At 67.9% G+C, this 57,671-nt stretch carries 45 protein-coding genes and 1 pseudogene (1 of these 46 running past the window's edge); 19 read left to right on the plus strand and 27 right to left on the minus strand.

Features of this window, described 5'->3' with window-relative positions:
• Positions 1-338 (minus strand): DUF3999 family protein (locus JMF86_RS16575; protein ID WP_201317079.1); only part of this gene is annotated, 338 nt, incomplete at its 3' end.
• Positions 335-3,709, minus strand: a complete 3,375-nt coding sequence (locus JMF86_RS16580) for a DUF2339 domain-containing protein (RefSeq protein ID WP_011694836.1) — start codon at positions 3,707-3,709, stop codon at positions 335-337. The genes JMF86_RS16575 and JMF86_RS16580, both read right to left, overlap by 4 nt.
• Before the next feature lie 376 nt (positions 3,710-4,085).
• Here JMF86_RS16580 and JMF86_RS16585 point away from each other — a divergent pair.
• From JMF86_RS16585 to JMF86_RS16605, 5 genes and pseudogenes are all read left to right on the plus strand, one after another.
• A pseudogene (locus JMF86_RS16585) lies at positions 4,086-5,485 on the plus strand (glycine betaine/L-proline ABC transporter ATP-binding protein); the annotation flags it as partial.
• A complete protein-coding gene (gene choW / locus JMF86_RS16590; RefSeq protein ID WP_011547015.1) occupies positions 5,478-6,374 on the plus strand; it encodes a choline ABC transporter permease subunit in 897 nt (298 codons plus the stop codon). The pseudogene JMF86_RS16585 and the gene choW, both read left to right, overlap by 8 nt.
• A 105-nt stretch (positions 6,375-6,479) precedes the next feature.
• Positions 6,480-7,478 (plus strand): GlxA family transcriptional regulator, encoded by a 999-nt coding sequence (locus JMF86_RS16595; RefSeq protein ID WP_027808672.1) that lies wholly within the window; start codon positions 6,480-6,482, stop codon positions 7,476-7,478.
• Between the two features lie 104 nt (positions 7,479-7,582).
• Complete coding sequence (locus JMF86_RS16600) at positions 7,583-8,530, plus strand: choline ABC transporter substrate-binding protein (protein WP_006480573.1); 948 nt, start codon at positions 7,583-7,585, stop codon at positions 8,528-8,530.
• Between the two features lie 294 nt (positions 8,531-8,824).
• Positions 8,825-9,451, plus strand: coding sequence for a trimeric intracellular cation channel family protein (locus JMF86_RS16605; RefSeq protein ID WP_011547018.1), 627 nt, complete (start codon positions 8,825-8,827; stop codon positions 9,449-9,451).
• 9 nt (positions 9,452-9,460) lie between these two features.
• Here JMF86_RS16605 and JMF86_RS16610 read toward each other — a convergent pair whose 3' ends face one another.
• A complete protein-coding gene (locus tag JMF86_RS16610; protein WP_011547019.1) occupies positions 9,461-9,886 on the minus strand; it encodes a PACE efflux transporter in 426 nt (141 codons plus the stop codon).
• A 146-nt stretch (positions 9,887-10,032) separates the two neighbouring features.
• Here JMF86_RS16610 and JMF86_RS16615 point away from each other — a divergent pair, with 146 nt between their 5' ends.
• Positions 10,033-10,956, plus strand: coding sequence for a LysR substrate-binding domain-containing protein (locus JMF86_RS16615; protein ID WP_011547020.1), 924 nt, complete (start codon positions 10,033-10,035; stop codon positions 10,954-10,956).
• Between the two features lie 81 nt (positions 10,957-11,037).
• On the opposite strand, the gene JMF86_RS16620 is transcribed toward JMF86_RS16615, so the two are convergent.
• From JMF86_RS16620 to JMF86_RS16630, 3 genes are all read right to left on the minus strand, one after another.
• Positions 11,038-12,186, minus strand: a complete 1,149-nt coding sequence (locus tag JMF86_RS16620) for a hypothetical protein (protein ID WP_041489355.1) — start codon at positions 12,184-12,186, stop codon at positions 11,038-11,040.
• Positions 12,187-12,261: 75 nt separating this feature from the next.
• Positions 12,262-12,531, minus strand: a complete 270-nt coding sequence (locus JMF86_RS16625; protein ID WP_077177923.1) for a MoaD/ThiS family protein — start codon at positions 12,529-12,531, stop codon at positions 12,262-12,264.
• A gap of 129 nt (positions 12,532-12,660) precedes the next feature.
• Positions 12,661-13,350: an aspartyl/asparaginyl beta-hydroxylase domain-containing protein gene (locus tag JMF86_RS16630; protein WP_011547023.1), complete on the minus strand. Its 690-nt coding sequence runs from the start codon at positions 13,348-13,350 to the stop codon at positions 12,661-12,663.
• A 218-nt stretch (positions 13,351-13,568) separates the two neighbouring features.
• On the opposite strand from JMF86_RS16630, the gene JMF86_RS16635 reads away from it, so the two are divergent.
• Together JMF86_RS16635 and JMF86_RS16640 are read left to right on the plus strand one after the other, a co-directional pair.
• A complete protein-coding gene (locus JMF86_RS16635; RefSeq protein ID WP_041489464.1) occupies positions 13,569-13,913 on the plus strand; it encodes a DUF4148 domain-containing protein in 345 nt (114 codons plus the stop codon).
• Between the two features lie 71 nt (positions 13,914-13,984).
• Positions 13,985-14,260 (plus strand): DUF4148 domain-containing protein, encoded by a 276-nt coding sequence (locus JMF86_RS16640; RefSeq protein WP_011694835.1) that lies wholly within the window; start codon positions 13,985-13,987, stop codon positions 14,258-14,260.
• Positions 14,261-14,491: 231 nt separating this feature from the next.
• On the opposite strand, the gene denD is transcribed toward JMF86_RS16640, so the two are convergent.
• The 8 genes from denD to JMF86_RS16680 all read right to left on the minus strand — a co-directional run bounded on the left by denD (position 14,492) and on the right by JMF86_RS16680 (position 22,674).
• Positions 14,492-15,463, minus strand: a complete 972-nt coding sequence (gene denD / locus JMF86_RS16645; protein ID WP_011694834.1) for a D-erythronate dehydrogenase — start codon at positions 15,461-15,463, stop codon at positions 14,492-14,494.
• Between the two features lie 28 nt (positions 15,464-15,491).
• Complete coding sequence (otnI, locus tag JMF86_RS16650) at positions 15,492-16,268, minus strand: 2-oxo-tetronate isomerase (RefSeq protein WP_011547027.1); 777 nt, start codon at positions 16,266-16,268, stop codon at positions 15,492-15,494.
• A 75-nt stretch (positions 16,269-16,343) separates the two neighbouring features.
• Positions 16,344-17,669 (minus strand): MFS transporter, encoded by a 1,326-nt coding sequence (locus JMF86_RS16655; protein WP_011694833.1) that lies wholly within the window; start codon positions 17,667-17,669, stop codon positions 16,344-16,346.
• A 131-nt stretch (positions 17,670-17,800) separates the two neighbouring features.
• A complete protein-coding gene (locus JMF86_RS16660) occupies positions 17,801-18,439 on the minus strand; it encodes an aldolase (RefSeq protein WP_011547029.1) in 639 nt (212 codons plus the stop codon).
• Positions 18,436-19,737 carry a 3-oxo-tetronate kinase gene (gene otnK, locus JMF86_RS16665; RefSeq protein ID WP_011547030.1) on the minus strand — a complete coding sequence of 434 codons (1,302 nt, stop codon included), beginning with the start codon at positions 19,735-19,737 and terminating at the stop codon, positions 18,436-18,438. The genes JMF86_RS16660 and otnK overlap by 4 nt, the downstream gene beginning before the upstream one ends.
• 19 nt (positions 19,738-19,756) lie before the next feature.
• Positions 19,757-20,647 (minus strand): L-threonate dehydrogenase, encoded by an 891-nt coding sequence (gene ltnD / locus JMF86_RS16670; protein ID WP_011547031.1) that lies wholly within the window; start codon positions 20,645-20,647, stop codon positions 19,757-19,759.
• 58 nt (positions 20,648-20,705) lie between these two features.
• Positions 20,706-21,410, minus strand: coding sequence for a FadR/GntR family transcriptional regulator (locus tag JMF86_RS16675; RefSeq protein WP_006480587.1), 705 nt, complete (start codon positions 21,408-21,410; stop codon positions 20,706-20,708).
• A gap of 190 nt (positions 21,411-21,600) precedes the next feature.
• Positions 21,601-22,674: a GlxA family transcriptional regulator gene (locus tag JMF86_RS16680; RefSeq protein ID WP_041489669.1), complete on the minus strand. Its 1,074-nt coding sequence runs from the start codon at positions 22,672-22,674 to the stop codon at positions 21,601-21,603.
• Between the two features lie 286 nt (positions 22,675-22,960).
• On the opposite strand from JMF86_RS16680, the gene JMF86_RS16685 reads away from it, so the two are divergent.
• From JMF86_RS16685 to JMF86_RS16710, 6 genes are read left to right on the plus strand one after another with little or no spacing between them, the layout of a single operon-like run.
• Positions 22,961-24,346, plus strand: a complete 1,386-nt coding sequence (locus JMF86_RS16685) for an L-serine ammonia-lyase (RefSeq protein WP_011694831.1) — start codon at positions 22,961-22,963, stop codon at positions 24,344-24,346.
• Positions 24,347-24,360: 14 nt separating this feature from the next.
• Positions 24,361-25,605 carry a sarcosine oxidase subunit beta family protein gene (locus tag JMF86_RS16690; protein WP_006480591.1) on the plus strand — a complete coding sequence of 415 codons (1,245 nt, stop codon included), beginning with the start codon at positions 24,361-24,363 and terminating at the stop codon, positions 25,603-25,605.
• A 21-nt stretch (positions 25,606-25,626) separates the two neighbouring features.
• Positions 25,627-25,926: a sarcosine oxidase subunit delta gene (locus JMF86_RS16695; RefSeq protein WP_011547035.1), complete on the plus strand. Its 300-nt coding sequence runs from the start codon at positions 25,627-25,629 to the stop codon at positions 25,924-25,926.
• Positions 25,923-28,934, plus strand: a complete 3,012-nt coding sequence (locus JMF86_RS16700; protein WP_011547036.1) for a sarcosine oxidase subunit alpha family protein — start codon at positions 25,923-25,925, stop codon at positions 28,932-28,934. The genes JMF86_RS16695 and JMF86_RS16700 overlap by 4 nt, the downstream gene beginning before the upstream one ends.
• Complete coding sequence (locus tag JMF86_RS16705) at positions 28,924-29,556, plus strand: sarcosine oxidase subunit gamma (RefSeq protein ID WP_011547037.1); 633 nt, start codon at positions 28,924-28,926, stop codon at positions 29,554-29,556. The genes JMF86_RS16700 and JMF86_RS16705 overlap by 11 nt, the downstream gene beginning before the upstream one ends.
• A complete protein-coding gene (locus tag JMF86_RS16710; protein WP_011547038.1) occupies positions 29,553-29,993 on the plus strand; it encodes a dihydroneopterin aldolase in 441 nt (146 codons plus the stop codon). The genes JMF86_RS16705 and JMF86_RS16710 overlap by 4 nt, the downstream gene beginning before the upstream one ends.
• A 100-nt stretch (positions 29,994-30,093) precedes the next feature.
• On the opposite strand, the gene JMF86_RS16715 is transcribed toward JMF86_RS16710, so the two are convergent.
• The 6 genes from JMF86_RS16715 to JMF86_RS16740 form a co-directional block, all read right to left on the minus strand.
• A complete protein-coding gene (locus JMF86_RS16715; RefSeq protein ID WP_011547039.1) occupies positions 30,094-30,780 on the minus strand; it encodes a lytic transglycosylase domain-containing protein in 687 nt (228 codons plus the stop codon).
• A gap of 273 nt (positions 30,781-31,053) precedes the next feature.
• Entirely contained in the window at positions 31,054-31,449 is a 396-nt protein-coding gene (gene arr, locus JMF86_RS16720; protein WP_011547040.1) for an NAD(+)--rifampin ADP-ribosyltransferase, read from the minus strand.
• A gap of 32 nt (positions 31,450-31,481) precedes the next feature.
• Entirely contained in the window at positions 31,482-32,249 is a 768-nt protein-coding gene (locus JMF86_RS16725) for an ABC transporter permease (RefSeq protein WP_011547041.1), read from the minus strand.
• Positions 32,246-33,199, minus strand: coding sequence for an ABC transporter ATP-binding protein (locus JMF86_RS16730; protein WP_125381628.1), 954 nt, complete (start codon positions 33,197-33,199; stop codon positions 32,246-32,248). Before JMF86_RS16730 ends, JMF86_RS16725 begins: the two co-directional genes overlap by 4 nt.
• Positions 33,196-34,374: an ABC transporter permease gene (locus tag JMF86_RS16735; RefSeq protein ID WP_011547043.1), complete on the minus strand. Its 1,179-nt coding sequence runs from the start codon at positions 34,372-34,374 to the stop codon at positions 33,196-33,198. Before JMF86_RS16735 ends, JMF86_RS16730 begins: the two co-directional genes overlap by 4 nt.
• Positions 34,371-35,294 (minus strand): ABC transporter substrate-binding protein, encoded by a 924-nt coding sequence (locus JMF86_RS16740; RefSeq protein WP_201317080.1) that lies wholly within the window; start codon positions 35,292-35,294, stop codon positions 34,371-34,373. Before JMF86_RS16740 ends, JMF86_RS16735 begins: the two co-directional genes overlap by 4 nt.
• Positions 35,295-35,461: 167 nt before the next feature.
• Between JMF86_RS16740 and JMF86_RS16745 the strand changes: the two genes are divergently transcribed.
• The gene (locus tag JMF86_RS16745) at positions 35,462-36,391 is read left to right on the plus strand and encodes a 2-hydroxyacid dehydrogenase (protein WP_011547044.1); all 930 of its coding nucleotides are present in this window, start codon (positions 35,462-35,464) and stop codon (positions 36,389-36,391) included.
• Between the two features lie 21 nt (positions 36,392-36,412).
• Here JMF86_RS16745 and JMF86_RS16750 read toward each other — a convergent pair whose 3' ends face one another.
• Together JMF86_RS16750 and JMF86_RS16755 are read right to left on the minus strand one after the other, a co-directional pair.
• Positions 36,413-36,781 (minus strand): NUDIX domain-containing protein, encoded by a 369-nt coding sequence (locus JMF86_RS16750; RefSeq protein ID WP_011547045.1) that lies wholly within the window; start codon positions 36,779-36,781, stop codon positions 36,413-36,415.
• Positions 36,782-36,913: 132 nt separating this feature from the next.
• Entirely contained in the window at positions 36,914-38,884 is a 1,971-nt protein-coding gene (locus tag JMF86_RS16755; RefSeq protein ID WP_011694830.1) for a Xaa-Pro dipeptidyl-peptidase, read from the minus strand.
• Between the two features lie 548 nt (positions 38,885-39,432).
• Between JMF86_RS16755 and JMF86_RS16760 the strand changes: the two genes are divergently transcribed.
• Entirely contained in the window at positions 39,433-40,245 is an 813-nt protein-coding gene (locus tag JMF86_RS16760; protein ID WP_227745924.1) for a hypothetical protein, read from the plus strand.
• A gap of 35 nt (positions 40,246-40,280) precedes the next feature.
• Here JMF86_RS16760 and JMF86_RS16765 read toward each other — a convergent pair whose 3' ends face one another.
• Entirely contained in the window at positions 40,281-41,549 is a 1,269-nt protein-coding gene (locus JMF86_RS16765; RefSeq protein ID WP_011547048.1) for a lipoprotein-releasing ABC transporter permease subunit, read from the minus strand.
• Between the two features lie 89 nt (positions 41,550-41,638).
• Here JMF86_RS16765 and JMF86_RS16770 point away from each other — a divergent pair, with 89 nt between their 5' ends.
• The 3 genes from JMF86_RS16770 to pbpC all read left to right on the plus strand — a co-directional run bounded on the left by JMF86_RS16770 (position 41,639) and on the right by pbpC (position 51,482).
• Positions 41,639-42,691: an RNA-guided endonuclease TnpB family protein gene (locus JMF86_RS16770; RefSeq protein ID WP_041489668.1), complete on the plus strand. Its 1,053-nt coding sequence runs from the start codon at positions 41,639-41,641 to the stop codon at positions 42,689-42,691.
• 313 nt (positions 42,692-43,004) lie between these two features.
• Complete coding sequence (locus JMF86_RS16775; protein WP_011547051.1) at positions 43,005-49,007, plus strand: alpha-2-macroglobulin; 6,003 nt, start codon at positions 43,005-43,007, stop codon at positions 49,005-49,007.
• A gap of 45 nt (positions 49,008-49,052) precedes the next feature.
• Positions 49,053-51,482 carry a penicillin-binding protein 1C gene (pbpC, locus tag JMF86_RS16780; protein ID WP_011694828.1) on the plus strand — a complete coding sequence of 810 codons (2,430 nt, stop codon included), beginning with the start codon at positions 49,053-49,055 and terminating at the stop codon, positions 51,480-51,482.
• A 24-nt stretch (positions 51,483-51,506) separates the two neighbouring features.
• Here the strand turns inward: pbpC and JMF86_RS16785 are convergent, their stop codons facing one another.
• From JMF86_RS16785 to JMF86_RS16800, 4 genes are all read right to left on the minus strand, one after another.
• Complete coding sequence (locus JMF86_RS16785; protein ID WP_011694827.1) at positions 51,507-52,913, minus strand: methyl-accepting chemotaxis protein; 1,407 nt, start codon at positions 52,911-52,913, stop codon at positions 51,507-51,509.
• A gap of 250 nt (positions 52,914-53,163) precedes the next feature.
• On the minus strand, positions 53,164-54,234 hold the full coding sequence (locus tag JMF86_RS16790) for a porin (RefSeq protein WP_011547054.1): 1,071 nt from the start codon (positions 54,232-54,234) through the stop codon (positions 53,164-53,166).
• Positions 54,235-54,451: 217 nt separating this feature from the next.
• Positions 54,452-56,434, minus strand: a complete 1,983-nt coding sequence (gene acs, locus JMF86_RS16795) for an acetate--CoA ligase (protein ID WP_041489468.1) — start codon at positions 56,432-56,434, stop codon at positions 54,452-54,454.
• A gap of 248 nt (positions 56,435-56,682) precedes the next feature.
• Positions 56,683-57,671 carry the 3' portion of a sigma-70 family RNA polymerase sigma factor gene (locus JMF86_RS16800; protein WP_011547056.1) on the minus strand. The gene runs 898 nt beyond the window's last position, so only the last 989 of its 1,887 coding nucleotides appear in the window; its start codon lies beyond the right edge, outside the window; the stop codon is at positions 56,683-56,685.

Raw genomic sequence — 57,671 nt, forward strand, 5'->3', positions numbered from 1 at the left:
ACGCCGAGCGGCGCGTTGCCGTGCTCGGCGCGCGCGGGCGGCAGCGGGAACCAGTGCACCGGCGTGCGGGACGGCGGCACGGCGGGCGCGGCCGCGGCGGGTGCGTCGAGCGAGTACGGCACCGGCTCGCCCGCGCCGTTGAAGATACGCACGTCGCCGAGATCGTCGCGCCGGCTCGCCGCATACACGGGCTGCGGCACGGTGAGCTGGTAATACGCGGCGCTGCCGTCGAGGTCGAGCGCGAAGCGCTGCGTGACGCGGCCGGCGTTCGGCGCGCCGTCGGCGGCCGCGAACGACGCGAGCAGGCTCAGACCGAGCAGGGCGGCGAGTCGTTTCATGGCCGGCCGTCCTGTTGCGCGGCTGCCTTCGGCGGCAGCGGCGAGAAATAGCCGATCAACAGCAGCAGTACGCCGATGCCGATGAACGATACGATCCGCTCGATGCCGGTGACGTGCGACAGGTCGAACAGGAACAGCTTGACGACCGTCAGCGCGAGCAGCGCGGCGCCGACGAACCACAGTGGCCGCAGCCCGCGGCGCGTGGCCCAGATCGTGATTGCGAGCGCACAGACTGTCCAGTACACGGACACCGATGCCTGCACGAGCGTCGATTCGGCCATCGCGCCGAATTCGTACGGCACGCCGGCCCAGTGATGCAGCGTGCGCAGCAGGATCGCGTTCAGCCACAGGAACCCGGTCGCGCCGGCCGCACCCAGCAGCTCGACACGATGTGTGCCGAAGGTCCAGCCGAGTTTGCGCGCGCGCACGAACCACGAAGCGGCGAGCGCATAGACGACCGCGAGCACGAGATCGAGCGGGTTGAACAGCGGCACGCGCGCCCAGCTTCCGCCGTCCTGCGTGAAGTTCGCGTAGAAGGTCCACGCCCACATCACGACGATCAGCGGCAGCGACGCGAATGCGCATAGGCGCGCGATGCCGTCGCGGCGCGTGAGCCACATCCCGGCGAACGCGAACAGGCTCCACCCGACCATGAACACTTGCTGGATACCGAACGACGACAGCACGGTGTCGATGTCGTAGCCCAGGTGGAAGCGCTGATGCAGCGTGCGCAGCAGCAGCGCGTTGAACCACAGGAACACGGTCGCGATCGCCAGATAGTCGACGACGCGTGGATGCCACGCGACGCCGAGCGTCTTCAGGCGACGCAGCCACACGGCGAACGCGACGAACACGAGACCTTGCGCGACGTCGAGCGGATTGAGCAGCGGCAGCCAGAAGAGCGGAGAGGCGTCGCCGTCGCTTGCCGTGCTGGCGAGGCTCCACAGCCACAGCAGCGCGGCGAGCGGCGCGGCCCCCCACACCTGGTAGGCGCGCGGGAACGCCGCGACGGGCCAGCGCAGGCGCGAGCCGGGGCCCGACACGAGCAGGAGCAGCGCGCCGAAGCCATACGCCCATGCGCTCCAGCTCCAGGCGCCTTCCGGGACGAACGCGCGCAGGCGCCAGAAACCTTCGAGCGACAGCAGCCCGCACAGGGTCCAGAACGCCAGCGTATGCAGCGGCGCGAGGATGCCTGCTGCAACGGAATGCGCCGCACCGTTCACGGCAGCGGCGCCGGTCGTGCCGCGCGACTGGCGCCACAGCAGTGCAAACCCGGCGCCGACGGCCACCGGCCATGCGAACGCGCCCATGCCCGACAGCGGCGCTTCGTGCGCATCGAACGCGCGCAGTGCGAGCAGCGCCAGCACCGGCGTGAGCGCGAGCGCGGGCCATTCGGCGAGCGGCCACGCGAGCCGGCGGCGCACGACGTGCGCGAGCCACGCGGTGCCGGCCGCGAACAGCGCGGTCGTATCCATGACGAAGCGGTCGGCATGCAGGTCGACGTGACGGCTCGCGTGGACGAGGATCTCGTGCAGCCCGCCGCTGACCCACCACAGCAGCCCCCACGCGGCGGCCGCGACGCCGATCTCGGGCATCCACGCGTGCCATGCGCGCGCTTCGCCGCGCCCGTGCAGCCACCAGCCGGTGAACAGGCCGGCGAGCGCGATCAGCAGCATCGCGATATACGGGCTGTTGAGCACGGGCAGCGCGGTCGCGTCGGCCGGGCTCAGCAGGCTCGTGAAGAACGCACCGGCCGCGGCGACCTGCATCAGCAGCCCGAAGCCGAACGCGAGCAGGCGCTTCTGGCGCACGCCGAGCCACACGACGGCCGCGCCTTCGATGGCCCACGCGGCGCTGGTCGTCGGCCCCGAGAACGCGAGCGGCACCGCGAGCGTCGCGAAGATCACCGCGAGCGCGAGCATCGATTCGAACAGCAGCCCGAGGCGATCGCGGCGCCGCGCGAGCCATGCGGCGACCGCGACGTAGAACGCCGACAGCGCGACCGCGCTCCACGCGAGCCCGAACGGCATGCCTTTCACGAGCGACGCCTGCAGCGCGGTCGCGACGATCGGCGTGCCGAACACGAGCGTGCCGTCCACGTAGTGTCGCAGCGCGAGTTCGCGCTTCACCGCATACAGCAGCGCGATGCCGACATACATCAGGAAGAACAGGATGAGGAACGGCTCGGTGCTCGCGAACAGCGCGGGGCGATAGGCCGTCACGCCCCACGCGGAGCCGATCGTGAACGTGAACACGAAGCCGAGCAGGTTCAGCGGGCGCCACGCCTTGAACCACGCGATCGCGAAGATGCCCGCGTTCAGCAGTGCGTAGTAGCTGAACAGCGCGACGTGGTTGCCCTGTCCGGTCGACAGCAGGATCGGTGCGAGGAAGCCGCCCGCGCTGCCCATGAACGCGAGCGGCAGCGCGTTCTGCCGCACCGCGAGGAACGCGCTCAGCGCGCAGACCGCGACCATCAGCGGGAACGCGGCGCCGACGGGCAGCAGCGCATACAGCTTGGTCGCGGCGAAGATCGTCAGGTACAGGATGCCGACGCCGCCGCCTTGCAGCACGAGGCCGTATGCGGCGCGGCGCGCCCGCACGCGCCAGCCGATCGCGAGCAGCGCGGCCGCGGCGAGCGCCGTGCCCGCGAGGCGGAATTCGATCGGCAGCATGTCGTTGTCGGCCGCGTACTTGAGCAGGAACGCGACGCCGAAGAACAGCACGATGATCCCGACACGCACGACCGTGTTGCCGCCGAGCAGCCAGTCGCGCGCGGCGCCGAATGCGCGTTCGACGAAGCCGGGTTCGCGCGGCGCGGGTGGTGCGGGCGGGGCAGGGCGGGTCGAGGTGGCGGGTGCGCTGGCGGTGGTATTGGCGTGAGCGGACGCAGTGGCGGTGCGTGCAGCGGTTGCCGGTGCCGCGGCAGGGGCCGGCGTCGAAATGGATGCCGGTGTGTCGGCCCGTGCGGCGACAGGTTGTGGCGTGGGCGTGGTCGGAACGTGGGCTGGCAGCGGCACGGCGGAGGCACCGGCCGAAGCCGTTTGCGCGATGTCGCCGGAGGTTGCCGCGCCGGCCTTCGCGCCTGCCAGTTGGGCGCGCAGCGCGTCGAGTTCGCGTGTGAGCGTGTCGACGGTTGCCTCGAGGCGCGCGACGCGCTCGGCGAGCGGTAATGGGGTGGGAGGCGGCGTCGCGGAGATCGCGAACGCGTCGGCCGCGGCTCGCTGGTTTTGCTGCTTGCGTTGGCGCAGCGCGTGCCCGATGCAGAATCCGACGGCGGCCCCGAGCAGCGAGCCGCTCCCGGCCGAGAAATCCCCGATCAACGCGGCGATGCCGCCCACGATGAAACCGATTACGGCGAATGCCCAGTTCAACGCCTTGCTCCCTCTCACTGTCGTTATCGTCCTTCGATCGCGGATCGCACCGGATCGAGGTGGTTTCAGCACGGCCGGCAGGCGAACCGGCATGTGCGCGTCGTGCGGTTGAGCCTGTGTGTGAAGGGCTCGCGGCAACGTCGCGATCGGCGTGTTTGCGGCGAATGTATCACAGCGTCCGTGCGCCGATTCCCGGGTTTGACGCGGTATCGCGGCGTGCGCCGTCCGGTGTCGCCATCCGGTTTTTTGCACGGTCATGCTTTTTATTGGCGAATGCGGCGCGCGCTTTCGTCTGAATAGATCGGCGCCGGAACGGACGTGAACTTGTCGTAAAGCGACGCGTGCCGGAGGCGGCCTGGCGCAAAACCTCATGTGCCGTTTGGCGCGTTGCTGCGCACAAGTCCGCCGGGTGATGCCCGTCGTTGCTGGCGGTGCGCGTATTGCGCCGCCGCAATCGGCTGCGCGGCCCGCCCGGCGGGGCTGCCGGCCGTGTCGTATTTGCGCAAGCGTTTGTCGTAATTCGTCGGCAGGCCGGGGTTTTTTCTGGCAACTATGTAGGCACGCTATGACAAGCGCGAGTCCCCGCTACACGAGGAGAAGGTTTCGATGGATGCCCCCAAGGTTGTGGTCGAAGGTCTGTGCAAGGTGTTTGGAAGCAATCCGCAGCAGGCGCTCGACATGCTCGCCGCCGGCGCGACGAAGGACGATGTGCTCAAGCGCACCGGCCAGGTCGTCGGCGTGCACAACGTCTCCTTCGATGTGCAGGAAGGCGAAATTTTCGTGCTGATGGGCCTGTCCGGCTCCGGCAAGTCCACGCTGATCCGCCTTGTGAACCGGCTGGTCGATCCGAGCGCCGGCAAGGTGCTGATCGACGGGCTCGACGTCGCGTCGGCGCGCCGCTCGGCGCTGACCGCGCTGCGCCGCAAGGACATGAGCATGGTGTTCCAGTCGTTCGCGCTGATGCCGCATCGCACCGTCGTGTCGAATGCCGCGTTCGGGCTCGAAGTCGGCGGCATGGGCAAGAAGGAGCGCGAGCGCCGTGCGATGGAAGTGCTCGAGCAAGTCGGCCTCGCGCCGTTCTCGCACAAGCTGCCGTCCGAGCTGTCGGGCGGCATGCAGCAGCGCGTCGGCCTCGCTCGCGCGCTGGCCGTGAATCCGTCGCTGATGATCATGGACGAGGCGTTCTCCGCGCTCGATCCGCTCAAGCGCCGCGAAATGCAGGACGTGCTGCTGCAACTGCAGAAGGAGCAGCGCCGCACGATCATGTTCGTGTCGCATGATCTCGAGGAAGCGCTGCGCATCGGCAACCGCATCGCGATCATGGAGGGCGGCCGCCTCGTGCAGGTCGGCACGCCGCAGGACATCATCGCGAACCCGGCCGACGATTACGTGCGCGCGTTCTTCGACGGCATCGACACCAGCCGCTACCTCACCGCCGGCGACCTGATGCAGACGGGCGCCGTGCCGCTCGTGTCGAAGTGCGATGCCGCGAACGTCGCGGCTTCGCTGAACGGCAGCGCCGAATACGCGTTCGTGCTCGACGCCGCACGCAAGATTCGCGGCTTCGTCACGCGCGAGGCGCTCGGCCAGGACACGCCGTCCGTGCGGCCGATCGAAAGCATCCGGCGCGATGCGTCGCTCGAACATGTCGTCGCGCGCGTGGTCGCGAGCCCGAATGCACTGCCCGTCGTCGACGACGACGGCTGCTACTGCGGCTCGGTCGATCGTGCGCTCATCCTGAAGGCCATCACGCGTTCGCGAGGCTCCCATGTCTGAAATGATTCCGCTCGGTACCTGGGTCGACCAGTCCGTTCACTACCTGCTCGACCACGACGCGAAGACGTTCGACGCGATCGGTCAAGCGATCGAAGGGCTCGCGGCATTCGTCGAGCATGGCCTGCAGGCGATCCCGATGTGGCTGATGATGGCGATCTTCATCGGCGTCGGGCTGTGGCGGGTGGGCTGGCGCTTCGCGCTGTTCACCACGCTGTCGCTGCTGCTGATCTTCGCGACGGGCTTCTGGGATCAGACGGTCATCACGCTCGGCCTCACGCTGTCGTCGACGATCATCAGCCTCGTGCTCGGCATCCCGCTCGGCATCTGGGCCGCGAAGAGCAAGTGGGTCGCCGCGATCGTGCGCCCGATCCTCGACCTGATGCAGACGATGCCCGCGTTCGTCTACCTGATTCCGGCCGCGATGCTGTTCGGTCTCGGCCGCGTGCCGGGGATCCTGTCGACGGTGATCTTCGCGATGCCGCCCGCGGTGCGTCTCACGAGCCTCGGCATCCGTCACGTGAACCGCGAGATCGTCGAAGCCGGCCAGGCGTTCGGCTGCACGCCGTGGCAGTTGCTGTACAAGGTGCAGTTCCCGAACGCGCTGCCGTCGATCATGCAGGGCGTGAACCAGACGATCATGATGGCGCTGTCGATGGTGATCATCGCGTCGATGGTCGGCGCGGGCGGCCTCGGCAACGACGTGCTCGCGAGTATCCAGCGCCTCGACATCGGTCTCGGCTTCGAAAGCGGTCTGTCGGTCGTGCTGCTCGCGATCATTCTCGACCGCATCACCGAGAGCTTCGGCCGCGCGCCGGGCACCGCGAAGGCGCCGCTGTTCTCGGGCCTCAAGCAGCTGTTCCGCGTGAAGGCCGCGCCCGCGCAGGCCTGAGCCCAGGCGGCCGGACCCCGGCCGCTCACCCTGTATATGGATAACGACTTCCGCGGCTTCGGCCGCGGAGTTGGCCCCCTGCAACCTCCTCGCCAGGAGACCGATGTGACGTCCGCCGTCGCTGTCGCGCCCGCCGCCTGCGTTTCACCGGTTTCGTCCCTCGCCCATTTCGGCTTCCTGACGCTGCCGAACTTCTCGATGATCGCGTTCTCGAGCGCGGTCGAAGTGCTTCGGATGGCGAATTACGTCGGGCGGGCGGATCACTACAAGTGGTCGATCTACTCGCTCGACGGCGCGCCCGCGCATGCCAGCAACGGCATCGCCGTGCGGCCCACGCAGGCGCTCGACTACGACAACCTGCCCGACGTGATGATCGTGTGCGGCGGCATCCGCATCCGCGACGTGGTCGACGAGGGCGCGCGCGATACGCTCGCGGCGCTCGCCGAACGCGGTCTGCCGCTCGGCGGCATCTGCACGGGTGCCTATGCGCTGATGTCGAGCGGGCTGCTCGACGGCTATCGCTGCACCGTGCACTGGGAGAACCTGTCCGCGCTGCATTCCGAATTTCCGCGAGTGGGCTTCGCCGACGAGCTGTTCGTCGTCGATCGCGACCGGCTGACCTGCACGGGCGGCACCGCGCCGCTCGACCTGATGCTGAACCTCGTCGGCATGCGGTTCGGCCAGCAACTGGCCGCGCAGGTATCCGAGCAGTTCATCCTGGAGCGCATTCGCAGCTCGACCGATACGCAGCCGATTCCGGTCGATGCGCGGGTCGGCTTCTCGCGCGCGGAGCTGATCGAGGTCGTACGGCTGATGGAGGCGAACATCGAGGAGCCGCTGTCGCTCGAGGAGCTCGCGCGGCTCGTGCGGCTGTCGCAGCGGCATCTGCAGCGCATGTTCAAGGTGTACCTGAACGTATCGCCGACCCACTATTACCTGACGCTGCGCCTGAAACGCGCCCGCGACCTGCTGCGCACGACCGATGCATCGATCGCACGCGTGACGACGGTCTGCGGCTTTCATTCGCCGTGTCATTTCAGCAAGGCATACCGCGCGCAGTTCGGCCACGCGCCGAGCTACGAGCGGCGGCTGCCCGGGCGCTGAGCCGCGGCAATCCGTCGGTCCGCGACGTCGCCGGGATCGCGGCGCGCGGCTTCAATAAACGATCCCGCATTCAAGCAAACGACATCACTTTGAGGAGAAGCAAGATGAAGCGCCTATTGATCGCAGCGGTGTGCGGGATCGGGGTGACCGCGCCGATGTCGGCCGTTTATGCGGCCGATCCGCCCGTGTGCAAGAACGTGCGCTTCGCGGATGTCGGCTGGTCCGACATCGCGGCGACCACGGGCCTCGCGTCGACGATGCTGCAGGGGCTCGGCTACAACCCGACGAAGACGATCGCCTCGGTGCCGATCACGTTCGCGGGGATCAAGAGCAAGCAGATCGATGTGTTCCTCGGCTACTGGTCGCCGACGATGGACCCGATCATCCAGCCGTTCACGAAGGCCGGCACGATCAAGGTGCTCGCGACGCCGAACCTGACCGGCGCGAAATACACGCTCGCGGTGCCCGACTACGTGTACCAGGGCGGCCTGAAGTCGTTCGCGGACATCCAGAAGTACGCGGACAAGCTGAACGGCAAGATCTACGGGATCGAGCCGGGCAACGACGGCAATGCGCTGATCAAGAAGATGATCGACGGCAACCAGTTCGGCCTCGGCAAGTTCAAGCTGGTCGAGTCGAGCGAGGCCGGGATGCTGGTCGAAGTGAATCGCGCGGCCCGCGACAAGCAGTGGATCGTGTTCCTTGGGTGGGAACCGCATCCGATGAACGTGCAGATGAAGATCGACTACCTGACCGGCGGCGACGATGTGTTCGGCCCGAACTACGGCGAAGCGAAGGTGCTGACCGCAACCCCGCCCGATTACGCGCAACGCTGCCCGAACGTCGCGAAGTTCGTGTCGAACCTGCAGTTCACGACGTCGATCGAGAACCACGTGATGGTGCCGATCATGAACAAGCAGGACCCGAACAAGGCCGCCGCCGACTGGCTGAAGGCGAACCCGCAAGCGCTCGACAAGTGGCTGGCCGGCGTGACGACGCTCGACGGCAAGCCCGGCCTGCCGGCGGTGAAGGCGTACCTCGGCGTGCATTGAGCGTGACGTGTCGGGCTGGGCGGATGCGGCGCGAAGCCTGACGTGAATATTGAGCCGGCGTAAGCGGGGTGACCTGCTTGCGCCGGCTTTTTGCTGCCCGCTTCACGCTTGGCCCGACGGTCGCCGGACGATGCGCTAGACTGCTCGATCCCCGATCGAGGAGACGACGATGACCCGTAACCCGCTTGATGCATCCGGACGGCGACACGCAGCCGGCACGCGGCTGAACGACCCGTCGGCTTCGATCGGTGTACGCGGTAACCGGACGATGCTTCACATCGGCCATTCACTCGCATGAAGCGCATCGAGCAAGTCGTGCTTGCCGCCGATCTCGCGGGCACGGCGGTGTTCGCGATCGAGGGCGCCAATGCGGCGATCGGCGCCGGTCTCGACCTGTTCGGGGTGATGGTGCTGTCGCTCGTCGTCGCGCTCGGCGGCGGCGTGATTCGCGACCTGTTGATCGGCGCGCGCCCGCCGAGCGCCGTGAGCGACTGGCGTTATCCGGCGCTCGCGTTCGCCGCCGGGCTGTTCGCCTTCGTGTTTCATGCGCGGGTCGCGTCGTTCTCGCCGTCGCTGCTGACGACGCTCGATGCGGCCGGCCTCGCGCTGTTCGCGGTCGCGGGCGCGGTGAAGGCGCTCGAATTCCGCGTCCACCCGTTCATCGCGACGCTGATGGGCGCCGTGACCGGCTGCGGAGGCGGCGTGGTGCGCGATCTGCTGCTCGCGCGGATTCCCGTCGTGCTGGTCACGGACATCTACGCGAGCGCGGCACTGCTCGGTGCGGTCGTCGTCGTGTCGTGCCGGCGACTCGGCTGCCCGCCCGTTGTCGCGGCCGTGCTCGGCGGCGTCGCGTGCTTTGCGCTGCGGATCGCGGCGGTGAGGTTCGGCTGGCAGTTGCCAAAAATTGCCGCGGGGGCATAGGCGCCCGGCTCACGACTGCTTCGTTGCCGCCGGCACGTCGAACACGCGGTCGAACGCCCACTGGAACACGAACGCGTAGCAGAAGAAGAACGCGAACAGCCCGATATCGACGACGAACGCATCGAACCACGAGATGTCGAGCCACCCCGACACGACCGGCACGAGGATGAAGATCAGCCCGCCCTCGAATCCGGTGGCGTGCAGTATGCGCCGCCCGAGCGTACGCGCCGGCTGCCGGCGCGACGCTTCCCAGCGCTCGAACAGCGCGTTGAAGATCAGGTTCCACAGCATCGCGATCGCCGACATCGTCGCCGACAGCGCGCCTGAATAGACGAGATCCTGCTTGAAGATCGCCGCGATCACGGGCGAGATGCAGGAAATGGCGATCGCTTCGTAGAGCACCGCCTGCGTGATCCTGCGCGGTAGGCCTTGCACGGGTTCCTCCTGTTCGAGGGCAACCGCCGCGGCGCCATGCCGCGACGTCCCGCAAGGCTAGCCGCGTTGCGCACCTGCTTCAATTCACCTAATCTCACCCCGATTGAATCGAATTCAACCCGGCCGCGTCCGGCCCGCGAGGCTCCGTGTTCTCGAAAATTCCCCTGACCGCATTGCGTGTATTCGAAGCGTCGGCACGGCTCGGCACGTTCAAGGCCGCAGCCGATGAACTGTCCGTGACGCCGGCCGCCGTGTCGCACCAGATCAAGTCGCTCGAGAGCCGCGTCGGCGTGCTGCTGTTCGAGCGCGGCGCGGGCGGCGTGCGGCTGACGGAAGAAGGCGAGCGGCTGTTTCGCGCGAGTCACGATGCGTTGCTGGCGTTGAGTCGCGGGCTCGACGCGCTGCGTCCGGATGCGGCCGACGAGCGTGCGCTCGTGCTGACCACCACGCCCGCCTTTGCGGCGATGTGGCTGATTCCGCGTCTCGGCGCGTTTCGTCGCGTCGATCCGCATCTGCACATCAAGGTCGAAACGGGCAACGCGCTCGTCGATCTCGAACGGGATGCACGGATCGATCTCGCGATTCGCGCGACGTCGCGAAAGTTTCCCGCGCTGCACGAGATTGCGTTGATCGACGAATATTTCGGTGCGTATGCGGCCGCCGGGTTCGACGCGCATCGCACCGACGAGCCGCTCGACCTGATCGAGACCGTGTGGGATACGCCGCTGCCCGTGTCGGTCGACTGGGCGTCGTGGTGCCGCGCGGCGGGCCGGGAAGCGTGGCTCGAACGCGCGGTGTTTCGCCATTACGACGACGAGCATTACGCGTTGCAGGCCGTGCTGCACGGGCAGGGTATCGCACTGCTCAGCTCCGTGCTGGCCGCCGAGCATGTCGAGCGCGGCGCGTTGGTGCCGATTGAGCCCGCGGTGCGGCTCGCCGGTGCGCGCTTCGTCGCGCTGTGCCGGCCGGGGCGGGAGCGCGAGCCGCAGGTCAGGCGGTTTCTCGACTGGCTCGAAGCGGAAATCGCACGGACGCGTGCGTCGGTCGGGCGGATAGCGCCGGCTGCGTGAAGCGCCGGTCGGTTACGCCGGCGCGCGAATTCCGTTCGGCAACGTGCGGATGGTTGCGTTTCGTTTGGTGTCCGCGCGTGATTAACCGAAGCGCACGCAATACACCGGCGGCAAATGCGCCGATACCTGTTGCCAGTGCTCGCCGCCATCGGCGGACGTCCATAACCCGCCGGTCGTCGACGCCATCGCGAGGCGCGTGCCGGAATCGTCCACCGCGAGCCCGTGCCGGTACACGAGGTCGTACGCGGGCGCGGCCGGCAACCCGTTCGACAGGCTCTCGAAACTGCGGCCGCCGTCGCGCGTGCGCGTGACGACGAACCGGCCGTTTACCGGAATCCGGCACGCGTCCTTCACGGCCGGCACGAACCACGCGGTATCCGGTTCGTGCGGATGCACGGCCACCGCGAAACCGAAGCTCGACGGCTCGGCTTCGATGCGCCGCCAGTGTTCGCCGCTATCCGTCGAGCGGAAGATCGCGCAGTGATGCTGCATCCATAGCACGTCCGGGTTGGCCGCGCACTGCACGACGCGGTGCGGGTCCTGCATGTTCGGCTCGCCGCGCCGCTCGGGCGGCATGTAGTCGGCCTCCATGCCTTCCGCGGTCACGCGCCACGTCGCGCCGCCGTCCGCGGTCTGCCAGACGCCGCCGCACGAGATGCCGACGGTGACGTGCCGGCTGTCGCGCGGATCGACCATCACCGAATGGATGCCCGGCGCGTCGTACCCGCCGCCGCCCCATTCGGCGCGTTCGGGGCGATTCCACAGCGCGCGGTTGAGTACCCACGAATCGCCGTGATCGTCGGAGCGGAACAGGCCGCCGGGAATCGTGCCGGCCCACAGCACGCCCGGTTCGTCCGCGCCGCCGGTTTCGAGCGACCAGATTTGCTGAAGGGTCCACGGCGGCTGCGGCGATCCGGTAGGCGCGTCGGCGGTGTCGACGCTGCCTGCGTGCGTGTCGGCGCGGGCGGGCGACGCGTCGGCGGGCTGGGGCGGATAAACCGGGACTGCGCATTCCTCCCAGTCGGTGGCGCCGGCTCGCAGGCGATGCAGTTTCACGCCGAAATGGCCGAGATTGAGTGCCGCATACAGCGTGCGGTCGCGCGGGTCGGCGAGCGCCATGCTGACTGGTTCGCCGATGAAATGCGGTTCGCCGGGCGTCCAGCCGCCATGACCGTCGGGTTGCAGGACGAACAGGCCCTTGCGGGTGGCGACGAGCAGTCGATCGTTCATGTTGCGATGTCTCCGGATGGTCCGCCTTGGTGAGACGGCACTTGGTATGGGGATGTGCTCGGGCATCCGGTCCCTTTATCCGCCGGTCAGCGCCTGTACGACATACACGCGGCTGGTGGCCCCGAGCGCATCGGACAGGCGCTGCCGGTCGCGGATCGGCTGGCCGTCGATGAACACCGACAGGTGCTTTCGCAGCGCACCCTGGTCGTCGACGATGTAGCCGCGCAGCCGCGGCTGCTCGTTGAAAATGGTGTCGAATGCCTCGCCGACCGTATGCGCGTCGACGTCGCGCTCGGGCGTTTCGACATGCCGCTGGATCGACGCGGCGAAGAAGAGATGCGCCATGGCGGTAGCTGGCAGGAGCCGCACGAAGGGACGGCTTGTAGTGTAGGCGATCCGGCGGGTGTCGAAAGGCGGAACGGAGCGGCCGCAAGCGATGGCGTTTGCCATGGCGTCTGCGCGGGCTGGCGGCGGCTAAACCGGAATCGACCGCCCCCTGATCCGGATGCCGAGCCGCACGACCCCGATCACCGCATTCGACAGCCACATCAGCCAGCGCGGCATTCCGCGCCGACGGATATCGAGCAGCAGCACGATCCGCACGGCATCGCTGTCGTTCCACACCTCGTGCGTGAACGTGTCGTCCCACAGCAGGAAGCGGCCTTCGTCGAGCCGGTATTCGTGTCCGTCGACCTTCAGCACGGCGGCCGGCGTGCCGTCGGCGCGCTTCGGCATCGACAGCACGAGATAACCGCGCAGGATGCCGCGAAACGGCCCGCGATGCGGCGGGATGTGCTTGCCGGGCGCGAGGAACGACAGCGACGCGGACAGCACGTCCGGCGACGCCGCGACGAGCGACGCGACGGTCGGGCAGCGCGACAGATTGCGCGGAAACGGCTGGCCGTACGCCTGCATGATGAACATGCGCCAGTCGCGTGCATCGTTGGCCGAGATGTCGTACTGCTCGCGCATGATTTCGTGAAAGCGCGGGATGCGCGGCATGTCGCGTGCTACCTCCAGCGCCTCCGCGCGGATCGCCGGCCACGCGCGCACGAAACGCTCGGCATCCGGGAATGCGGACGCGTCGAGCACCGCACCGCTGTCGATATGGCGGTCGTACAGCGTGCGCAGCAGGGCGGCTGCATGGTCGTAAGCGGCGGACATGTCGATCGATGGGCGGCCCGGATGAAGTGGGGGTCAGTCTGCCCGAAGCACGGCGGGCATTGCGTTACGTCAGGTTACGCCGGCTGACGAATGAATGACAGTTCGATGAACGTTCGGCAGGCGCGCATGGAAAGGCGGGAATAAACCCGGCCCCTCCGTCGTCATACGGGTGTAGCACGTCGTCTCGTTGACTGATGAAGCTGATGAAGGAGTGGAACATGAACACGCACTGGCTGGTAGCCGCCACGGTGGCGGCGATGTCTCTCGCAGGTGTCGCGACGCAAGCGTCGGCACAGGCGCTCACGCGCGAACAGGTCCGGCAGGAACTGATCGATGCACAAAACAACGGGCTGCGCTTCGTGACCGATACGTCGTATCCGGACGTGAGCCCGCTGTTCCAGCAGCCGGCCGAGCGGATGCCGCAGCGGCAGGCCAGCACGGCGGTCGGCAGCGATCCGGCCGTGTCGTCCGACGCGGGCAAGCCGGCGGCGATGTCGCCGCGTCGAGGCGCCGCCGCATGCGTCGGCCCCGCGAGCTTCTGCACGGTCTATTTCGGAAGCTGAGCCGCGGGCCTGCATTCTCAGGTCACGCAAATCCCGTGGTTGATCGATACGTCACATTGAAGGAGTTCATGATGAAAACATATATCGCACTACTGACGATGATCGCTGCGATCGTCGGTCAGTCGGCATTCGCACAATCGGCCGCACCGTTGACGCGTGCGCAGGTTCGCGACGAACTGATTCGCCTCGAAGCGGCCGGGTACGACCCGGCGAAGGGCGACGACGGCGAGTATCCGGCCGATATCCAGGCCGCGGAAGCGAAGCTCGCCGAGCAGGATGGCGCGCGGATGGCGGCGTCGGCGACGCGGGCGGCCGAGCCCGGCATGCCGGCGCAGGTCGGCAACTAGGCGCCGTTATGTACCCGTGTTGCGCGCGACCGTCGGCATCGCGGCACAGCGAGGCACGTGCGCGGCGTGTCGCGCGGAGACGAATCGTGTGGAGCGGTGGTGCGGTGTTGTCCCGGCGTCGATGTGTACTTCAGGCAGGCGGCCGGGACGCAACGCGCGTCGCTCGATGTCGGGGAATCGGCCAGGCCACGTTCGGCCGGGCTGCACCGATGCGGCCCGACCCCGCGCAACTCAGCGCTGTTCGTCCGCGATATGGCTGCGGATCACGTCCACGAACGACGTGTCGCCCTTCAGCCCGAGCGCTTCCGCACGCGACGTATCCCAGCGGCCGGGCCAACTGCCGACGATCTTCTCGACGCGTTCGTCGGGCGCATGACGGATCAGCTTCACGACCTCGTCGCCCGCGACTTCGCGCAGCGCCGCGATCATCTCGTCGACCGATACCGACAGCCCCGGCAGGTTGATCACGCGCTTGTTGCCGAGCTTTGCGCCGTTGATCTCGCACCCGGCGACGAGCGCGTCGATCGCGCCGCGCGGCGACAGCAGCCACAGCCGCGTCGAGCCGGGCACCGGGCACACGCTTTCCTCGCCGTTCAGCGGCTCGCGGATGATGCCGCTCGCGAACGACGACGCGGCCGCGTTCGGGCGGCCGGGCCGTACGCTGATGGTCGGCAGCCGCAGCACGCGGCCGTCGACGAAGCCGCGCCGCGCGTAGTCGCACAGCAGCAGTTCGGCGATCGCCTTCTCGGCGCCGTACGACGATTGCGGGTTGAGCGCGGTGTCGTCCTGCACGACGTCGGGCAGCGCGCCGCCGTACACCGCGACGGAGCTCGTGAACACGACGCGCGGCTGGTGGCCGCGGGCGCGGCACACTTCGAGCAGGGTGCGCGATGCATCGAGGTTGATCCGCATGCCGAGATCGAAATCGGCTTCGGCCTGCCCGCTGACGATCGCCGCGAGGTGGAAGATCGCGCCCGTCTGCGTGTCGATCGCGCTGTCGAGCACCGCGCGATCGGCGATGTCGCCGACGATCGACGTCACGCGCGCATCGCCGAAATCGCTGCCCTTGACGACGTCGAGCAGCACCAGCTCGTCGATCTTCTCGATACGGCCGTCCGGGCCGGTCAGTTCGCCGCGCTCGAGCAGCTTGCGCGCGAGACGCTGGCCGAGAAAGCCGGCGCCGCCGGTGATCAGTACTTTCATGTTGTTGACCCTCTGGGAAATACGGGAATTACAGATATGTCTTGAGCCAGCCGAGGCCTTCCGACGTACCGGCCTTCGGCCGATACTCGCAACCGATCCAGCCGTCGTAGCCGAGCGCGTCGATCAGCGCGAACAGGTACGGGTAGTTGAGTTCGCCGACATCCGGCTCGTGGCGTTCCGGCACGCCCGCGATCTGGATATGGCCAATGCCCGCGAAATCGCGCTTGAGCTTCATCGCGAGATCGCCTTCGACGATCTGGCAGTGGTAGCAGTCGAACTGCACCTTCAGGTTCGGCGCGCCGACTTCCGCGCGGATCGCCTGCGCGTCGTCCTGGCGGCTCAGGAAGTAGCCGGGCATGTCGCGCTGGTTGATCGGCTCGATCAGGATCGTGATGCCGTGCGCGGCGGCCGCCTGCGCCGCATGACGCAGGTTCGCCAGATACGTGTCGCGATGGCGCGCGCGGTCGGCGCCCGGCGGCACCATGCCGGCCATCACGTGCAGCTTCTTGTTGCCGATCACGCGCGCATAGTCGAGCGCCAGGTCGATGCCGCGGCGGAATTCGTCCTCGCGGCCAGGCAGCGATGCGATGCCGCGTTCGCCCGCGGCCCAGTCGCCCGGCGGCGCGTTGAACAGCGCCTGTTCGAGGCCGTGCGCGTCGAGGCGCGCGCGGATGTCCTCGGCGGCGAAGTCGTACGGGAACAGGTACTCGACGGCCTTGAAGCCGTCATGGGCGGCAGCGGCGAAGCGTTCGAGAAACGCATGCTCGGTGTACATCATCGAGAGGTTGGCGGCGAAGCGTGGCATGGCGGCGGGTCCTGTGTATGAATGGGGCGGGGCGCCGTGCGCCCCGCGTCGAATGATGAATCGGCCAGCGGCGAATCAGCGGTTCACGAGTTTGGCGGGCGTGAGCCACACGGCGATCGCGCCGATCACGAGCATTGCGGCGAGCACGTACATGCCGGACGCGGTGCTGTGCGTGGCGTCCTTCAGGTAGCCGATCACGTACGGGCTCGCGAAACCGGCGAGGTTGCCGACCGAGTTGATGATCGCGATCCCGGCCGCGGCCGCGGAGCCCGCGAGGAACGCGGTCGGCAGCGACCAGAACAGCGGCGCGCAGGTCAGCACGCCGCCTGCCGCGAGCGACAGGAACACGATCGACACCGCCGTATTGTGCGAGTACGACGCGGCGACCGCAAACCCGATCGCGCCCATCAGCGCCGGCACGATCAGGTGCCAGCGGCGTTCGCGCCGCTTGTCCGCGCTGTGGCCGAACAGGTTCATCACGACGATCGCGACGACGAACGGAATCGCCGACAGCAGGCCGATCTGCAGCGTATCGGTAATGCCGGTCGATTTGACGAGCGTCGGCATCCAGAACGTGAGCCCGTACTGGCCGGTGACGAACGCGAAGTAGATCAGCGACATCCACCACATGCGCGGGTCCGAGAACACGGCCTTCAGCGAATGGCCGTGCTGCTGCTGTTCCTGCGGCTGCGCGGCGATTTCGTCCTCGAGCAGCTGCTTCTCGCGCTCGTCGAGCCACTTCGCGCCGCGGATGCTGTTGTCGAGATACAGGATCGTCGCAATGCCGATGAGCACGGCCGGCACGGCCTCGATCATGAACATCCATTGCCAGCCGTGAAAGCCCGAGCCGCCGTGGAAGCGCTCCATGATCCAGCCCGACAGCGGGTTGCCGAAGATGCCCGACACCGGAATCGCGGACATGAACACCGCGATGATCTTCGCGCGGCGATGCGACGGGAACCAGTACGTGAGGTACAGGATCACGCCCGGATAGAAGCCGGCTTCCGCGAGCCCGAGCAGAAAGCGCAGCACGTAGAACTGCGTCGGCGTCTGCACGAAGGCGAACAGCGCGGACAGCAGGCCCCACGTGATCATGATCCGCGCGATCCAGATGCGCGCGCCGAGGCGGTGCATCAGCAGGTTGCTTGGCAGTTCGAACAGAAAGTAGCCAAGGAAGAAGATGCCGGCGCCGAGTCCGAACACGGTTTCGCTGAACGCGAGATCCTGCGACATCTGCAGCTTGGCGAAGCCGACGTTCACGCGGTCGAGATATGCGACCACGTAGCAGAGCATCAGGAACGGCACGATGCGCCAGAACACTTTCTTGTAGGTGCGGTCGAGTTCGCCCGATTGGGCGGCCGCGGCGGGCGAGCGGCTTGCGGCCGCGTCGAGAGCAGTCATCGTCGTCTCCAGGACTATGGTGTGCCGGCGGCGCGTACGCCGCCGGATCGTGTGTGTGCTGACGGAAAGGCCCGCGCACACGGCGGGCATGAAAACCGGTACGGACTACTGGGCGATCAGGGCACGACGCGTTACCAGCGCGCGCCGAAGGTCTGGCGCAGTTCGTCGAGCGCCGCGTCGGTCAGCGGTTCGGGCTTCGGCTGGGTCATCAGCCACAGCCGCGCCGTTTCCTCGAGCTCCTCGAGCGCATACGACGCGTGCGATACCGACGGCCCCCACATCACGGGGCCGAGGCGATCGAGCAGCACGCCGCGCACCCGGTCGGCCAGCGCCGCGACTTCGGCCGCGACGGCCGGGTCGCCGGGGCGGCGGTAACGGATCAGCGGGATGTGGCCGACCTTCATCACGTAGTACGGCGTGATCGGCGGCAGCACGTCGGTGTCGCGCCACACGCCGGCGAGCGTCAACGCGACGAGATGCGTCGAATGCGTGTGGACGACGCCGTTCGCCTCCGCGTTGCGCGCGTAGATGCCGCGATGCAGCGCGAGCGTCTTCGACGGCTTGCCGCCCGAGACGGGTTGGCCGTCGGTGCCGACCTTCGCGATGTCGTTCGGGTCGAGCCGGCCGAGGCACGCGTCGGTCGGCGTGATCAGCCAGCCGTCATGCAGGCGCGCGCTGATGTTGCCGGCGCTGCCGACCGCATGGCCGCGCGCATACAGGCTCGCGCCGACGACGCAGATCTCTTCGCGCAGTTTCGCTTCGTCGCTCATCGTGCGGCTCCGTCCAGCGCGCGCAGCGCCTTGTCGAAAAAGTCCGTGGTGCCGAAGTTGCCGGATTTCAGCGCGAGGCCGAGCGGCTGCGCGTCGATGGTGGCCGTGGCCGGCACGCCCGGATCGATCTGCGCGCCGATCTGCAGCGACTTCACGTCGAGCGCCTGCACGACTGCGCCGGACGTCTCGCCGCCGGCGACGACGAACTTGCGCACGCCGAGTTCGCGCAGCCCGCGGGCGATCGCCGCGAGCGTGCTTTCGACGAGATGGCCGGCCGCGTCGACGCCGAGCGCCTGCTGCACGGCCTTCACTTCGTCGGGCGTGGCGGTCGCATAGATCAGGACGGGCTGGGGCAGGTGCGAGCGCGCAAACGCGAGCGCCTGATCGACGACGGGCTCGCCGCGCGAGGCCGCGAGCGGATCGATACGGAAACTCGGACGCGTCGCGCGCCATGCGGCGACCTGCGCGTTGGTGGCTTTCGACGCGCTGCCGGCGAGCACGGCCGACAGGCCGTCGATGCGCGGCAGCGACGCCGCGTTGTCGCGCTCGGGCAACTGCTCCGCGCGGCGGAAATTCGCCGGCAGGCCGAGCGCGATGCCCGAGCCGCCGGTGACGAGCGGCAGGCCCGCGCACGCTTCGCCGAGCACGTACAGATCGCGGTCCGACAGCGCGTCGGCGATTGCGAAACGGGCGCCTTCCGCGCGCAGCTGGTCGATCCGCGCGCGCACGGCCGCCGCGCCGAGCGCGATCGTGTCGTAGCGGATCAGGCCGACCGGCGACTTCGTCTGCCGTTGCAGCACGCGCATGAGGTTCGCGTCCTTCATCGGCGTGAGCGGATGATTTTCCATCCCCGATTCGTTCAGCAGCACGTCGCCGACGAACAGGTGGCCGCGGTAGATCGTGCGGCCGTTCTCGGGAAACGCCGGGCACGCGATCGTGAAGTCGCCGCCGGCCGCATCGAGCAGCGCGTCGGCCACCGGCCCGATGTTGCCCGCGTCGGTCGAGTCGAACGTCGAGCAGTACTTGAAGAAGAACTGGCGGCACCCTTGCGCGCGCAACCATGCGTACGCGGCGAGCGATTGCGCGACGGCGTCGGCGGCGGGGATCGTGCGCGACTTCAGCGCGACGACGATCGCGTCGGCGTCGACGATCGTGTCGGCAGCGGCGCCGTCGGCGGGCACGCCGATCGTCTGCACGGTGCGCATGCCGCTCTTGACGAGCATGTTCGCGAGGTCGGTCGCGCCGGTGAAATCGTCGGCGATGCAGCCGAGCAGGGGACGGGAAGCGGAAGCGGTCATGGCGGGAACGTCGTTCGAATCAGCGGGCGGGCGGCAGCGTGATGCCGGGGAAAGTCTTGATCACGGCGGAATCGTCCTCGCCGCCGTGGCCGGCGCTCGATGCGCTCATGAACATCTGGTGCGCGGTGGCCGACAGCGGCAGCGGGAATTTGCTGCGGCGCGCGGTATCGAGCACGAGGCCGAGATCCTTCACGAAGATGTCGACGGCCGATAGCGGCGTGTAGTCGCCGTTCAGGATGTGCGGCACACGGTTCTCGAACATCCACGAATTGCCCGCGCTGTGCGTGATCACGTCGTACAGCGCATCGGCATCGACGCCCTCGCGCAGGCCGAGCGCCATCGCTTCGGCGGCCGCCGCGATATGCACGCCGGCCAGCAGCTGGTTGATGATCTTCACCTTCGAGCCGATGCCGTGCGCGTCGCCGAGGCGGTACACCTTGCCCGCGATCGCGGCGAGCACGTCCTCGCAGCCCGCATACGCGGCGGCCGGGCCCGACGTCATCATCGTCATCTCGCCGGAGGCCGCGCGCGCGGCGCCGCCCGACACCGGCGCGTCGAGCATCTGCAGGCCGGCCGCTTCGATGCGTGCGCCGAGCGCGACCGCGAATTCGGGCGCGACGGTCGCGCTTGCGATCACGACGCCGCCCGGCTGCATCGCCGCGACCGCGCCGTGTTCACCGAACAGCACCGTTTCCGTTTGCGCGGCATTGACGACGAGCGTGACGACGACGTCGCATTGCGCGCCGAGTTCGGCTGGCGTCGCGCACGCGATGCCGCCTTCGGCGGCGAACGCCTGCAGCACGGTGTCGCGCACGTCGCATGCGTGCACGCGCAGACCGGCGCGCAGCAGCGAGCGTGCGACGCCGAGGCCCATCGCGCCGAGGCCGATGACTCCAATATTTCGTGACATGGTCAACCTTGATCGATTCGAGAGAGGTTCTGGACAACGGCGGCGGGCGCCGCCGGCTTCAGCAGATGCCGGCTTCCGCTAGACGGCGGGCGGCGTTGTACATGTGCGTGCGCGCCGCGTTGCGGGCGGCCATCGGGTCGCGTGCGCGGATCGCGTCGGCGATCGCCGCGTGCTCCTCGCGCACCTGCCGCGAGAAATCCTCGCGCGTCGCTTCGTTGCTGCGTGTGACCTTCACGCCGGCTTCGAGGTACTGGTTCAGGAACTGCAGCGTCTTCAGGAAATACGGGTTGCCGGTGACGGCCGCGATCGTGCGGTGGAACGCGACGTCTTCCGCGACGCCGTCGCGCCCTTCGGCCACCGCTGCGTCGATCTTGCGCAGCGCGTCGTCGATGTCGGCCATGTCGTCGGCGGTGTGGTGCAGCGCGGCCTCGGCCGCGACTTCGGCCTCGATCGCGCGGCGCACCGCGAGCAGGTGCGGCAGCGAGCTCGCCTCGACGGCTTCCGCGTAGTCGATCCGCAGCGGCCGGATCGCACCGTGCTGGTTCACGAATACGCCGCTGCCCTGGCGCGGCTCGACCACGCCCTCGTTCTTCAGCCGCGAGATCGCCTCGCGGATCACGGTGCGGCTCACGCCGAATTCCTGCGCGAGCACGGCTTCGGTCGGCAGCTTGCCGGTGGCCGAGAAGCTGCCCACTTCGATCTGCTTGAGCAGTTGCTGCGCGACATGGTCGCTCATCGCGCGGGCGGGAATTTTCTCGAACATGATGCTCAGATTTGTAAGGTGATGTGGTCATCATACAAATTTGAGCGTGCATCAGCATCCGGGATAACCCTCGTTTACGGAAGTCAATGTCGGCTAAGTTGATTGGAACCGGTTCCAAAAGATTCGAAACCGATGCGAACGTGCGCCGTTCCTGCGGTTGGCCAAGAAAGGGGCGAGTGCCCTGGGGGCGTCAGTCGGCGATGTCCTCGACCGGGTCGGCCGACGCATCGAGCGCCGCATCGACTTCGGCCACGTCGCCGCCGCGCTCGCGATACGTCGCCGGCGGCACGCCGAACTGCTTGCGGAATTCGCGCCCGAGGTGCGACGCATCGGCGAATCCGCAACTCGACGCGATATCGGCGACCGTGCGGTCCGAACTCGTCAGCAGCCACGCGGCCGTGCGCAGCCGCACCTGTTTCGCGAAGGCCTGCGGACTCTTGCCGGTTTCCGCCTTGAACAGCCGCTCGAGCTGCCGTGTCGACAGGTCGAGCTTGCACGCCAGTTCCTCGAGCGGCAGCGCACGCCCGACGTGCTGTTCCATCAGAAGAATCGCGCGCTTGACCTTCGGATGCGTAGCCGGCTCGAGGCCCGGCGGATGCGGCTGCGGCGCGTTGCCTTTCTGCATCTCGCCGACCAGCAGGATGCGCAGCGCCTTCTGCACGGTCGCATGATCGAAATGGCGCAGCAGGATCGCGGCGGCGACGTCGATCGACGCGCGGCCGCCCGAGCACGTGATCCGGCGCCGGTCGATCACGAACAGCCGGTCGGCGATCAGCAGGTCGGGATCGGCCGACGGAAAGCGCTCGATGAAATCCCAGTAATGAAACCAGCTCACGCAGGTGCGGTAGCCGTCGAGTACGCCGGCGCGCATCAGCGTGAACACGCCGGTGCAGATGCCGACCACCGTCGCGCCGCCCGCCGCCGCGCGGCGGATGAAGTCGAGTGTTTCAGGGCCGGCCTGCGGCCCCGAATGCAGCAGCCCGCCGACTACCACCACATAGTCGAACGGCTCGGCCGCGTCGAACGTCTCCCACGGCGTGATCTGGATCCCGCAACTCGCGCGCACCGGCGCGAGCGTCTCGCCGATCACGCTCCATGCGCAGCGCACCGGCTTGCTGTAGTCGCCGTCGTCGGCCGACAGCCGCAGCATGTCGACGAAGCCGGAGAAGGCCGTCAGCGTGAAGTTCGGCAGCAGCACGATGCCGAAGCGGATGCGCCGCGGCGCGGGTTCTGCGAGGGGGGAAGCGGGTACGTCGGGGGTCATCGCGGCCAATCTCTTCACGCCGGGCAGGCGGTCTCACTCGTTTCACTCGGTTTGCGGGTTGCAGCGGCCGGAGGCGGCGCGGATGCAGCCAGCGTCGCCGATCGGCCGTGGCCGGACTTGTGGTTTTCCGTCGCGAACCATCGCCAAAACGCACTTTCGGGCCGGCCGGCGCGGCGCTTGGCGGCGCTATCCCACGCCGATGCCGTTTTTGTTCTATCGGCCGATTTTACGCTTTGATGTACTGGGGCCCAACGACATTTCACGCATGCAACCCAAAGGAAGCCAGATGAACGTCAGCGCGTTCGACCTGTTCAAGATCGGCATCGGCCCGTCCAGTTCGCATACGGTCGGCCCGATGATCGCCGCGTGCCGCTTCGCGTCGCACGTGGAGGACGCGAACCTGCTCGGCTTCGTGCGCCGCGTGCGGGTCGAGCTGTACGGCTCGCTCGGCGCGACCGGCAAGGGCCACGGCACCGACAAGGCGGTGCTGCTCGGCCTCGAGGGCCACCTGCCCGACACGATCGATCCGGACCTGATCGAGCCGCGGCTCGCCGCGATTCGCGCGGAGAAGTCGCTGTCGCTGCTCGGCAAGCAGACGGTGCGCTTCGACGAGAAGGAACACATCGGCTTCTATCGCAAGCTGATGAGCGGCACGAGCATCGTGCATCCGAACGGGATGCGCTTCCAGGCATTCGACGAACACGGCCAACTGCTCGTCGAGAAAGAGTATTACTCGGTCGGCGGCGGTTTCGTCGTGAACCGCGACGGCGATCGCGTGAACGGCGTGCGCGCGGCGGTCGAGGTGCCGTATCCGTTCCGCACCGGCGACGACCTGATGCGCCAGTGCCGCGAACACGGGCTGTCGATCGCCGAACTGATGCTGCGCAACGAATGCGCGCTGCGCCCCGCCGACGAAGTGCGCGCCGGGCTGCTCGCGATCTGGCGCACGATGGCCGCCTGCGTCGAGCGCGGCTGCAAGGTCGAGGGCGACCTGCCGGGGCCGATGCGCGTGAAGCGCCGCGCGGCCGAGCTGAACGGCCGCCTGCGTTCGCGTTCGGAAGAGTCGCTGCGCGACCCGCTGTCGATGCTCGACTGGGTCAACCTGTATGCGATGGCCGTCAACGAAGAGAACGCGGCCGGCGGCCGGGTCGTCACCGCGCCCACCAACGGCGCGGCCGGCGTGATTCCCGCGGTGCTGCACTACTACGTGAAGTTCGTGCCGGGCTCGAACGAAGCCGGCATCGTCGAATTCCTGCTGACGGCCGCGGCGATCGGGATCATCTACAAGGAAACCGCGTCGATCTCCGGCGCGGAAGTCGGCTGCCAGGGCGAAGTGGGCGTCGCGTGCTCGATGGCCGCGGCCGCGCTCGCCGCCGTGATGGGCGGCACGCCGGACCAGGTCGAGAACGCGGCCGAGATCGGCATGGAGCACAACCTCGGGATGACCTGCGACCCGGTCGGCGGGCTCGTGCAGATCCCGTGCATCGAGCGCAACGCGATGGGCGCGATCAAGGCGCTGAACGCGTCGCGCATGGCGCTCAAGGGCAACGGCCAGCACTACGTATCGCTCGATTCCGTGATCAAGACGATGCGCGAAACCGGCGCCGACATGAAGACGAAATACAAGGAAACGTCGCGCGGCGGTCTCGCCGTGAACGTCATCGAATGCTAACGAAGGATCCAAACATGAGCCGCTACTCGATATTCAGCCTGTTCCGCAACGGCCTCTCGTATCACGAGAACTGGGAAAAGCAGTGGAAGAGCCCGGAGCCGAAGAAGGAATACGACGTCGTGATCGTCGGCGGCGGCGGCCACGGCCTCGCGACCGCGTACTACCTCGCGAAGGAGCACGGGATCACGAACGTCGCGATCCTCGAGAAGGGCTGGATCGGCGGCGGCAACACCGCGCGCAACACGACGATCGTGCGCTCGAACTACCTGTGGGACGAATCGGCCGCGCTGTACGAGAAGGCGATGAAGCTGTGGGAAGGGCTGTCGCAGGATCTGAACTACAACGTGATGTTCAGCCAGCGCGGCGTGATGAACCTCGCGCACACGCTGCAGGACGTGCGTGACACCGAGCGTCGCGTGAACGCGAACCGCCTGAACGGTGTCGACGCCGAATTCCTGACGCCCGCGCAGATCAAGGAAATCGAGCCGACGATCAACCTGAACAGCCGCTACCCGGTGCTCGGCGCATCGATCCAGCGCCGTGCGGGCGTCGCGCGCCACGACGCGGTGGCCTGGGGCTTCGCACGCGGCGCGGATCGCGCCGGCGTCGACATCATCCAGAACTGCCAGGTGACGGGCATTCGCCGCGAAGGCGGCGCGGTGGTCGGCGTCGATACGGTGAAGGGTTTCATCAAGGCGAAGAAGGTCGCGGTGGTGGCCGCCGGCAACACGACCACGCTCGCCGACATGGCCGGCGTGCGTCTGCCGATCGAAAGCCATCCGCTGCAGGCGCTGGTGTCCGAGCCGATCAAGCCGGTCGTCAACTCGGTGATCATGTCGAACGCGGTGCACGCGTACATCAGCCAGTCCGACAAGGGCGACCTCGTGATCGGCGCCGGTATCGACCAGTACACGGGCTTTGGCCAGCGCGGCAGCTTCCACATCATCGAAAGCACGCTGCAGGCGATCGTCGAGATGTTCCCGGTGTTCTCGCGCGTGCGGATGAACCGCCAGTGGGGCGGCATCGTCGATGTGTCGCCGGACGCGTGCCCGATCATCACCAAGACCGACGTGAAGGGCCTGTATTTCAACTGCGGCTGGGGCACCGGTGGCTTCAAGGCGACGCCAGGCTCGGGCTGGGTGTTCGCGCACACGATCGCACGCGACGAACCGCATCCGCTGAACGCACCGTTCGCACTCGACCGCTTCTACACGGGCCACCTGATCGACGAGCACGGCGCCGCCGCCGTCGCGCACTAACCGCACTGAGGAGAAAGAAACATGTTGCTGATCGAATGTCCGTGGTGCGGGCCGCGCGCCGAATCCGAGTTCACGTGCGGCGGTGAGGCCGACATCGTGCGCCCGGTGGCGAACGAGACCATGACCGACCGCGAATGGGGCGAATACGTGTTCATGCGCGAGAACAAGCGCGGGCTGCACAAGGAGCAATGGCTGCACACGCAGGGCTGCCGCCGCTGGTTCAAGGTGACGCGCGATACGGTCACCTACGATATCAAGGGCTACGAAAAGTTCGGCGGAGCATCTGCCGGCAACGCACACGAAGAGGGCACGAGCAAATGAGCCAGAAAGACCGCCTCGGCACCGGTGGCCGCATCAATCGCGCGATTCCGCTGACGTTCACGTTCAACGGCCGCACGTACCAGGGCTTCCAGGGCGACACGCTCGCGTCCGCGCTGCTCGCGAACGGCGTGCATTTCGTCGCGCGCAGCTTCAAGTACCACCGTCCGCGCGGGATCGTGACGGCGGATGTGGCGGAACCGAATGCCGTCGTGCAGCTCGAAACCGGCCCGTACACGGTGCCGAACGCGCGCGCGACCGAGATCGAGCTGTATCAGGGGCTTGTCGCGACGAGCGTGAACGCCGAGCCGACGCTCGAGAACGACAAGTACGCGATCAACCAGAAGCTCTCGCGCTTCATGCCGGCCGGGTTCTACTACAAGACCTTCATGTGGCCGCGCAACATGTGGCCGAAGTACGAAGAGAAGATCCGTGAAGCGGCCGGCCTCGGCAAGGCGCCCGAAGTGCTCGACGCCGATCGCTACGACAAGTGCTACGCGCACTGCGACGTGCTCGTGGTCGGCGGTGGCCCGTCGGGCCTCGCCGCCGCGCATGCGGCAGCGACGGCCGGCGCGCGCGTGATCCTCGTCGACGACCAGCGCGAACTCGGCGGCAGCCTGCTGTCGTGCCGCGCGGAGATCGACGCGAAGCCCGCGTTGCAGTGGGTCGAGAAGATCGAAGCTGAACTGCGCAAGCTGCCCGACGTGACGATCCTGTCGCGCAGCACCGCGTTCGGCTACCAGGACCACAACCTCGTGACGGTCACGCAGCGCCTGACCGATCACCTGCCGGTGTCGATGCGCAAGGGCACGCGCGAACTGCTGTGGAAGGTCCGTGCGAAGCGCGTGATCCTCGCGACCGGCGCGCACGAACGGCCGATCGTGTTCGGCAACAACGACCTGCCGGGCGTGATGCTGGCGGGCGCGGTGTCCACCTACGTGCATCGCTTCGGCGTGCTGCCGGGCCGCAACGTGGTCGTGTTCACGAACAACGATCGTGCATACCAGACCGCGCTCGACCTGAAGGCGTGCGGCGCGAAGGTGACGGTCGTCGATTCCCGCGCATCGTCGAACGGCGCGCTGCCGGCCGCTGCGAAGCGGCAGGGCGTGACGGTGATGAGCGGTGCGGTCGTCACGGCCGCTTCGGGCAAGTGGCGCGTATCGTCGGTCGACGTCGCGTCCTACTCGAACGGCCAGACCGGCGGCAAGCTGCAGACGCTGCCGTGCGACCTCGTCGCGATGTCGGGCGGCTTCAGCCCGGTGCTGCACCTGTTCGCGCAGTCGGGCGGCAAGGCGTGCTGGAACGACGAGAAGGCGTGTTTCCTGCCGGGCAAGCCGGTGCAGGCGGAAGCGAGCATCGGTGCGGCGGCCGGCGAATTCGGGCTGGCTCGTGCGCTGCGGCTCGCGGTCGATGCGGGCGTGGAAGCGGCGAAGGCCGCGGGCTTCACGGCCGCGCAGCGTCCGGCCGCACCGCAGGTCGCCGAAGCCGTCGAAGGTGCGCTGCAGCCATTGTGGCTCGTCGGCAGCCGCGAGGCCGCGGCACGTGGACCGAAGCAGTTCGTCGATTTCCAGAACGACGTCGCGGCGGCCGACATCCTGCTCGCCGCGCGTGAAGGCTTCGAGTCGGTCGAGCACGTGAAGCGCTACACGGCGATGGGTTTCGGCACCGACCAGGGCAAGCTCGGCAACATCAACGGGATGGCGATCCTCGCGGGCGCGCTCGGCAAGACGATTCCGGAAACGGGCACGACGACGTTCCGCCCGAACTACACGCCCGTGTCGTTCGGCACGTTCGCGGGCCGCGAGACGGGCGACTTCCTCGACCCGATCCGCAAGACGGCCGTGCACGAATGGCACGTCGAGCACGGCGCGATGTTCGAGGACGTCGGCAACTGGAAGCGGCCGTGGTACTTCCCGAAGAACGGCGAGGATCTGCATGCGGCCGTGAAGCGCGAATGCCTCGCGGTGCGCAACGGCGTCGGCATTCTCGACGCGTCGACGCTCGGCAAGATCGACATCCAGGGCCCGGACGCGGTGAAGCTGCTGAACTGGATGTACACGAACCCGTGGAACAAGCTCGAAGTGGGCAAGTGCCGCTACGGGCTGATGCTCGACGAAAACGGGATGGTGTTCGACGACGGCGTGACCGTGCGCCTCGCCGACCAGCATTTCATGATGACGACCACCACCGGCGGCGCGGCGCGCGTGCTGACGTGGCTCGAGCGCTGGCTGCAGACCGAATGGCCCGACATGAAGGTGCGGCTCGCGTCCGTCACCGATCACTGGGCGACGTTCGCGGTGGTCGGCCCGAAGAGCCGCAAGGTCGTGCAGAAGGTGTGCCAGGACATCGACTTCGGCAATGAAGCGTTCCCGTTCATGAGCTACCGCAACGGCACGGTTGCCGGCGCGAAGGCGCGCGTGATGCGGATCAGCTTCTCGGGCGAGCTGGCCTACGAAGTGAACGTGCCGGCGAATGCGGGCCGCGCGGTGTGGGAAGCGCTGATGGCGGCCGGCGCCGAGTTCGACATCACGCCGTACGGCACCGAGACGATGCACGTGCTGCGCGCGGAGAAGGGCTACATCATCGTCGGCCAGGACACCGACGGCTCGATCACGCCGTTCGATCTCGGGATGGGCGGCGTCGTCGCGAAGTCGAAGGACTTTCTCGGCAAGCGTTCGCTGTCGCGTTCGGATACCGCGAAGGAAGGCCGCAAGCAGTTCGTCGGCCTGCTGACCGAAGACGAACAGTTCGTGCTGCCGGAAGGCGCGCAGATCATCGCGAAGGACACGCAGGTGTCGGCCACCGATCCGACGCCGATGATCGGCCACGTGACGTCGAGCTACTACAGCCCGATCCTGAAGCGCTCGATCGCGCTCGCGGTGGTGAAGGGCGGCCTGAACAAGATGGGCGAGAGCGTCGTGATTCCGCTGGCCAACGGCCGGCGCATCACCGCGAAGATCTCCAGCCCGGTTTTCTACGATACCGAAGGGGTGCGTCAGCATGTGGAATGAAACGAGAAACCAGACGCAGGTGGCGGGTGCGGGCGGCGTGACGCTTGAATCGCCGTTCGTCGGCGCGGCCGACGTGCTGAAGGCGCACCAGGCGCGCGCGTCGAAGAAGTTCACGCTGCGCGAGCGGCCGTTCCTCGATCTCGTCAACGTGCGCGGCGAGTTGAGCGATTCGGCCTTCGTCGCCGCGTTCGAGCGCGTGGTCGGCTGCTTGCCGCCCGCGGCGCCGAACACGGTGGCGCGCGGCGCCGAATACGACGTGCTGTGGCTCGGCCCCGACGAATGGCTCGTGCGGTCGAACGGGCCGGTCCAGGCCGGCGTGCTCGAAGCGAAGCTGGCCGAGGCCGTGCAGGGCTCGTATGCGGCGGCCGTCGACGTCGGCAGCGGCTACACGGTGGTCGAGATCAGCGGCGAACGCGTGCGCGACGTGATCGCGCGCGGCTGCCCGCTCGATCTGCATCCGCGCGTGTTCAAGCCGGGCCAGTGCGCGCAGTCGCACTACTTCAAGTCGCCGATCACGCTGATCCCGACCGGCGACGACACGTTCGAGATCGTCCTGCGTCGCAGCTTCGCCGATTATTTCGTGCGCATCATGCTCGACGCCGCGGCGCCGCTCGTCTCATGAAGCCGTTCGACGAACCGTTCGTGGCGATCGACGCGCCGCGCCTGCGCGGGCGCGGCTGGAGCGTGTTCGTCGACGAACTGAAGGTGCCCGCGCGGATCGGCATTCATGCGCACGAGCATGAAGCGCCGCAGCCGGTCGTGATCGACGCGCGGCTCGAGTATCGGTGCGAGCCGAGCGAGCAGGGCGAGTGGATCGACTACGACGGGTACTGCGCACGCGTGGCGTCGTTTCTGGCGCACAAGCCGCATACGCGGCTGCTGGAAACGCTCGTCGCCGATCTCGCGGTGCTGTCGTTCCGCGAATGGCCGGCGCTGGAATCGCTGACGCTGTCGATGTACAAGCCGAAGATCCGGCCGGGGACGAAGCGCGTCGGCGTGTCGCTCGACTGGACGCGCGGAGATTACCTGCGGTGGACGGGGGCGGCGGGGCAGCTTTGATCAAAGGGGGCTGGATCAAGGCACGAGGGAGGTGATCCGGCGATTCCATGGGGCGGCGGCGCGAATGCGCCGCCGTACTCGTTTACGTTCCTGCATGCACTTACTTCGTGTTGCGGTTCGCGGCCGGCGCCGGTGACGGATCGCTGACCGGCACCATGTGCGCCTTCGCGTTGTTCGCGTCGTTCGCGGTATTCGCGCTTTTCGCGTCGTCCTCGGGTTCGAGCACGAACCGGAACGAATCGACCCGCTGCATCACTTTCGCCGCATACGCACTCGATCCGCCGCTGTAGCTCTTCAGCCCGGCCTGCACGTTGCCGCCGGCCGCCTTCACGTAGCCCGACAGAATGCGCGAGCCGACTTCGACGTTCGCATTCGGCTCCGTCAAATCCTTCACGTTGCGCAGCATGCCGCGGTGCGCGGACGGCACGACCTGCATCAACCCGGTCGCGCCATGCTGGCCGCGTGCCTTTTCCTGGAAGCGCGATTCGATCGAAATAATCGCGTAAACGAGTGCCGGCGGCAGCGAATATTTCGTCGCAGTGACGCTCACGATATCGGCGAGCTTCGCGGCGCGTTCCTTCGCGACGCCGAATTTCTTCGTCAGGTAGGACGTGATGCGGCGGTTTGCTTCGTTAGGCTGATCGTTGGCGAGCGGTGCGGATGCATCGCCTGGCGCGGATGCGGCTGCTTCGGGCGCAGAGGCAGGCAAGGCGGGCGCCTGCTGCGCCGCGGCGTGCTGCGCAATGCCGAGCGAAAGCACGATCAGCCAGAAGAACCGTCGTCGCATGGTGGAGTGCGGGGAAATGGGAGGCGCATAGTATATCGACCAATCGCGGTGGGTGGTCGAGGGCGGGTTCGAATGAAAGCGACGTGTAGGCTTGTCACATTCGCGATGATCGACGCGCCGATCGTTGCGCGGACACGCATCGGAGTCCGGATGAACCGGGCGCTTCCGTCCTTTCCTGCGATTCGCCCGCGGTATCGCGGAAATGTCGTCGGCTCGCGTGTCCCATTCCGGCGGCAGTTCGGGCCCGATTTGCGAATCGGCGCGAACGAAACGCTAGTTGATGATCTCGCCGATACCGGTTTCGATGCGGATTCTGAGTTGCTGGATGAACTCCGGATCGTACGGTTCCCAGCGATCGAGTTCGCCGACGATCTTCAAAGGCGATGTGCTTCGATACGATCGCGTCGGATTGCCGGGGAATTTCTTGTCCGTGACGTTCGGGTCGTTTTCGAATTCGCCAGTGGGCTCGACGATGTAGACCCGCGGCCGACCATCGCCTTTGGCCATTTCCGCAGCCAGGCCGGCGCCTTTGGGCAGGGCCGTGAAATAAATGTGATTCATCACGACGTCATGCCGGTAATTCGATCGGAAGCCTGCCGTCAGCAAGTCGCCGATCCGCAAATCCGCTTTCGTGCCATGAAAAAACGGGCCGGTGTCGAGCACAGCCATGGTTGCTCCTTCGAAAAATTCCGTGACGGCTTCTACGCGCGCCGCGCGCTCGCCGCCCGCGCAATCGCGCCGATCGCATCGCTGACGAGCACCGCGAGCAAGCCGACGATCACGCCGCCTTGCAGCACGAACGCGGTGTTCGACGTCTGCAGGCCCGCGATGATCACGTCGCCGAGCCCGCGCGCGGCCACCGTCGAGCCGATCGTCGCCGTGCCGAGATTGATCACGACCGCGAGGCGGATGCCGTTGACGATCACCGGGAACGCGAGCGGCAGCTCGACGGACACCAGTTGCTGCCAGCCGCTCATCCCCATCCCGCGCGCGGCGTCGACGACGTCGCGCGGCACGTCCTCGAGCCCCGCGATCGTGCTTTCGAAAATCGGCAGGAGCCCGTACAGCACGAGCGCGATCAGCACCGGCTTCAAGCCGAAGCCGACGGCCGGCACGGCGAGCGCGAGCACGGCGACCGGCGGGAAGGTCTGGCCGATATCGACGACGCTTCGCGCGACCGGCAGGAAATCCGCGCCGAACGGCCGCGTGACCGCGATGCCGGCCGCGACCGCGACGATCGTACCGATCAGGCTCGACAGCGCGACCGTGCCGAGATGCGCGAGCGTGAGGTCGAGCAGGCTCGCGCGATCGTAGATCACCGGCGCGCCGTTGTCCGCGAACGGCGCGAACAGACCCTGCAGCCACGCGGGGCGCAACAGCAGCACGAGCAGCAGCACGAGCGCGGCCGCGCGGGCGACGTACGCGGGAAGTGACGACTGCTGGAACTGCACGTTGCCGCAGGTCGTCATGCAGGCTTCCTCGCGTGTGCGCGGATCGCGTCGAGCGTGATGCGGCGGGGGCCGCGTGCGTTGGGGGTGCCGTTGGCCGTATCGTCCACGGGCAGCGCATCGACACCGCGCCACAACAATTCGGACACCGCATCGCGCAGCGTGCGCGTCGCGGCGATCGGTTCGCCATCGACGTGGCCGGCTTCGGCCACGGTGTCGATCGGCGTCAGCGCGAGCAGGCGCAGCGGCCGGTCGACGCCCGCGACGAGCTGTTCGACCACACCCGGTGCCGGGCCGCCGAGAATCTCGGCCGGCGATGCGACCTGCAGCAGCCGGCCGCCGTCCATCACCGCGATCGTGTCGCCGAGCTTCAGCGCTTCCTCGATATCGTGCGTGACGATCACGACCGTGATGCCGAGGCGGCGCTGCAGCGCGAACAGGTCGTCCTGCGCCTTGTTGCGGATGATCGGATCGAGCGCGCCGAACGGTTCGTCCATCAGCAGGATCGCGGGCTCGGCGGCGAGTGCGCGCGCCACGCCGACACGCTGCTGCTGGCCGCCCGACAGTTCGTGCGGCAGCTTGCCCGCGAACTCGGCCGGCGCGAGATGGAACAGGTCGAGCAGTTCGTTCACGCGCGCGTCGATGCGCTCGGCCGGCCAGCCGAGCAGGCGCGGCACGGTCGCGATGTTGCGCGCGACGCTCCAGTGCGGAAACAGCCCATGCCCCTGGATCGCGTAGCCGATACCGCGCCGCAATTGCTCGGGCGCGACGGTCGCCGTATCGACGCCGTCGATGCGGATCGTGCCGCTGGTCGGCGCGATCAGCCGGTTGATCATGCGCAGGAGTGTCGACTTGCCGCTGCCCGATGCGCCGACGAGCGCGGTGATCGTGTCGCGCTGCACCGTCAGCGATACGTCGTCGACGGCGAGCGCGTCGCCGAAGCGTTTGCCGACCCGTTCGATCTCGATCATCCTGCACGCCCTTTCGCGAGCGACGTCGCGGCTTCGAACACGACCGCGGACGCCAGTGCGAGCGCGATCGTCGGGATCGCGCCGAGCAGCACGAGATCGGCGGCCGATTGCCCGATCCCCTGGAAGATGAAGGTGCCGAATCCGCCGCCGCCGATCAGCGCGGCCACCGCGGTCAGGCCGATGTTCTGCACGAGCACGATGCGCACGCCGCTCAGGATCACCGGCAGCGCGAGCACGAGATCGACGCGCAGCAGCCGCTGCATGCGCGTCATGCCCATCGCGCGGGCCGCTTCGGTCACGTGCGGCGGCACCTGTTCGAGCCCGACCACGACGCTCGATGCGATCGGCAGCAGCGAATACAGGAACAGCGCGAGCACGGCCGGCGCGACGCCGATCCCGCGAATGCCGAGCGCGGCCGCAAGCGGCACGTGCGCGGCGAGCAGGCCGAGCGGCGCCATCATCAGCCCGTACATCGCGATGCTGGGGATCGTCTGCACGATATTGAGTACGGGCATCGCGACGGTGCGCACCGTTGCGATGCGCGCGCAGGCGATGCCGAGCGGCACGCCCGCGACGAGCGCGGCGGCGACCGAGCCGCCCGCGAGCGACACGTGACGGATCGCCTCGCGCCAGAAATCGTCGCTGCGCACCGCGTATTCGCGCATCACGGAGAGGCCGTCCCACCAGCCGCTCGCGAGCGGCACGGAAACTGCTGCTATCGCGACGGCGAGCGCGGCGAGGCGCCGCCATGGGCCGAACGCGAGGCGTGCGAGCGCGTCGGCGATCAGCACGGCCCACGCGAACAGCAGCAGCCAGACGCCGGCATCGGGCGACACGCGGGCCAGCATGTCGTCGGGCGCGACGACATGCGTCGCAGCCGCGCCGACCGCATACGCGAGCGTCGCGAGCCCCGCGCAGCCGGCCGCGAGCCGCCACGCGGGGCGGCTCGCCGTCATCGCCCACAGCGCGCCGACGGTCCACAGCGCGGCGAGCGCGGCGCCCTGCATCGGCGGCAGCGCGGCGAACACCGACAGCCCGGTGCCGGCCGCGATCCGGTTCGGCCGCAGCACCGCGAACGACAGGCCGAACACGGCGACGATCGTCAGGATGCCGATCAGGATGCCGACCTTGTCGAGCGTGACGCGCCGCGCGGACGCGGCCGCACGCTCCGTCATTTCACGAAACCCTTCGCTTTCAGGTAGCTTTTCGCGACGCCGGCCGCCAGCTCGCCGTTGAGCTGGATGCGGGCGTTCAGCGATTGCAGCGTCTTAAGGTCGAGGCTCGCGAACACGGGCTTGAGCAAGTCGGCGATCTGCGGATGCGCTTTCAGCGCGGCTTCGCGAATCACCGGCGCCGGCGCGTAGACGGGCTGCACGTGCTTGTCGTCGTCGAGCACCGCGAGGCCGCTCGATGCGATGCCGCCGTCGGTGCCGTAGACCATCGCGGCGTTCACGCCGTCGGTCTGGTTCGCGGCGGCCTTGATCGTCGCGGCCGTGTCGCCGCCGGACAGCACGACGAGCTGCTCGGGCTTCAGCTTGAAGCCGTACGCTTTCTCGAACGACGGCAGCGCGGACGCGCTGTTCACGAATTCGGCCGAGGCCGCGAGCTTCACCTTGCCGCCGCCGGCCACCCACTTGCCGAAATCGGAGAAGGTCTTCAGGTGCTGCGACTGCGCGACGGGCGCGAGCAGCGCGACGCCCCACGTGTTGTTCGCGGGCGCCGGGGCGAGCCACACGAGATGGTTCGCCGCGTAGTCGAGTTTCTTCGCGGTGTCGTAGCCCTGGCTCGCGTTCTTCCACACCGGGTCGTCGGCCTTGTTGAAGAAGAATGCGGCGTTGCCCGTGTATTCGGGGTAGACGTCGATCTCGCCGCTCGTGAGCGCCTTGCGCACGATCGGCGTCGTGCCGAGCGCGATCTTTTCGGTGACGGGAATGCCGTGGGCCTTCAGCACCTGTGAAATGAGGTTGCCGAGCAGGTTGCCTTCGGTGTCGATCTTCGACGACACCACGACGGGCGTGTCGGCGTGTGCGCCGGGCGCCACGATGGCGGCGGCGAACGCGAGGCCCAGGATCCGGGCGGGCAGGGCGAGCTTCATCGGGGCCAATCTCCAGGACGGGGGCGTACGCCGAAAGTTACTTGACTGAGCCGGCTTTGGCAAACCGCGTGCGGCGGCGTGTCCACAGCCGGTGTGGGGATAACCCGCATCCGTCATGCGGGCTTGTTACACTGAAATTCGTTCCCCGCCTGCGGACATTTGCTGACATGAAGCCCGAGCTGCTGGTCCTCATCGCACTGCGCGGCGACGCGCATCGCGAGATCGCCGCGTCGTTCGACGTGCGTTATGCCCCGACGCCCGATGCGCGCGAACGCGCGATCGCCGAGCACGGCGGCACGATTCGCGCGGTGCTGACCAACGGCAGCACGGGGCTGACCGCCGCCGAGATCGACCGGCTGCCGCAACTCACGTTCGTCAGCGCGCTCGGCGCGGGCTACGAGCACATCGACGTCGCGCACGCGAAGGCGCGCGGCATCACCGTGGTCACGGGCGCCGGCACCAACGACGATTGCGTCGCCGATCATGCGTTCGCGCTGCTGCTCGCGGCGGTGCGCAACGTCGTGCAGCTCGATGCGAAGACCCGCGCGGGCGTGTGGCGCGACGGGCTGTCGATGCCGCCGAACGTGTCGGGCAAGAAGCTTGGGATCGTCGGGCTCGGCAAGATCGGCGAGAAGTGCGCGCGCCGCGCGGCCGGCTTCGACATCGAGATCGGTTATCACAACCGCTCGGAGAAGCCCGTGCCGTACCGCTATTTCGACCGGGTCGACACGCTCGCGCAGTGGGCCGATTTCCTGATCGTCGCGACGCCGGGCGGCGCGGGCACGCGGCACCTGATCGATCGCACCGTGCTCGATGCGCTCGGCCCGGGCGGCTTTCTCGTCAACGTGTCGCGCGGCAGTGTTGTCGATACCGCTGCTTTGGCAGACGCGCTGCGCGAAGAGCGCATCGCGGGCGCGGGGCTCGACGTGTACGAAGGGGAACCGGAGCCGCCGCGTGCGCTGACCGATCTCGACAGCGTCGTGCTCACGCCGCACATGGGCGGCTGGTCGCCCGAGGCGCTCGATCGCTCGGTGCGGCAATTTCTCGACAACGCGGCGCGGCATTTCACGGGGCAGCCGGTGTTGACGCCGGTGTGAGCGCCGGGCGGCGGCGTCGAATCAGTCCGCCTGCTTGCAGAATGCCCAGTAGAAATCCGGCAGGTTCGCCGGCTTGGCGGCATCGAGGTCGATCCAGCCGAACTGGTGGTGCTCGTCGCTCAGCACGATTTCACGGCGATCGACCTCGCACCGGAAGCATACGATCAGTACGCGCTTGCCCGGCACGACCTCGCACGAACGGCTGCCCACGTAGCGGATCGCCGATGCGACGATTCCGCATTCTTCCTGCACTTCGCGGATGACGGCGTCTTCGAGCGATTCGCCCGCTTCGGGCCAGCCGCCTGGTAGCTCCCACTCGTCGCGGGGATTGCGCAGGAACAGGACGGAACGGCCGTCGCGGACGATGGCTTTGGCGCTGACGGGAATCATCGGGGCTCACCGTAGGCATTCGATTGCCGCAGCCTAGCGCAGGTGCTCCCTTCGTGCAGCGATCCCCCGCCCACATCGACTGGCATGCAGGCGGGGGGCGGCGCCGCCGCTACGACGGCCGCCGGCGCACGACTACGCGCCCGTCGACGGCGAAGCCAGCGGCACCGTCACCGACGTGCCGGCCGGATCGAGCGTCAGCCCGGTGCCGGGCGTCGGCCGCAGCGTCGCCTCGTAGTCGCTGGAGAGGACGACGAGCCCGAGCCGGTGGCCGGCTTCCAGCTTGTAGTCGCGCGGCATGAAGGTCAGCTTCAGGTCGTACGGCATGCCGGGCAGCACCGGTTGCGACACCCACTCGGACAGCCGGTTGCGCGGGTCGGTCCATGCGCGCGTGACGATCGTCGCCGTGCCGTCCGGCGCGCGGTCGACCAGCAAGGCCGTCACGTTCGCGACGCCCGTGAAGGTCAGCCTGACGCGTGCGGTCGCGGCGCCGGACAGGCGTGCCGCGGCCGTCAGCGGGGCCGTCTCGAAGCGGCTGCGGTTTTCGCCGGTCGGCGTGTTCGCCAGCGTGAGCGCCGGAATGCGCGCATCGTCGGTGAAGCGCGCGAGCGGGCCGCCGCTCGGCAGCCGCAGCAGCGTGCCGGTGCTCGCGCCGTCGCCGCCCGCGAAGTACGTGACCGGCGTCGCGTGGCGCGCGGCCCAGTCCGCTTCCTTCAGCAGCGTGCCGTCCGCCTGCGCGACCACCGCGCGCGGATCGTGCTCGACGCCGTTGTCGAAGCCGATCAGGTAGCGCGTGAACCAGCGGTTCACCTCCGCGGTCCACGCGTCGGCCATTCCCGGCACGCGGGTCGGATCGGTGTGCTTCAGCCGATGCAGCCACAGCTGGGTCGGCACGCCCTGACGTCGCATCGCCAGATACCACGACGTCGACTGGTCGACGCGCACGTTGTCGTCGGTGAGACCCTGCGCGACGAGCGCCGGCGCGACCGCGAACGCGGTCGGGATGTCGCGCGCGGCCCAGAACGGCGAATAGTCGCCGGTCTTGCGGTCTTCCTGCTGCAGCGCTTCGTCGATCAGGTGCGTGCAGCGCTCCGGATGCGCGTTGGTCAGCAGCGCCTTGATGTACACGTCGACATCCTCGCCCTGATAGCCTTCCGGCGCACGCACGAGGCCGCCCGAGCGGTAGTAGCCGTACATGTTCGACAGCCCGGCGATCGGCACGATCGCGTCGAGCCCGCGCGTGCGCAGGCTCGCGACCATCTTCGGCAGCGTGCCGTCGTACGACACGCCGTACATGCCGACGTGGCCGGTCGACCAGTTGGCGACGACCGTCTTGCCGTTCGCGTCCTTCGCGGTCGCGTCGCGCCCGAGCCAGCGGATCACCGACGCCATCGCCACCGATTCGTCGCGCGTCAGGATCGTCGGGCAGCCGTCCGAGCCGGCGGTGCCGAGCGAATCCGCGTAGACGATCGTGAAGCCGCGCGGCACGAAGTAGCTTTCGATCCACGAGCGGCCGGCGGCGGCCGCCTCGACCTGCTGCAGCATCCGCGATTGCGGCGCGGCGGCCAGGATGCGGGTGGATGCCGATGCCGCGGCACCGGCGGTCGCGGCCGGATGCGGCGTGCCGTCGAGTTCGACGTCGACGTCGTGGTCGGGACTGTCGGCGAGCCCCGCGTAATACGGGCTCGCGAGCACGATGACGGGGGTGCGCGCGCCGTTTGCAGTTTCGGACGGCCGCACGATGCGCACGTGGATGCGGTCGCGCGTGCCGTCGCCGTCGGAATCGACCGGCGTGTCGACCCACGCGTTTTCCTCGATCGTGCCGCCCGACAGCGATGGCTGCACCTGGCCGTTGCTGATCACCGGCTTGTAGCGTCCGCTGCTGGCCGGATTCGCGTACGGCACGCCCGACGGCGAAAAGCGCGACGCGAGCGATGGCGCACCGGCTGTATCGGCCGCGGCGGCGGCTCCCTCCTGTTGGCCCTGCGCGAGCGCTGACACGCCCGCCACGCTGCCGCCGTCGTCGCCGCCGCACGCGGCGAGCGTCGCGGCCGCCACGAGCGCGGGCAGCCATGCGCGCCGCACTCCGGTTCGATGAATGTTCATTGAATCGACCTCGTCTCTTGTGTTTGTCTGGAACCGGCCGGCTCGCGATACGCCCCCTGCGGCCTGGCCGGGTGCTGCGTCGGATGAAGCGGAACTGCACCATCAAAAACGGCGGGCGAGATGGATGAGCGTCTCGCCCGGTGCCGGCGCGCGTCAGGCGGCGTGCATCCGGCCGGCGTCGAGGCGAGTGATCGCCCCGAACGGAAATCGTCAGTGCGGCGGTTCGCTGCGAATGCAGGACTGCGAATCAAATGCGGGCATGCCCGGGCTTCCTTCAGGTTTCGGATGAAACGGAACGGCGCGATGCGATGAGGCGGGAATGTTGCGAACGGCGGTGCTGCAACGGCAGGAAAGCGCGACGCGAGTCGGCACGCTGGCCGGATTGCTTTCCGGAAGCTTGCGCAAAAGTTATCTCAGTGAAATGTCCGTGTCAAACTTTTTTAGTTCGAGTCAAACAAAGTTTCGACGCGTGTGTGACATGCGCGCTCAACTTCCCGGCAATCCGTCCGTAAACAATGAAAAACACGCTTAAAACGAGAGAGAGGGCAATGACGATTACGGTCACGGCGGCGGGCGGCCTTACGCTCGCACAAATGGCACAGGCGGCGCTCGACGGGCGCCAGACGACGGACACGACGGCGTCCGGCGCACCGCAAGACGAACCGATCAGAATCCGGGCAATCGATCCGCAAGCGCAGCAGGCGGCGATGACGAAACAATTGTCGATGGTGGGCGACCTGTCGATGAAGCTGCGCGGCGTGACCGACGCGCTTGCGACGAGCCTGCAGGACATCGTCGCGAAGCGCCCGGATCTGGCCGATGCGCAGTTCGACTTCGCGACCGACGCCGGCCGGATCAAGGTCGTGTCGAAGACGATGACGGACAGCGATCGCGCATGGATCGAGTCGACGCTGAATTCGAACGCCGGCCTCGTGCTCGCGACGCGCGATTTTCACGAGCAGGCCGTCGATATCGCCGCGCAGGGTGCGGCCGTGCGAGGCGACACGTTCACGGACAGCGATCGCGCGGCGGCGAGCCAGGCCGCCGACACGCGCTTTCACTTCATGAGCCTGCTCAACCGGTCGGTCGCGGAGAACCCGCCGCCCGTGGCGCCCGGCGGGCACTTCACCACGCAGGACGGCACGACGCTGACGATCGAGCCGTCGGCCGGCACCGCGCGCGGCACGCTCGCGTTGCTGGACGCCGCGCGCCAGCTATCGTCGGGCGCGGCGATCTTCGTCGATTCATCCGGCAACAAGTCCTACGGCATGCGCACGGAACTCGTCAACGTCGGCTTCGACGTGCTCGCCGGCTACACGCCGGACGGCGGCAACAGCGTCGGCTTCCACGAGATCGCGTAACGCCGCGCCATTCGTGCCAATCGCGCCGATTGCGCCTACTCGTCGCGCAGCGCCTCGGCCGGGCGCACCCGCGCGGCGCGCCAGCTCGGGTACAGCGTCGCGACGCACGACATCAGGAACGCGGCCGACGCGATCTCGATCACGTCGAGCGCCGACAGCTTCGACGGCAGTGCGCTGAGGAAATACACGGACGGCGTCAGGAAGCGGATGCCGAGCAACTGCTCGACCGCCGGCAGCACCACCGGGATGCTCACCGCGATCGCGCAGCCGAGCGCAACGCCCGCCAGCGTGCCGGCGAGGCCGATCGTCATCCCCTGGATCGCGAAGATCTTCATGATCGAGCGGGGCGGCGCGCCGAGCGTGCGCAGGATCGCGATGTCGCCCTGCTTCTGCGTGACCGTCATCACGAGCGACGACACGAGGTTGAACGCGGCGACCGCGACGATCAGCATCAGGATCAGCGACAGCATCCGTTTCTGCAGCCGCTCGGCTTCGAACCACGTGCGGTTCTGCCGCGTCCAGTCGCGCAGGTACAGATTGCCCGACAGCGTGCGCGACAGCGCCAGCGCGATTTCCGGCGCGCGCTGCAGATCGTCGATGCGCAGCCGGATGCCGGTCGGCGCGTTCACGTTGGACAGTTGCTGTGCGTCGCGGATATGGATGTACGCGAGCGCGCTGTCGTACTGGTAGTGGCCCGACTCGAACGTACCGACCACGTTGAACTGGCGGAACCGCGGCAGCGCGTCGCCCAAGCGCGCGGTGTTGCCGGGCGCGAAGAACGTGATGCGGTCGCCGATCTTCACGTGCAGCGTATCGGCGAGCGCGGCGCCGAGCACGATGCCCATCTCGCCCGGCACGAGCGCGTCGAGGCGTCCGGTCTTCAGCTTGCGCGCGATCTCGGACACGCGCGGCTCGAGCACGGGATCGATGCCGCGCAACGCGACGCCCGTCACATTGCCCGCGTTCGTCAGCAGCGCCTGTGCGTCGACATAGGGCGCGACGGCACGCACCGCCGCATTCTGTAACGATTCGTGCGCGGTCAGCCGCCAGTCGGGCATCGCGCCGGACGGCGAGAAGATTTCCACGTGCGCGAGCACCGACAGCATCCGGTCGCGCACCTCGGTGCGAAAGCCGTTCATCACCGACAGCACGACGATCAGCGCGGCCACGCCGAGCGCGATGCCGGCCATCGCGGCGCCGGCGATGAACGACACGAAGCCGTCGCCGGCCGAGCGCCGGCCGCCGCGCGCGTAGCGCAGCCCGATCTGCCATTCGAACGGGAGTTTCAAGCGGTTTCCTTTCATCAGTTGCTCCTTTCCTCCCCGTCCTTCAGGGCGGGGAGGAAAGGAGCGCTGCTGTTTGCCAGCGGCATTCCACCGTTAAAATGGCCGGCATGATTCTTGTCTATCGCTACCGCGTGAAGTCGCTCAACGGACTGCTTAACAAGCAGAGCCGCGCGGTGAACTACGTCTGGAACTTCTGCAACGACACGCAGAAGCATGCGCTCAAGTGGGGCAAGAAGTGGCCGACGGGATTCGACCTGAACGTGCTGACGACGGGGAGCAGCAAGGAACTCGGTATTCACTCCGGCACGATCAACGCGACGTGCGAGCAATATGCGAAGTCGCGCAGTCAGCGCCGACGCCCTTACCTGCGTTATCGCGGCAGGAAGTCGCTCGGCTGGGTGCCGCTGAAGGGGCGTGACCTGAAGCGCGAGGGGGACGCGTTCCGTTTCGCCGGCAACACGTTTCGCGTGTTCAACAGTCGACCGCTTCCCGAAGGCAAGATCAAGGACGGGACCAACTTTGCGCAGGATGCACGCGGCAACTGGTTCCTCAACATCGTGATCGAGATGCCCGATGTGCAGGCCCGCCCGGTTCGTTCCGGTGTGGGCATCGATCTCGGCCTGAAAGACTTCGCCACACTTTCGACCGGCGAGAAGCTGCCCAATGACCAGTTCGGTCGACGAGCGGCCGAGAAGCTGGCGAAAGCGCAACGGGCGCGAAAGCACAAGCGGCATATCGCGAAGCTGCACGCAAAGATCGCCAATGCCCGCGCCGATTTCCAGCACAAGCTCGCGCTCGATCTGGTGCGGCATTTCGATTACATCGCGGTCGGCAACGTGTCGGCCGCAAAACTTGCCAGAACCAGGATGGCGAAAAGCGTCTACGACGCGTCCTGGTCGTCCTTCCGAAACACGCTCCGCTACAAAGCGATCGCGCACGGAGCGACGTTCGAGGAAGTCGACGAAAGCGGTTCTACCCAGTCCTGTTCGGCGTGCGGGTCGAAAGACAGCACGACGCGGCCGAAAGGTATCGCGGGACTGCGAGTAAGAGAATGGGCCTGCAGTGACTGTGGTGTCGAGCATGATCGTGATATCAACGCTGCGCTGAACATTCTCCGATGCGGACGTGCATCGCCAGGTGTGGGAATCCTCTCCCTTTAGGGAGAGGGGGACGTCAATTCGATTCGATCCTGCCGAGCCGGGCATTCTAGCGAACGCGGCGCCGCCATGTGCAGAGATCGGGCGGTGGACCCGGGAACCCGTGGAAATCCGCCCGACCGACCGGTCGTCGGCCGGCGTTGCGCGCCGGCACACCGCTGTTTCCATCGTTTCGGGTCTGATCGATAATGGCGCCCAGCATCCGGTCGAACATACCAAGTATTCACGGCGCAACCGGGCCGCGCCGTCACAGACCCAAAACGATTCGGGGAAGGTTGCCGCTGGGGCAGCATGTCCTTGACAAGGAAATAACAAAATGGATTTGCTGCGCTTCCTGCTGCTCCTGCCGATTCGCGTGGCGGGCTTCGTCTGGTGGCTGCTCGGCTGTGCGTTGCGGCCGCTGGTCGGCGACGTGTCGTGGACGGCGCCCGCATGGATGGGCGTCACCGCCGCGGCCGTGCGCCGCCGTCCGTGGCATGCCGGCGGCCTCGTGCTGCTCGCGGCTGCGCTCGGTTACGGCGGCTACTGGTTCAAGCATCGCCCGAAGCCGCCCGAGCCTGAAACCGTCGGCTTCACCGTGAAGGCGCCGGCGATCACGACCTACGAGGTCGACGATGCCGACAAGCCGAAGATCACCGTGCACCCGCTGGAAGTGGCGTTCTCGCAATCGGCCGCGCCGATCGAGCAGGTCGGCAAGCCGGCCGGTGACGGCATCGAGATGACGCCGGCGCTGAAGGGCGCGTGGGAGTGGGCCGACGACAAGACGCTGCGCTTCACGCCGGTGGCCGACTGGCCGGTCGGCGCGCACGTCGAGGTGCGCTTCGCCGTGCATCGCGTGTTCGCGCCGCAGGTGACGATGCACGACGACCGTTTCGCGTTCGACGTGCCGGCGTTCGCCGCGACGTTCGGCGACAACCAGTTCTACCAGAACCCCGACAATCCGGCGGAGAAGCAGGCGCTGCTGCAGTTGCGCTTCAACTACCCGGTCGATCCGGCCGAGTTCGAGAAGCGCATCGACCTCGTGCTGGTCGGCCGCGACGGCAAGACCGTGTCGCCGCTGCGCTACACGGTCAACTACGACAAGATGAAGACGAGCGCGTGGGTCCACTCGCAGCCGCTCGAGATTCCGCGCGATCCGCTCGCGGTGCGGCTCGACGTCGACAAGGGCGTGAAGAGCGCGCGCGGCGGCAACGGCACGCCGGACGTGCTGCATGCGTCGGTCGGCGTGCCGGGGCTGTACAGCCTGTCGATCGGCAATATCGCGCCGACGCTGGTCGACAACGAGCGCTACGAGCCCGAGCAGGTGCTCGTCGCGGAAACCTCCGACGGCGTGCGCGGCGCCGACCTGGCCGCACGCGCGAAGGCGTGGGTGTTGCCGAAGCGCAAGCCGGGTGTCGAGCAGGCGGACGACGATCCGCCGTACGAATGGAACGTGGCCGACATCAGCGACGCGGTGCTGAAGCAGTCGAAGCCGCTGCCGCTCGACGTCGTGCCGACCGAGAACGACTTCGCGACGCTGCAGAGCTTCAAGTACCACGCGACGCCGGGCGAGCGCGTCGTCGTGCGCTTCGAGGGCGACCTGAAATCGACCGGCGGCTACCGGCTCGGCGCGCCGGTGACGAACGCCTTCACGGTGCCCGACTATCCGAAGCTGCTGCGCTTCATGGCCGACGGCTCGCTGCTGTCGATGAGCGGCAGCAAGCGGCTGTCGGTCGTGTCGCGCAACCTGCCGGGCATGAAGGTCGAGATCGGCCGCGTGCTGCCCGACCAGATCCAGCATCTCGTGAGCTTCAACAACGGCACGTACGCGCGGCCCGAGCTGTCGTATTCGTTCAGCGAGGATCACATCGTCGAGCGCTTCGTGCAGACCCGCGCGTTCCCGGCCGGCGATCCCGGCCGTGCACATTACGAAGGCATCGACCTCGGCCAGTACCTGAAGGACGGCAAGCGCGGCGTGTTCCTGCTGCATCTGTCGAAGTACGATCCGGCGGCCGAGAAGAAGAAAGCCGACGACGCGAAGGGCAGTGATTCGGCATCGGATGACGGCAGCCAGGATCAGTCCGACAACGCCGATTCCGGCGACAGCAGCGGCAACGGCGACGACGGCGACAACGCGCTCGGCGACACGCGCCTGATCGTCGTGACCGATCTCGGGATGCTGGTCAAGAAGGCGCTGGATGGCAGCCAGGACGTATTCATCCAGTCGATCCGCACGGGCCGCCCGGTTGCGGGCGCAACCGTATCGGTGCTCGCGGTGAACGGCCAGGCGCTGTTCACACAGACCACGAGCACCGACGGCGTCGTGCATTTCCCCGCGTTCAAGGGGCTCGACCGCGAGAAGCGTCCGCAGCTGTACGTCGTGAAGAAGGACACCGATCTGTCGTTCCTGCCGGTGGCCGGCCGCGACCGCCAGCTCGACTTCTCGCGCTTCGACGTCGACGGCGAGCGCAACGCGACGGGCCAGGGGCAATTGTCCGCGTACCTGTTCTCGGATCGCGGGCTGTACCGGCCCGGCGATCCGTTCCACATCGGCCTGATCGTGCGCGCGGCCAACTGGGCGCGCAGCCCGGCCGGCGTGCCGCTGCAGGCGGAGATCGTCGACCCGCGCGGGATGACCGTCGAGCGTAAGCCGGTAACCGTCGACGCGACGGGTTTCACCGAGCTCGGCTACACGACCGCCGAAACGGCGCCGACCGGAACGTGGACGGTCAACCTGTATATCGTCAAGGACGGCCAGCCGGGTGCCGAGCCGATCGGCAGCACGACGGTGCAGGTGAAGGAATTCCTGCCCGACCGGATGAAGGTCGACGCGAAGCTGTCGCAGCAGGTCGTCGAAGGGTGGGTGAAGCCGAAGGGGCTGAAGGGCCTCGTCGATGCGCAGAACCTGTTCGGCACGCCGGCCGAGAAGCGCCGCGTCGCGGCGACGCTGACGCTGCGTCCCGTGTGGCCGTCGTTCCGCAGCTGGCAGGGGTATCACTTCTTCGACGCACGCCGCGCGAAGGAGGGCTATACGACCACGTTGCAGGACGGCACGACCGACGACAAGGGCCATGCCGAGTTCGATCTCGATCTCGACAAGTACGCGGACGCGACCTATCAGCTCTACTTCCAGGCGAAGGCATACGAAGCGGAAGGCGGGCGCAACGTCGCCGCGAACGCGCAGACGCTCGTGTCGAACAACGACTGGCTCGTCGGCTACAAGTCGGTCGACGATCTCGGCTACGTGAAGCGCGGCAGCCCGCGCACGGTGCGGCTCGTCGCGATCGACCCCCGCGCGAAGGCGATCGACGTGAAGGACCTGCGCGCGCAGCTCGTCGAGCAGCGTTACGTGTCGGTGCTGACCAAGCAGGATTCCGGTGCATACAAGTACGATTCGCGGCTGAAGGAAGTGCCGGTCGACGAGAAGCCGCTGTCGATTCCCGCAGCCGGGCTCGACTACGCGCTGCGCACCGACAAACCGGGCAGCTATGCGCTCGTGATCCGCCGCGCGGATGGCGCGGCGGTGAACCGGATCGAGTATTCGGTCACGGGCGCCGCGAACGTCACGCGTTCGCTCGACCGCAACGCGGAGCTTCAGGTGAGTCTCGCGAAGCACGACTTCAAGCCGGGCGAGCAGGTCGAGATCGCGATCCGTGCGCCGTATGCGGGTAGCGGCCTGATCACGATCGAGCGCGACAAGGTGTATGCACATGCGTGGTTCCATGCGGACACGACGAGTTCTATCCAGCACATCACGGTGCCGGCCGGCTTCGAAGGCAACGGCTACATCAACGTGCAGTACATCCGCGATCCGTCGTCGGACGAGATCTTCATGAGCCCGCTGAGCTACGGCGTCGTGCCATTCTCGGTGAACCTCGACGCGCGCCGCAACGCGGTGAGCGTCGACGCGCCGGCGCTCGTGAAGCCGGGCGATACCGTCAACTTCACCGTGCATTCGGCGAAGCCCGCGAAGGTCGTCGTGTTCGCGGTCGACGAGGGCATCCTGCAGGTCGCGCGCTACAAGCTCGGCGATCCGCTGAAGTTCTTCTTCCGCAAGCGGATGCTCGAAGTCGGCACGTCGCAGATCCTCGACCTGATCCTGCCGGACTTCGAGAAGCTGATGGCGATGGCCGCGCCCGGCGGCGACGCCGACGACGCGATCGGCCGCCAGCTGAATCCGTTCAAGCGCAAGCGCGACAAGCCGGTCGTCTACTGGTCGGGGATCGTCGACGTGAACGGCGACACGCGGCTGAGCTACACGGTGCCCGACTACTTCAACGGGAAGTTGCGCGTGATGGCCGTGTCGGTGTCGCCGGATCTGGTCGGCACGTTCGAAGGCGCGACGACGGTGCGCGGCGATTTCGTGCTGTCGCCGAACGTGCCGACGACGCTCGCGCCGGGTGACGAGGCCGACGTCAGCGTCGGCGTCGCGAACAACCTGACGGGCGTCGGCAACCAGCCGGTGCCGGTCGCGGTCACGCTGAAGACGGGCCCGCAGTTGCAGGTGATCGGGCCGGCGACGCAGAACGTCGCGCTCGCGCCGCAGCACGAAGGCGTCGCGCTGTTCCGCGTGAAGGTGACCGACACGCTCGGCTCGGGCGCGCTGTCGTTCGGCGCGCGCTACGGCGCGAAGGGCGCGCAGCAGCGTGTCGACGTGTCGGTGCGGCCGGCCGCCGCGTTCCGCACGCAGCTCGACATCGCGCGGCTCGACCCGGGCAAGAAGGCCGGCGTGCCGAACCTGCGGTCGATGTACGACGCATACGCGTCGCGCGACGCGAGTATCTCGACCGCGCCGCTGGTGCTGTCCGAAGGGCTGTCGTCGTATCTCGTCAACTTCGAGCACGCTTGCAGCGAGCAGATGGTGAGCGCGGCCGTGCCACGCATGTTCGCGGCGAAATGGCTGTCGGTGCGCGCGCTGACGAGCGCGATGCATGCGCCCGAGGCCGGCGCCGATGCGGCCAATGCGAGCGCGATCGCGCAGTTCGTCGGCGTGCTGCGCAGCCGGCAGAACGCGCAGGGCGGCTTCGGCCTGTGGAGCGCGACGCCCGATGCCGATCCGTTCGTGTCCGCGTATGCGATGCACGTGCTGCTCGACGCGCGAGATCGCGGCGTCGCGGTGCCGAAGGACATGCTCGACGCGGGCAACGCGTACTTGCAGCGGCTCGCCGCGAACGACTCGCTCGGCTCGCTCGATCTGCTACGGCAGCGCGCATACGCGGTGTACCTGCTGACGCGCCAGGGCAACGTGACGACCAACAGCCTCGCGGCCGTGCAGAAGCGGTTGCAGGCGGCCTATCCGAACGACTGGCGCAATGATCTCGCGGCCGCGTGGCTCGCCGCGTCGTATCAGTTGCTCAAGCAGGACAAGGAAGCCGCCGCGCTGATCGCGGGCCCGCAGGCATTGCTCGAACGCAAGCGCGCGTCCGACGGCGACTATTCGACCGGCTACTACATCGACCCGCTGACGCGCGACGCGAGCGTGCTGTACCTGCTCGCGAAGCACTTCCCGGAGCGCGTGCGCAAGCTGTCGCCGCGCGCGATGGACAACCTCGCCGCGCCGCTCGTCGACAACCGCTACAACACGCTGTCGTCGGCGATGACGATTCTCGCGCTCGACGCGTATGCGGCATCGAACGTGGGCCAGCTCGACCAGCTTGCGATCAACGAAGTGCGCGCGGGCGCCGCGCCGAAGGACGTATCGTCGATCCAGGCGAACCTCGTGCGCTCGGGCACGTGGGCGGCCGGCGCGTCGCGGGTCGACTTCGTGAACGGCAGCACGTTGCCGGCGTGGTGGGTCGCGAGCCAGTCGGGCTACGACCGCGGCACGTCGACGAAGGCGATCAGGAACGGGCTGGAGATCGTGCGCGACTACACGGATACCGACGGCAAGCCGCTCGCGAGGATCGCGCTCGGCCAGGAGATCGACGTGCACCTGAAGATCCGTGCGACCGGTTCGGCGAACGTCGGCAACGTCGCGATCGTCGACCTGCTGCCGGGCGGCTTCGATCCGGTGATCGCGCCGCCCCCCGCGACCGATACGCAGGAGGGGGACGGCAACGGCGACGGCAGTGCGTCGGCGCCGGTGGCCGATGCGCCGTGGCATTCGCCGATCGGCGTGAAGGGCTCGACGTGGCAGCCGCAGTTCGCCGATATCCGCGAGGATCGCGTGGTGATCTACGGCACCGCGACGACCGACGTGCGCGAGTTCGTCTACCGGATCAAGGCGAGCAACGCGGGCCGCTTCGTTGCGCCGCCGGCCTACGGCGAATCGATGTACGACCGCCGCGTGCAGGCGCAGGCGCCGGGCGGCACGGCACTGACGGTGGAGCGTGTGCGATGACGAGGCGGTTTCCTTCGCGTTGCACGTCGCCGGGAGCGGCCGCGCGTGGCTGACGCATCCCTGCTCCGGCGCGCGCTGCACTCCGCCGGCCGCTGGCTGCATCGCTGGCAGAACTGGCTTGGGGGCGCGTTGCTCGTGTTCGGCGCGCTGGCCGCGTGCCGGCTGTGGCCGCATCCGCCGCTGCGCGACTGGAAACCGTCGTCCGTCGCGGTGACCGACGCGCAGGGCCGGCTGCTGCGCCTGACGCTCGCGAAGGACGACCGCTACCGGCTGTGGGTGCCGCTCGACCGGATGTCGCCGCAGCTCGTCGAAGCCGTGATGCTGCACGAGGACCGGTGGTTCCGGTGGCATCCGGGTTTCAATCCGTACGGGCTCTTGCGCGGCGCATGGATCACCTATGTGCGCGGCGGCAATCCGCAGGGCGGCTCGACGCTGACGATGCAGCTCGCGCGCTCGCTGTGGAAGCTGAACACGCGCACGCCGGCCGGCAAGCTCGAGCAGGTCGCGCGTGCGGTGCAACTCGAACTGTTCTACTCGAAGCGGCAGATTCTCGAAGCGTATCTGAACGACGCACCGTACGGCCGCAACGTCGAAGGCGCGGGCACCGCGAGCGTCGTCTATTTCGACCGGATGCCCGACGCGCTGACGCTGCCCGAAGCGCTCGCGCTCGCGGTGATTCCGCAGGACCCGGCGCGGCGCGTGCGCGGCGGGCAGGACGCGATCAACCGCGCGCTGGCCGCGTCGCGCAACCGGCTGTATGCGCGCTGGCTGACGAAGCATCCGCGCGATGCGTCGCTCGCGCCGTTGTTCGCGTTGCCGCTCGCGATGCGGCCGCTGTCCGCGTTGCCGTTCGATGCGCCGCATGCGGTCGACCAGGCGCTCGCCGCGCGCAGCGCGTGGCGAACGACGTCGGGCGCCACGGCGGCCGATGGCGATCGCGATGACGGCAGCGATGGCGGCGCGCGGCTCGTGACGACGCTCGATCTCGACCTGCAACGCACGCTCGAACGGCAGATTTCACGCTACGTCGCGCGCAACGATACGCGGGGTGTGCGCAACGCAGCGGCCATCCTCGTCGATACGCGCGACATGGGCGTGAAGGCGCTGGTCGGCTCCGCGAACTTCTTCGACCGGACGATCGACGGGCAGGTGAATGGCACGCTCGCGCGGCGCTCGCCGGGCTCGACGCTCAAGCCGTTCATCTATGCGCTCGGCTTCGACCAGGGCGTGCTGCATCCGCAGACCGTGCTGCGCGACGTGCCGACTTCGTTCGGCCCTTACGCGCCGGAGAATTTCGACGGTCATTTCCTCGGGCCGATCACGGCGACCGACGCGCTGAACCGCAGCCGCAACGTGCCGGCCGTGTGGGTCGCATCGCAGCTCAAGTCGCCGGACCTGTACCGGTTCCTGCAGGACGCCGGCGTGCGCCGGCTCGCGAGCGCGCAGCACTACGGGCTCGCGCTCGTGCTCGGCGGCGGCGAAGTGACGATGCAGGATCTCGCGGCGCTCTACGCGATGCTCGCGAATCGCGGCGAGTTCCGGCCGCTGCGGCTGCGCGCGGACGAACCGGCGCTGCCCGGCCGACGCCTGCTGAGCACCGAAGCGAGCTACATGACGATGGACATGCTGCGCCAGCACCTGCGCCCCGACGAGACGAGCGGCGCGCAGCCGTCGAGCGTGCCCGTGTACTGGAAGACCGGCACGTCATGGTCGTTCCGCGATGCGTGGACGGCCGGCGTGTTCGGCCCGTACGTGCTGGTCGTGTGGGTCGGCAACTTCGACAATTCGACCAATACCGCGTTCGTCGGTGTCGATGCGGCCGCGCCGCTGTTCTTTCAGGGCGTCGATGCGATGAATGCGGAACGTACGCTCGTCGAGCCGCCGCGCGCGGTGCCGCCGAACCTGAAGCGCGTGCGGGTCTGTCTCGCGAGCGGCGACCTGCCGAACGAGTGGTGTCCGCAGCAGGGCTGGACGTGGTTCATTCCAGGCACGTCGCCGATCCGCGTGAGCACCGTGCACCGGCCCGTCGTGATCGACGACGCGACGGGGCAGGCCGCGTGCCCGCCGTACGACGGCAAGCGCACGCATACGGAAGTCTTCGAGTTCTGGCCGTCGGATTTGCAGCAGGTGTTCGCGCAGGCCGGCATTCCGCGCCGGCGGCCGCCGCAGAATGCGGCGTGTCGCGATGCCGGGCAGGTCGAAGGCGACCCGCCGCGCATCACGTCGCCGCTGCGCGGCAGTACGTATGCGATGCGCGTGAAAAGCACCGACGAAACGCGTATCGCGTTCAACGCGACCGCCGATGCGAGCGCGCATGCGCTGTACTGGTTCGTCAACGACGCGTACGTCGGCCGCAGCGCGCCGGGCGATGCGCTGTTCTGGCAGCCGCGCACGGCCGGCAGCTATACGGTGCGGGTGGTCGACGATCACGGCCGCAGCGACCAGCGGCCGCTGGGCGTGGGGCTGGAACAGTAAGGCGCGCGGCCCGCGCGCGCCGGTTCAAACGCTGTAGCCGATCCGCAGTACACCCCATGACCGTCCGCCGACGACGATCGGCGCGGACACGTCCTTCATCAGCGCGAACTGGCCGTTGCCCATGTCGCGCCGATAGGTCTGCAACAGGAACGGCTTGTCATGCGCCACGGACATGCGCGCCGTGCGGTCCGTGTAGATCCGGCGGTTCCGGCAATTTGCCGCATTCCACGCGGCGTCCGAGCGCTGAGGCAGCGAGAACTTGCGGTTGTGGGTCGGCAGGTAGCACTGCCGGTCGAAGCTCGCGCAATAGACGACGCGTGCGTCGACGTCGAGCACCGGCTCCTGGATGGCGGGCAGCACGCGATCGGTAAACGCCGTGAAGCGCGTCATGAACTGCTGCGGGTCGGTGCCGGGAATCGGTTCGTAGTGCGTGTCGAAGAGCGCGTCGAGCGTGATGTCGCCGCGGCCGACCGCGTCCTCGAAGAGTTTGCTGATTGCGGCGGCCGTGCTTCGCGCGGTGTCGATCAGGCGCGTGTCGGGCGATTCGATGCCGGTCGCGGCGGTGAGCTCGATCAGCGTCTCGGAGACGGAGAGCAGATTGCCGAGCCGGTCCTTGGCCTGCGAGAAATTGTCGGCCGAGTTCTCGACGCCGGATGCCATCTCGCCCACCTGCTCGTCGAGACGGTGGCACTGCGCCTCGATCTCGTCCGTCAGCGACGCGATCTGTTCGGCCTCGCCGGCCAGCTCGGTGATCGCGTGGCCGGTCGCGTGCACGACCTCGCCGATCGTGCGCGTGCCCTCGCGCACGCGATGCGCGCGGGCGGCATTGTCGGTGCCTTCCGCGAGCAGGTGCTCGGTCTGCTCGGCGAGCCGTGCGAGCGTCGTCTCGATCTGGGCCGTTGCCTGCCCGGTCTTCGCGGACAGGTTCTTGACCTCGGCCGCGACGACCGCGAAGCTGCGACCCGACTCGCCGGCGCGCGCGGCCTCGATCGCGGCGTTCAGCGCGAGCAGGTGGGTCTGGCGCGCGATGACGGAGATCTCCTCGGAGACGGTCCGCACGTGGTCGAGCGCATCGCGCAGCGCGCCCATCTGGTCGCTGATCGTGGTGACGCCCTCGACAAGGCCGTGAATGTCCGCGAGCGATGCCTCGATCGTCTGCTGCGACTGCTGCACCGCATTCGACGCATTGGCGCTGACGTCGCGCACCTGCTGCGCGGCCTCGGCGATCCGGTGGTTGCCGCGCAGCGTGAGGGCGGCCGATTCGCGCAGCGTGTGGCACACCTCCGCCTGCCGGGCGACACGCGCCGCGACTTCCTCGACGTGGCCCGACACGTCGCAGATCTCGATGCCGAGCTTGCCGGCCTGCTCGGCGATGTCGCCGACGAGCGCGCGCGATGAACGGCGGCCGCGGCCGATTCCGAAGAAGTTCACGTTGGTGGGTCTCCTTGAGGGCACGCGCGTCGGGTTCCCGGCGGATGTTGGGCGTGCGTTCCTGACTTGACGGCCGCACGGCCGCGGACTTGAGGTCGGGTAAACATCGAGATCCGCGTGCCGGAGGGCCGGAGCGGCGCCGGGCAAGGGCGCGTTCGCACCACGTTTGCGCGACGTTTCCGGGGCGGCTGCGCGGCGATGCGGAGCCGGACGGGCGGCCTGTCGCGGCCGCCCGTCCGCAGGCGCTGCGTCAGAACACGTGGTGGATGCCGGCATTGACGCCGACCGTCGTGCCCGGCAACCCGTACAGCGCGCCGCCGGTGATGCCGAGGCCGGTATTCATCGCGCCGTGGTTGTTGACCACGCCGACCTGCGCATACAGCCCGGTTCGCTTCGACAGGCTGTAGTCGGCGCCGATCGCGGCCAGCAGCGAATGATTGTGCGAATCGTTGCGGTCGGTCGTGTACCACGCGCCGGTGTTCAGGTCGAGGGCCGGCGTGACGCGATAGTCGAGGCCGGCGCTATACACGTTGTTGCTGAACGAGCCGGCGACCTTGTAGCTCGTGAACGATGCCTTGCCGGTCACCGGCCCGAACGTGTAGCCGGCGCCGATCGTGCGGCCGACGAACGCGACCGTGCTCGCAACCGGCGTCGGCGACGTGCCGCCGTTGCCGTCGTAGAGCGCCGCGTTGAGCATGAAACCGCCGTTCGTATAGGTGAGGCTGCCGGAATACTGGCGCCCCGCCTGGAAGTCGCCGGCCTTGCCGCCGAAGCCGAACATCGCGCTGGCCGTCAGTCCGGCGATCGTCGGGCTCGTATACGAAATCGCGTTCGGGTTGAAGAGGCCGGTGACGAGCACGTTGTCCACATACGGCACCAGCGCGGCGCCGAAGTGCGAGACGTTGCGCGGGTCCGATCCGAGGATCGCCAGCACGAACGGCGAGAACTGCAGGCCGACCTTCGTTTCGCCGAAGCCGCCGTCGATCCCGACCCACGCCTGGCGGCCGAAGAAGTTGCCGTTCGAATGGCCGAACGCGCCGTCCGTGATGTTGAAGCCGCTTTCCAGCTTGAATCTCGCGTGCAGCCCGCCGCCGAGATCCTCGGTGCCCGTGATGCCGAAGTTGGTCGGCGTCATGCCCGTGTCCGTTAGCGCGAACTGGCGTCCGGCGTTGCCGCCGGTGGCCGAATCGAGCGATCGGTTCGTATAGAGCAATGCGGCGTCGAGATCGCCGTACAGCGTGACGCTGCTCTGCGCGAAGCTGCTCGTGCTGGCGGCCGCGCCGAGCAGCGCCGCGCACATCGTCCATGTCCTGCTCTTCATCGTCTGTCTCCGTTTTGTGAGTGTTGTAATACGTACGACTAATTAACAATGCAATGGCGGAAGCGTTACGAGCCGCCTGCATGCCGTGCCGTCGGGGACCGCACGGCGATGCTTGTCGACGGCGCTGCAACGCGGCTGCGCGCCCGGTGTGAGAGGCGGGCAGGCGGCCGTGCTGCGGCGCCGTGGTGAAGCGGTCCGCCCGCCGTGGCGGGCGGCGTTACATCGAGCGGTTCAACTGCTCGAGGATGGCCGGATTCTCGAGCGTAGACGTATCCTGCGTGATCGCCTCGCCCTTCGCGAGCGAGCGCAACAGGCGCCGCATGATCTTGCCCGAGCGGGTCTTCGGCAGGTTGTCGCCGAAGCGGATGTCCTTCGGCTTCGCGATCGGCCCGATCTGCTTGCCGACCCAGTCGCGCAGCGTCTTCGCGAGCGCCGCCGCTTCGTCGCCTTCCGGGCGCGAGCGCTTCAGCACGACGAATGCGACCACCGCTTCGCCGGTCGTGTCGTCCGGACGGCCGACCACCGCCGCCTCGGCCACCAGTTCATGCGACACCAGCGCCGACTCGATCTCCATCGTGCCCAGCCGGTGGCCCGACACGTTCAGCACGTCGTCGATCCGGCCCATGATCGTGAAGTAGCCGGTCTCCTTGTCGCGCACGGTGCCGTCGCCGGCCAGATAGAGCGTGCCGCCGAGTTCTTCCGGGTAATAGCTTTTCTTGAAACGCTCCGGGTCGCCCCAGATCGTGCGGATCATCGCGGGCCACGGGCGCTTGACGACCAGAATGCCGCCTTGCCCGTTCGGCACGTCCTGCCCGGTCTCGTCGACCACCGCGGCCGTGATGCCCGGCAGCGGCAGCGTGCACGAGCCCGGCACGGTCGGCGTCGCGCCCGGCAGCGGCGTGATCATGTGGCCGCCGGTTTCGGTCTGCCACCACGTGTCGACGATCGGGCAGCGCTCGTGGCCGACGTGCTTGTGGTACCACATCCACGCTTCCGGGTTGATCGGCTCGCCGACCGTGCCGATGATGCGCAGGCTCGACAGGTCATAGCTCTTCGGATGGACCTTGTCGTCGGCTTCGGCCGCCTTGATCAGCGACCGGATCGCGGTCGGCGCGGTGTAGAACACGGTGACCTTGTGATCGCCGATCATCTTCCAGAAGCGGCCGGCGTCCGGATACGTCGGCACGCCCTCGAACACGACCTGCGTGCCGCCGCACGCGAGCGGGCCGTAGGTGATGTACGTGTGGCCCGTGACCCAGCCGATGTCGGCCGTGCACCAGAACACGTCGTCGGGTTTCCAGTCGAAGGTCCACTTCATCGTCTGCGCGGCCCACAGCAGGTAGCCGCCCGTGCTGTGCTGCACGCCCTTCGGCTTGCCGGTCGAGCCCGACGTATACAGGATGAACAGCGGATGCTCGGCGCCGACCCAGGTCGGCTCGCAGCGGTCGGATTCGCCGTCGGTCAGCTCATGCATCCATAGGTCGCGCTCCGCATGCCAGTCGATCTTGCCGCCGGTGCGGCGATAGACGATCACGCTTTTGACCGCTTCGCAGCCGCCCAGCGCGATCGCCTCGTCGGCGATGCTCTTGAGCGGCAGCGTCTTGCCGCCGCGCGCCTGTTCGTCGGCGGTGATCAGCGCGACCGCGCCGACGTCGACGAGCCGCTCGTTCAGCGATTTCGCGGAGAAGCCACCGAACACGACCGAGTGGGTCGCGCCGATGCGCGCGCAGGCCTGCATCGCGACGATGCCTTCGATCGACATCGGAATGTAGATGACGACGCGATCGCCCTTGCCGATCCCGCGTTTCTTCAGCGCATTGGCGAAGCGCGACACGCGCGCGAGGAGATCGGCATAGGTGACGCGGGTGACGGTGCCGTCGTCGGCCTCGAAGATCACCGCGACGCGCTCGCCGTTGCCGGCTTCGACGTGGCGGTCGAGGCAGTTGTACGACGCGTTCAGCTCGCCGTCGTCGAACCATGTGTAGAACGGCGCGTTGCGCTCGTCGAGCACCTTGGTGAACGGCTTGTGCCACGTAAGGCCTTCGCGCGCGAGGCGCGCCCAGAAGCCTTCGTAATCCTGCTCGGCCTCGGCGACGAGCGCGCGGTAGGCCGGCATGCCGGAAATGGTCGCCGTCTTCTCGAGCGCCGCGGGCGGCGCGAACTGACGGGTTTCGTGAAGAACCGATTCGATCTTGGACAAGCGTGTCTCCATGCGTTCATGTGATTCCTGACGGCGCTCGGGAAAACGCAACATGCATGCCAGTTGCGCGACTGGTATGCGCTGGCGGCGAAAGTCGCGACGGCCGGGCGTGTGGTGCTCGACCTGATTGGTCGCGCTGTATCGCGGACGGTCGCGCGATGCCGTGTGGCGTTCAGAAATGCAGCAGGTCGTGTTGCAGTCCTGAGCAGTTGGGGCGAGCCGGCAGATGGTCGCGCGGCACCGCCGCGTCAGGCGAGCAGCGAGCGAAGCGCCGGTGCGTGCCTGAATTGCCGGATGCGTTCGAGCGCCGATACCTCGAGCTGACGAACGCGCTCGGCCGACAGGTTCAGTTGCCGGCCGATCTCGCGCAGCGAATATTCGTTGTCGACATCGATGCCGTACCTCAGGCGAAGAATCCACGCCTCGCGTACCGGGAGGCTGTCGATCAGCTCGGCAACCGCCGCACGCAACTGACCGGCGCTCGCGGCTTCTTCCGGCGTCGGCGCGTCGGGGTCGATCGTGACGTCGCACAACGTGAGGTCGTGATCGGGCGAAACCGGCAGGTCGGCGGAGATCGGCTCGCGCACGATGCTCATCAGCTCGCGCACCTTGTCGACCGGCAGCCGCATCTGCGTGGAGAGCGCCCGCGCGTCGGCGACGTCGCCGGTGCGTTGCCGATGGAGTCGCGCGAGCCGCGACAGTTTGTTCAGTGTATCGACCGTATGCGCGGGCACGCGTATCGTGCGGCCCAGATCGGCCAGCGCGTGCGTGATCGCCTGCCGGATCCACCACGTCGCATACGTCGAGAATTTGAAGCCGCGCCGGTGATCGTAGCGATCGACGGCCTTCATCAGGCCGATATTGCCTTCCTGGATCAGATCGGAGAACGGCAGGCCACGATCGGCATAGCGTTTGGCGACCGACACGACGAGCCGCAGATTGCTCTGGAACAGCTTCGTTCTCGCGGGTTGCATCGCCCGCTCGATACGCGCGAGCCGCGCATCGAGCGCGATCGCGATGTGGAGCGGCAGCGCAGACTGGCCGGAGAGGCGAGCGAGCGCGCCGCGCGCGTCGATCAGCGCCGGCGCGTGGCGGGCGAGCGCGGCGGCGCAGTCAGGGTGCGCGGCGCGGCAGGCGTGTAGCCATGCGCGTACGTCGTCGCACGGCGTGAAGAGGTCGTGGCGCGCGGATTCGGCACGTATGCCCGCGGCGGCCAGCGTATCGACGAGTCGTTGTT

The organism is Burkholderia sp. E168m15 (assembly GCF_016586105.1).
Taxonomy (GTDB): domain Bacteria; phylum Pseudomonadota; class Gammaproteobacteria; order Burkholderiales; family Burkholderiaceae; genus Burkholderia; species Burkholderia orbicola.

What these genes read in the sequence shown, in the direction of transcription:
- JMF86_RS16675 (WP_006480587.1), bottom strand. Translation starts at nt 21,410, where the DNA reads ATGTTCGAGAAAATTCCCGCCCGCGCGATGAGCGACCATGTCGCGCAG.
- arr (WP_011547040.1), bottom strand. Translation starts at nt 31,449, where the DNA reads ATGGCTGTGCTCGACACCGGCCCGTTTTTTCATGGCACGAAAGCGGAT.
- JMF86_RS16770 (WP_041489668.1), top strand. Translation starts at nt 41,639, where the DNA reads ATGATTCTTGTCTATCGCTACCGCGTGAAGTCGCTCAACGGACTGCTT.
- JMF86_RS16640 (WP_011694835.1), top strand. Translation starts at nt 13,985, where the DNA reads ATGAAAACATATATCGCACTACTGACGATGATCGCTGCGATCGTCGGT.
- JMF86_RS16660 (WP_011547029.1), bottom strand. Translation starts at nt 18,439, where the DNA reads ATGAGCGACGAAGCGAAACTGCGCGAAGAGATCTGCGTCGTCGGCGCG.
- JMF86_RS16705 (WP_011547037.1), top strand. Translation starts at nt 28,924, where the DNA reads ATGTGGAATGAAACGAGAAACCAGACGCAGGTGGCGGGTGCGGGCGGC.
- JMF86_RS16760 (WP_227745924.1), top strand. Translation starts at nt 39,433, where the DNA reads ATGACGATTACGGTCACGGCGGCGGGCGGCCTTACGCTCGCACAAATG.
- JMF86_RS16695 (WP_011547035.1), top strand. Translation starts at nt 25,627, where the DNA reads ATGTTGCTGATCGAATGTCCGTGGTGCGGGCCGCGCGCCGAATCCGAG.
- ltnD (WP_011547031.1), bottom strand. Translation starts at nt 20,647, where the DNA reads ATGTCACGAAATATTGGAGTCATCGGCCTCGGCGCGATGGGCCTCGGC.
- JMF86_RS16750 (WP_011547045.1), bottom strand. Translation starts at nt 36,781, where the DNA reads ATGATTCCCGTCAGCGCCAAAGCCATCGTCCGCGACGGCCGTTCCGTC.
- JMF86_RS16745 (WP_011547044.1), top strand. Translation starts at nt 35,462, where the DNA reads ATGAAGCCCGAGCTGCTGGTCCTCATCGCACTGCGCGGCGACGCGCAT.
- JMF86_RS16685 (WP_011694831.1), top strand. Translation starts at nt 22,961, where the DNA reads ATGAACGTCAGCGCGTTCGACCTGTTCAAGATCGGCATCGGCCCGTCC.
- JMF86_RS16605 (WP_011547018.1), top strand. Translation starts at nt 8,825, where the DNA reads ATGAAGCGCATCGAGCAAGTCGTGCTTGCCGCCGATCTCGCGGGCACG.
- JMF86_RS16790 (WP_011547054.1), bottom strand. Translation starts at nt 54,234, where the DNA reads ATGAAGAGCAGGACATGGACGATGTGCGCGGCGCTGCTCGGCGCGGCC.
- JMF86_RS16630 (WP_011547023.1), bottom strand. Translation starts at nt 13,350, where the DNA reads ATGTCCGCCGCTTACGACCATGCAGCCGCCCTGCTGCGCACGCTGTAC.
- JMF86_RS16655 (WP_011694833.1), bottom strand. Translation starts at nt 17,669, where the DNA reads ATGACTGCTCTCGACGCGGCCGCAAGCCGCTCGCCCGCCGCGGCCGCC.
- JMF86_RS16775 (WP_011547051.1), top strand. Translation starts at nt 43,005, where the DNA reads ATGGATTTGCTGCGCTTCCTGCTGCTCCTGCCGATTCGCGTGGCGGGC.
- JMF86_RS16735 (WP_011547043.1), bottom strand. Translation starts at nt 34,374, where the DNA reads ATGACGGAGCGTGCGGCCGCGTCCGCGCGGCGCGTCACGCTCGACAAG.
- JMF86_RS16620 (WP_041489355.1), bottom strand. Translation starts at nt 12,186, where the DNA reads ATGAACGATCGACTGCTCGTCGCCACCCGCAAGGGCCTGTTCGTCCTG.
- JMF86_RS16755 (WP_011694830.1), bottom strand. Translation starts at nt 38,884, where the DNA reads ATGAACATTCATCGAACCGGAGTGCGGCGCGCATGGCTGCCCGCGCTC.
- JMF86_RS16680 (WP_041489669.1), bottom strand. Translation starts at nt 22,674, where the DNA reads ATGACCCCCGACGTACCCGCTTCCCCCCTCGCAGAACCCGCGCCGCGG.
- otnI (WP_011547027.1), bottom strand. Translation starts at nt 16,268, where the DNA reads ATGCCACGCTTCGCCGCCAACCTCTCGATGATGTACACCGAGCATGCG.
- JMF86_RS16690 (WP_006480591.1), top strand. Translation starts at nt 24,361, where the DNA reads ATGAGCCGCTACTCGATATTCAGCCTGTTCCGCAACGGCCTCTCGTAT.
- JMF86_RS16725 (WP_011547041.1), bottom strand. Translation starts at nt 32,249, where the DNA reads ATGACGACCTGCGGCAACGTGCAGTTCCAGCAGTCGTCACTTCCCGCG.
- JMF86_RS16730 (WP_125381628.1), bottom strand. Translation starts at nt 33,199, where the DNA reads ATGATCGAGATCGAACGGGTCGGCAAACGCTTCGGCGACGCGCTCGCC.
- JMF86_RS16700 (WP_011547036.1), top strand. Translation starts at nt 25,923, where the DNA reads ATGAGCCAGAAAGACCGCCTCGGCACCGGTGGCCGCATCAATCGCGCG.
- choW (WP_011547015.1), top strand. Translation starts at nt 5,478, where the DNA reads ATGTCTGAAATGATTCCGCTCGGTACCTGGGTCGACCAGTCCGTTCAC.
- otnK (WP_011547030.1), bottom strand. Translation starts at nt 19,737, where the DNA reads ATGACCGCTTCCGCTTCCCGTCCCCTGCTCGGCTGCATCGCCGACGAT.
- JMF86_RS16625 (WP_077177923.1), bottom strand. Translation starts at nt 12,531, where the DNA reads ATGGCGCATCTCTTCTTCGCCGCGTCGATCCAGCGGCATGTCGAAACG.
- JMF86_RS16715 (WP_011547039.1), bottom strand. Translation starts at nt 30,780, where the DNA reads ATGCGACGACGGTTCTTCTGGCTGATCGTGCTTTCGCTCGGCATTGCG.
- JMF86_RS16740 (WP_201317080.1), bottom strand. Translation starts at nt 35,294, where the DNA reads ATGAAGCTCGCCCTGCCCGCCCGGATCCTGGGCCTCGCGTTCGCCGCC.
- JMF86_RS16710 (WP_011547038.1), top strand. Translation starts at nt 29,553, where the DNA reads ATGAAGCCGTTCGACGAACCGTTCGTGGCGATCGACGCGCCGCGCCTG.
- JMF86_RS16600 (WP_006480573.1), top strand. Translation starts at nt 7,583, where the DNA reads ATGAAGCGCCTATTGATCGCAGCGGTGTGCGGGATCGGGGTGACCGCG.
- JMF86_RS16765 (WP_011547048.1), bottom strand. Translation starts at nt 41,549, where the DNA reads ATGAAAGGAAACCGCTTGAAACTCCCGTTCGAATGGCAGATCGGGCTG.
- denD (WP_011694834.1), bottom strand. Translation starts at nt 15,463, where the DNA reads ATGAAAGTACTGATCACCGGCGGCGCCGGCTTTCTCGGCCAGCGTCTC.
- JMF86_RS16635 (WP_041489464.1), top strand. Translation starts at nt 13,569, where the DNA reads ATGAACACGCACTGGCTGGTAGCCGCCACGGTGGCGGCGATGTCTCTC.